This window comes from Streptomyces sp. NRRL WC-3626 (assembly GCF_000718785.1).
Classification (GTDB): domain Bacteria; phylum Actinomycetota; class Actinomycetes; order Streptomycetales; family Streptomycetaceae; genus Streptomyces; species Streptomyces edwardsiae.
Map to the genome: position 1 here is coordinate 344,407 of NZ_JOCA01000006.1, position 57,671 is coordinate 402,077.

At 72.1% G+C, this 57,671-nt stretch carries 51 protein-coding genes (2 of these 51 only partly in view); 37 read left to right on the forward strand and 14 right to left on the reverse strand.

Annotated features, from left to right (window positions below):
- On the forward strand, positions 1 to 985 hold the end of the coding sequence (locus IF28_RS0112145; RefSeq protein WP_158713674.1) for an ATP-binding protein. 3,287 nt of this gene lie to the left of the window's left edge; 985 of the gene's 4,272 nt are visible here — the last part of the coding sequence; its start codon lies beyond the left edge, outside the window; the stop codon is at positions 983 to 985.
- Positions 986 to 998: 13 nt separating this feature from the next.
- Here IF28_RS0112145 and IF28_RS0112150 read toward each other — a convergent pair whose 3' ends face one another.
- Genes IF28_RS0112150 through IF28_RS0112170 form a run of 5 tightly spaced genes read right to left on the reverse strand, consistent with a single transcriptional unit; the run spans position 999 to position 8,377 of the window.
- Positions 999 to 2,474: a hypothetical protein gene (locus IF28_RS0112150; protein ID WP_158713675.1), complete on the reverse strand. Its 1,476-nt coding sequence runs from the start codon at positions 2,472 to 2,474 to the stop codon at positions 999 to 1,001.
- Positions 2,468 to 3,256, reverse strand: a complete 789-nt coding sequence (locus IF28_RS39170; protein WP_030217852.1) for a hypothetical protein — start codon at positions 3,254 to 3,256, stop codon at positions 2,468 to 2,470. The genes IF28_RS0112150 and IF28_RS39170 overlap by 7 nt, the downstream gene beginning before the upstream one ends.
- Positions 3,253 to 4,071: a vWA domain-containing protein gene (locus IF28_RS0112160; RefSeq protein ID WP_030217855.1), complete on the reverse strand. Its 819-nt coding sequence runs from the start codon at positions 4,069 to 4,071 to the stop codon at positions 3,253 to 3,255. Before IF28_RS0112160 ends, IF28_RS39170 begins: the two co-directional genes overlap by 4 nt.
- Positions 4,072 to 4,119: 48 nt before the next feature.
- The gene (locus IF28_RS40175) at positions 4,120 to 6,369 is read right to left on the reverse strand and encodes a PQQ-binding-like beta-propeller repeat protein (protein WP_030217857.1); all 2,250 of its coding nucleotides are present in this window, start codon (positions 6,367 to 6,369) and stop codon (positions 4,120 to 4,122) included.
- 58 nt (positions 6,370 to 6,427) lie between these two features.
- On the reverse strand, positions 6,428 to 8,377 hold the full coding sequence (locus IF28_RS0112170) for a PQQ-binding-like beta-propeller repeat protein (RefSeq protein ID WP_158713676.1): 1,950 nt from the start codon (positions 8,375 to 8,377) through the stop codon (positions 6,428 to 6,430).
- A gap of 323 nt (positions 8,378 to 8,700) precedes the next feature.
- Here IF28_RS0112170 and IF28_RS0112175 point away from each other — a divergent pair, with 323 nt between their 5' ends.
- The 3 genes from IF28_RS0112175 to holA are packed head-to-tail and all read left to right on the forward strand — an operon-like array spanning position 8,701 to position 10,833.
- On the forward strand, positions 8,701 to 9,540 hold the full coding sequence (locus IF28_RS0112175) for an arylamine N-acetyltransferase family protein (RefSeq protein ID WP_030217860.1): 840 nt from the start codon (positions 8,701 to 8,703) through the stop codon (positions 9,538 to 9,540).
- Positions 9,541 to 9,563: 23 nt separating this feature from the next.
- Positions 9,564 to 9,809 (forward strand): hypothetical protein, encoded by a 246-nt coding sequence (locus IF28_RS0112180; RefSeq protein WP_078621112.1) that lies wholly within the window; start codon positions 9,564 to 9,566, stop codon positions 9,807 to 9,809.
- Between the two features lie 46 nt (positions 9,810 to 9,855).
- The gene (holA, locus tag IF28_RS0112185; protein WP_199808980.1) at positions 9,856 to 10,833 is read left to right on the forward strand and encodes a DNA polymerase III subunit delta; all 978 of its coding nucleotides are present in this window, start codon (positions 9,856 to 9,858) and stop codon (positions 10,831 to 10,833) included.
- A 274-nt stretch (positions 10,834 to 11,107) separates the two neighbouring features.
- On the opposite strand, the gene rpsT is transcribed toward holA, so the two are convergent.
- A complete protein-coding gene (rpsT, locus tag IF28_RS0112190; protein ID WP_030217867.1) occupies positions 11,108 to 11,374 on the reverse strand; it encodes a 30S ribosomal protein S20 in 267 nt (88 codons plus the stop codon).
- 242 nt (positions 11,375 to 11,616) lie between these two features.
- Here rpsT and lepA point away from each other — a divergent pair, with 242 nt between their 5' ends.
- The 5 genes from lepA (at position 11,617) to hemW (ending at position 19,815) form a co-directional block, all read left to right on the forward strand.
- Complete coding sequence (lepA, locus tag IF28_RS0112195) at positions 11,617 to 13,485, forward strand: translation elongation factor 4 (RefSeq protein ID WP_030217871.1); 1,869 nt, start codon at positions 11,617 to 11,619, stop codon at positions 13,483 to 13,485.
- Between the two features lie 247 nt (positions 13,486 to 13,732).
- Positions 13,733 to 15,607 (forward strand): AMP-dependent synthetase/ligase, encoded by a 1,875-nt coding sequence (locus IF28_RS0112200; protein WP_030217874.1) that lies wholly within the window; start codon positions 13,733 to 13,735, stop codon positions 15,605 to 15,607.
- Between the two features lie 271 nt (positions 15,608 to 15,878).
- Positions 15,879 to 16,274, forward strand: coding sequence for a peptidase inhibitor family I36 protein (locus IF28_RS0112205; protein WP_051713719.1), 396 nt, complete (start codon positions 15,879 to 15,881; stop codon positions 16,272 to 16,274).
- 244 nt (positions 16,275 to 16,518) lie between these two features.
- Positions 16,519 to 18,555 carry an ATP-binding SpoIIE family protein phosphatase gene (locus IF28_RS0112210; protein ID WP_030217880.1) on the forward strand — a complete coding sequence of 679 codons (2,037 nt, stop codon included), beginning with the start codon at positions 16,519 to 16,521 and terminating at the stop codon, positions 18,553 to 18,555.
- A 27-nt stretch (positions 18,556 to 18,582) separates the two neighbouring features.
- Positions 18,583 to 19,815: a radical SAM family heme chaperone HemW gene (hemW, locus tag IF28_RS0112215; RefSeq protein WP_030217883.1), complete on the forward strand. Its 1,233-nt coding sequence runs from the start codon at positions 18,583 to 18,585 to the stop codon at positions 19,813 to 19,815.
- Between the two features lie 174 nt (positions 19,816 to 19,989).
- Here the strand turns inward: hemW and IF28_RS0112220 are convergent, their stop codons facing one another.
- Positions 19,990 to 20,799, reverse strand: coding sequence for a DUF3097 domain-containing protein (locus IF28_RS0112220; RefSeq protein ID WP_030217886.1), 810 nt, complete (start codon positions 20,797 to 20,799; stop codon positions 19,990 to 19,992).
- A 34-nt stretch (positions 20,800 to 20,833) separates the two neighbouring features.
- Positions 20,834 to 21,568: an MBL fold metallo-hydrolase gene (locus IF28_RS0112225; protein ID WP_030217890.1), complete on the reverse strand. Its 735-nt coding sequence runs from the start codon at positions 21,566 to 21,568 to the stop codon at positions 20,834 to 20,836.
- Positions 21,569 to 21,739: 171 nt separating this feature from the next.
- Between IF28_RS0112225 and hrcA the strand changes: the two genes are divergently transcribed.
- The 9 genes from hrcA to IF28_RS0112270 all read left to right on the forward strand — a co-directional run bounded on the left by hrcA (position 21,740) and on the right by IF28_RS0112270 (position 32,112).
- Complete coding sequence (gene hrcA / locus IF28_RS0112230) at positions 21,740 to 22,756, forward strand: heat-inducible transcriptional repressor HrcA (RefSeq protein ID WP_030217892.1); 1,017 nt, start codon at positions 21,740 to 21,742, stop codon at positions 22,754 to 22,756.
- Positions 22,756 to 23,895: a molecular chaperone DnaJ gene (gene dnaJ / locus IF28_RS0112235; RefSeq protein ID WP_030217895.1), complete on the forward strand. Its 1,140-nt coding sequence runs from the start codon at positions 22,756 to 22,758 to the stop codon at positions 23,893 to 23,895. The genes hrcA and dnaJ overlap by 1 nt, the downstream gene beginning before the upstream one ends.
- An 89-nt stretch (positions 23,896 to 23,984) precedes the next feature.
- Positions 23,985 to 25,031, forward strand: coding sequence for a nitronate monooxygenase (locus IF28_RS0112240; RefSeq protein WP_030217898.1), 1,047 nt, complete (start codon positions 23,985 to 23,987; stop codon positions 25,029 to 25,031).
- On the forward strand, positions 25,028 to 25,768 hold the full coding sequence (locus tag IF28_RS0112245) for a 16S rRNA (uracil(1498)-N(3))-methyltransferase (protein ID WP_030217901.1): 741 nt from the start codon (positions 25,028 to 25,030) through the stop codon (positions 25,766 to 25,768). Before IF28_RS0112240 ends, IF28_RS0112245 begins: the two co-directional genes overlap by 4 nt.
- A gap of 169 nt (positions 25,769 to 25,937) precedes the next feature.
- Positions 25,938 to 26,450 (forward strand): hypothetical protein, encoded by a 513-nt coding sequence (locus IF28_RS0112250; RefSeq protein WP_030217904.1) that lies wholly within the window; start codon positions 25,938 to 25,940, stop codon positions 26,448 to 26,450.
- A 46-nt stretch (positions 26,451 to 26,496) separates the two neighbouring features.
- Positions 26,497 to 29,712, forward strand: a complete 3,216-nt coding sequence (locus IF28_RS0112255) for a S41 family peptidase (RefSeq protein ID WP_030217907.1) — start codon at positions 26,497 to 26,499, stop codon at positions 29,710 to 29,712.
- 121 nt (positions 29,713 to 29,833) lie between these two features.
- Complete coding sequence (locus IF28_RS0112260; RefSeq protein WP_030217910.1) at positions 29,834 to 30,187, forward strand: histidine triad nucleotide-binding protein; 354 nt, start codon at positions 29,834 to 29,836, stop codon at positions 30,185 to 30,187.
- A gap of 6 nt (positions 30,188 to 30,193) precedes the next feature.
- Positions 30,194 to 31,099, forward strand: a complete 906-nt coding sequence (locus IF28_RS0112265) for a ribonuclease Z (RefSeq protein ID WP_030217914.1) — start codon at positions 30,194 to 30,196, stop codon at positions 31,097 to 31,099.
- Positions 31,100 to 31,119: 20 nt separating this feature from the next.
- Positions 31,120 to 32,112, forward strand: a complete 993-nt coding sequence (locus IF28_RS0112270) for an adenosine deaminase (protein ID WP_030217918.1) — start codon at positions 31,120 to 31,122, stop codon at positions 32,110 to 32,112.
- A gap of 33 nt (positions 32,113 to 32,145) precedes the next feature.
- Here the strand turns inward: IF28_RS0112270 and IF28_RS0112275 are convergent, their stop codons facing one another.
- Both IF28_RS0112275 and IF28_RS0112280 read right to left on the reverse strand, forming a co-directional pair.
- Positions 32,146 to 33,474 carry an MFS transporter gene (locus tag IF28_RS0112275; RefSeq protein WP_030217921.1) on the reverse strand — a complete coding sequence of 443 codons (1,329 nt, stop codon included), beginning with the start codon at positions 33,472 to 33,474 and terminating at the stop codon, positions 32,146 to 32,148.
- Positions 33,475 to 33,660: 186 nt separating this feature from the next.
- A complete protein-coding gene (locus IF28_RS0112280) occupies positions 33,661 to 34,443 on the reverse strand; it encodes an IclR family transcriptional regulator (protein ID WP_030217925.1) in 783 nt (260 codons plus the stop codon).
- A 110-nt stretch (positions 34,444 to 34,553) separates the two neighbouring features.
- On the opposite strand from IF28_RS0112280, the gene IF28_RS0112285 reads away from it, so the two are divergent.
- The 10 genes from IF28_RS0112285 to IF28_RS0112330 all read left to right on the forward strand — a co-directional run bounded on the left by IF28_RS0112285 (position 34,554) and on the right by IF28_RS0112330 (position 43,974).
- On the forward strand, positions 34,554 to 35,516 hold the full coding sequence (locus IF28_RS0112285) for a 5-dehydro-4-deoxyglucarate dehydratase (protein WP_420713776.1): 963 nt from the start codon (positions 34,554 to 34,556) through the stop codon (positions 35,514 to 35,516).
- Entirely contained in the window at positions 35,513 to 36,820 is a 1,308-nt protein-coding gene (locus tag IF28_RS0112290) for a glucarate dehydratase family protein (protein WP_030217930.1), read from the forward strand. Before IF28_RS0112285 ends, IF28_RS0112290 begins: the two co-directional genes overlap by 4 nt.
- A gap of 95 nt (positions 36,821 to 36,915) precedes the next feature.
- Complete coding sequence (locus IF28_RS0112295; protein ID WP_030217933.1) at positions 36,916 to 38,091, forward strand: carbohydrate kinase family protein; 1,176 nt, start codon at positions 36,916 to 36,918, stop codon at positions 38,089 to 38,091.
- A gap of 191 nt (positions 38,092 to 38,282) precedes the next feature.
- Entirely contained in the window at positions 38,283 to 39,353 is a 1,071-nt protein-coding gene (locus IF28_RS0112300; RefSeq protein ID WP_030217936.1) for a PhoH family protein, read from the forward strand.
- A gap of 12 nt (positions 39,354 to 39,365) precedes the next feature.
- Positions 39,366 to 39,863 carry an rRNA maturation RNase YbeY gene (ybeY, locus tag IF28_RS0112305; RefSeq protein WP_030217940.1) on the forward strand — a complete coding sequence of 166 codons (498 nt, stop codon included), beginning with the start codon at positions 39,366 to 39,368 and terminating at the stop codon, positions 39,861 to 39,863.
- On the forward strand, positions 39,860 to 41,161 hold the full coding sequence (locus IF28_RS0112310; protein WP_030217942.1) for a hemolysin family protein: 1,302 nt from the start codon (positions 39,860 to 39,862) through the stop codon (positions 41,159 to 41,161). Before ybeY ends, IF28_RS0112310 begins: the two co-directional genes overlap by 4 nt.
- On the forward strand, positions 41,158 to 41,517 hold the full coding sequence (locus IF28_RS0112315) for an MmcQ/YjbR family DNA-binding protein (RefSeq protein ID WP_030217944.1): 360 nt from the start codon (positions 41,158 to 41,160) through the stop codon (positions 41,515 to 41,517). Before IF28_RS0112310 ends, IF28_RS0112315 begins: the two co-directional genes overlap by 4 nt.
- A 32-nt stretch (positions 41,518 to 41,549) precedes the next feature.
- Complete coding sequence (locus IF28_RS0112320) at positions 41,550 to 41,903, forward strand: cytidine deaminase (protein WP_030217946.1); 354 nt, start codon at positions 41,550 to 41,552, stop codon at positions 41,901 to 41,903.
- A gap of 149 nt (positions 41,904 to 42,052) precedes the next feature.
- On the forward strand, positions 42,053 to 42,532 hold the full coding sequence (locus tag IF28_RS0112325; RefSeq protein WP_030217949.1) for a hypothetical protein: 480 nt from the start codon (positions 42,053 to 42,055) through the stop codon (positions 42,530 to 42,532).
- Between the two features lie 128 nt (positions 42,533 to 42,660).
- Positions 42,661 to 43,974, forward strand: coding sequence for a GH1 family beta-glucosidase (locus IF28_RS0112330; RefSeq protein ID WP_199808981.1), 1,314 nt, complete (start codon positions 42,661 to 42,663; stop codon positions 43,972 to 43,974).
- A 38-nt stretch (positions 43,975 to 44,012) separates the two neighbouring features.
- On the opposite strand, the gene era is transcribed toward IF28_RS0112330, so the two are convergent.
- The 3 genes from era to IF28_RS0112345 all read right to left on the reverse strand — a co-directional run bounded on the left by era (position 44,013) and on the right by IF28_RS0112345 (position 46,546).
- Complete coding sequence (era, locus tag IF28_RS0112335) at positions 44,013 to 44,966, reverse strand: GTPase Era (protein ID WP_030217952.1); 954 nt, start codon at positions 44,964 to 44,966, stop codon at positions 44,013 to 44,015.
- A gap of 221 nt (positions 44,967 to 45,187) precedes the next feature.
- Positions 45,188 to 45,454 (reverse strand): protealysin inhibitor emfourin, encoded by a 267-nt coding sequence (locus tag IF28_RS0112340; RefSeq protein WP_030217954.1) that lies wholly within the window; start codon positions 45,452 to 45,454, stop codon positions 45,188 to 45,190.
- A 21-nt stretch (positions 45,455 to 45,475) separates the two neighbouring features.
- A complete protein-coding gene (locus IF28_RS0112345) occupies positions 45,476 to 46,546 on the reverse strand; it encodes a M4 family metallopeptidase (protein ID WP_030217956.1) in 1,071 nt (356 codons plus the stop codon).
- Positions 46,547 to 46,903: 357 nt separating this feature from the next.
- Between IF28_RS0112345 and leuA the strand changes: the two genes are divergently transcribed.
- Positions 46,904 to 48,625 carry a 2-isopropylmalate synthase gene (leuA, locus tag IF28_RS0112355; RefSeq protein ID WP_030217957.1) on the forward strand — a complete coding sequence of 574 codons (1,722 nt, stop codon included), beginning with the start codon at positions 46,904 to 46,906 and terminating at the stop codon, positions 48,623 to 48,625.
- Positions 48,626 to 48,810: 185 nt separating this feature from the next.
- Complete coding sequence (locus tag IF28_RS0112360; protein WP_030217958.1) at positions 48,811 to 49,512, forward strand: TerB family tellurite resistance protein; 702 nt, start codon at positions 48,811 to 48,813, stop codon at positions 49,510 to 49,512.
- Between the two features lie 58 nt (positions 49,513 to 49,570).
- Here IF28_RS0112360 and IF28_RS0112365 read toward each other — a convergent pair whose 3' ends face one another.
- Positions 49,571 to 50,116, reverse strand: a complete 546-nt coding sequence (locus tag IF28_RS0112365; protein ID WP_030217961.1) for a GNAT family N-acetyltransferase — start codon at positions 50,114 to 50,116, stop codon at positions 49,571 to 49,573.
- A gap of 334 nt (positions 50,117 to 50,450) precedes the next feature.
- On the opposite strand from IF28_RS0112365, the gene IF28_RS0112370 reads away from it, so the two are divergent.
- The 7 genes from IF28_RS0112370 to IF28_RS0112400 form a co-directional block, all read left to right on the forward strand.
- Entirely contained in the window at positions 50,451 to 51,203 is a 753-nt protein-coding gene (locus IF28_RS0112370; RefSeq protein WP_037893038.1) for an SCO2525 family SAM-dependent methyltransferase, read from the forward strand.
- A gap of 55 nt (positions 51,204 to 51,258) precedes the next feature.
- A complete protein-coding gene (locus tag IF28_RS0112375) occupies positions 51,259 to 53,100 on the forward strand; it encodes an SCO2524 family protein (RefSeq protein ID WP_030217965.1) in 1,842 nt (613 codons plus the stop codon).
- Between the two features lie 3 nt (positions 53,101 to 53,103).
- Positions 53,104 to 54,021: an SCO2523 family variant P-loop protein gene (locus tag IF28_RS0112380; protein ID WP_030217968.1), complete on the forward strand. Its 918-nt coding sequence runs from the start codon at positions 53,104 to 53,106 to the stop codon at positions 54,019 to 54,021.
- A complete protein-coding gene (locus IF28_RS0112385) occupies positions 54,018 to 54,977 on the forward strand; it encodes an SCO2522 family protein (RefSeq protein ID WP_030217972.1) in 960 nt (319 codons plus the stop codon). Before IF28_RS0112380 ends, IF28_RS0112385 begins: the two co-directional genes overlap by 4 nt.
- A 1-nt stretch (position 54,978) precedes the next feature.
- The gene (locus IF28_RS0112390; protein ID WP_030217974.1) at positions 54,979 to 55,989 is read left to right on the forward strand and encodes an SCO2521 family protein; all 1,011 of its coding nucleotides are present in this window, start codon (positions 54,979 to 54,981) and stop codon (positions 55,987 to 55,989) included.
- A gap of 81 nt (positions 55,990 to 56,070) precedes the next feature.
- On the forward strand, positions 56,071 to 57,186 hold the full coding sequence (locus tag IF28_RS0112395) for a hypothetical protein (RefSeq protein WP_030217976.1): 1,116 nt from the start codon (positions 56,071 to 56,073) through the stop codon (positions 57,184 to 57,186).
- Positions 57,187 to 57,333: 147 nt separating this feature from the next.
- On the forward strand, positions 57,334 to 57,671 hold the start of the coding sequence (locus IF28_RS0112400) for an MMPL family transporter (protein ID WP_030217977.1). 1,744 nt of this gene lie beyond the right edge of the window; 338 of the gene's 2,082 nt are visible here — the first part of the coding sequence; the start codon lies at positions 57,334 to 57,336; its stop codon lies beyond the right edge, outside the window.

Sequence of the window (57,671 nt, forward strand, 5' to 3'; positions counted from 1 at the left end):
GGTCGCCCAGGCCGCGCTGGCGGCGTCCCCGGAGCTTGCGGACGCGACCCGGGACCTCATCACGATCGGCACACCCTTCCACGGCATCCCGGGAGCCGCCGGATTCCTCGGTCCGGACAGCAGACTCCGGCGCGGTTCATGGCTGCGGCAGCTCGGCGACGCCGCCCGCACCATGCCGGGCTTCTACGACCTGCTGCCCGACACCCGCTGTGTCGTCACCCCCGGCGGAGACCTGCGCCGGCTCACGGCCGAGGACATCGGGGCGATCGGCGGGGACGAGTCGCTCGCTCTGGAAGCCGAGGAGGGGCGCCGCAGACGCGCGGCGGCCGCCTGGGGGCCGACGCAGCTGCACACCATCGCGGGCACGTCCCAGCCCACCCCGCGGATCATGACCATCCTCGACGGCGAGGTACGGCTCTCCCCGAACCTCCCCCGGCCGGACGAGTACGGAGACCCGGTCGACGGCCCGCAGGCGTGGACCGCGCCGGCGGACGAGGACGGGGACGGTCTGGTGCCGCTGGACAGCGCGTCGCCCGGCTGGGCCGTCACCCGGCTGCCCGTGGTGGGACAGCACAGTTCGCTCCCGGCCGGCGCGACCGTGATCAACCTGGTCCAGGAGGTGCTCACCCGCGGAGCCGGGCGCTCCGCAGCCCCGCGGTGGGGCCTCGGCACCACCGGGACCGCGGTGTCCGCACCGCCGTTCGGGATCAGCGCGCCGCCCGAGGTCGTCCCCGGGCAGAACTGGCGCCTGACGGTCACCGGAGCGCATGCCGGCGCCGTCGTGTGCCGGCTGCTGCACGCCGAGACGGACGAGGTCGTGGAGCGCCTGGAACTGACGCCGGTGGCGGGTGAACCCGGCACGACGTACGCACGGGTCGCGGTGAGGGCTCCCGGGTTCTACCGGATCGTCGCCCAGGCGGGCGGGCTGTCCGCGACGGCCCTGGTCGTGGCGGTCGCGGTCGACTGCGCGACCACGGAGGACTGAGCCGCCCGCGCGGTCATACGAGGAGGACGACCGCGATGATCAGAAGGGCCAGCAGGAGAACGCCCAACGCGCCCACGAGAACCAGCCCGGCCGTTCTCGAAGGCGCGGGGCGCACGGCCCCCCGCACGGGTGGCACGGGTCCCGGACGGGGCGGGGCGGGTACGAAGTCGGGGGCCGGTCGGCGTCCAGCGGCGGCCGGCTCACCGCGCCCCGCCGGCGGCCGTACGGCGGCCGGATCGCCCCGCCCCGCCGGCGGCCGCACACCGACCGGTTCATCGCGCCCCGCCGGCTCCCGTACGTCGGCCCGTTCCGTCGCCGTGGGGGGGAAGGGCACGGACCGGCCGCCCGGCACCTCGAACGCGTTCATGTCCAGGAAGGGCCGACGGCTGGGCGGTGCCGGCTCGCTCGGCAGGCGCCGCGCCATGCCCCCCAGGATGTCCGCGCCCGACCTCACCTCCGGACGGGGCTCGAGGTCGGGCTGGAGGTCGACGCGGCAGTCGAGCAGCCCCAGCAGTTCCGTGGCCGTCTCCCGGACCCCGGGAGCCGCGTGACGCAGCAGTTCGCGCCAGGCCCGTGACCGGACCGGGTCGCGGAAGTCCCTGCGGGACAGCAGCAGATGATCGGAGCCCGGCCGGTGCAGCTGTTCCCAGAGGGAGACGTCGTGACTGAGCATCACCAGCGAGGCGTGGATGACGTGCGACGGGAAGCGGTCCCGGTGCATCGCCGTGAGCGCGTCGGTCTCCTGGAGCGGGATCCCCGTCGAGGTACTGGCCGTGAACAGGGCGCCGGCGGTACCGACGGCGGCCGCCGTGTGGAGCAGCTCGGTCGCGCCGTCCGGTCCCCGTTCGCCTTCGCGGGGGAGCCGGAAGTCGGGATGTCCGTCCTCGCGCCGCGGCGGAGCGGGCCAGCCGGGCGCGGTCATGGCGTCGTAGTCGACGAAACGCACCTCCGTGCCGGCCGTCACCAGCACGTTGCCGCTCTGCAGATCCCCGTGGCTGATGACGGACCGGTGCATCTGGTAGACGGCACCGGCGAACCGGTGGGCCAGGCGCCGCAGTTCGGCGGGGGCCGTGTCCTTCCGCCGGGCGAGCAGCCGGTCGATCCAGTCGGTGAGGCGCAGACCGGGCACCCACTCCATGAGGACCACGGGCCACCACTGTCCCCGCACCCACAGCCCGCGCTCCAGATAGCGGACGTCGGCCGCCCAGCTTCCCTGGGCGCCCTCCAGGGACTTCGCGATCTCGCGGTACCGGCGCTCGCGATGGGGTTCGTCGCGCAGGAAGCACTTCAGCGCCCAACTGTCCCCGTCCCGCGGGTCGTCCAGGCGGTATACGGCTCCGAAGGTGCCGCCGTCCGCCCCCGGCTGGCCGTCCGCGCCCAGCCTCGGCCGGCACCGTTTCAGCAGCGGGTCCTCGCTGCACTGCTCCAGCCGGGAGACCGCGGCCTGGTAGTCGCCGAGGGCGGGCCGCTGGCCCGGTGACGTCAGCACGGTCCGCACCCCGCCCTGAGCAGTGTGATGTCGTCGTCCTCGAGCACCCCCCTGCTCCGCTGGTCGTGCACCCAGTCGGGGAATCCGCCCGGCGCGGCACACTGCGCGTCCAGTGCGGCCCAGGGCCGGCCCCCGTCGTCCGTGTGCCGGAAGCACCAGCGGGCCAGGGCGTCCGTCATCAGGTAGAACACATCGCCCGGATGCCAGTGACCCGTCCGGAGTTCCGGCCCCGGGTTCTCCTCGCCGCCGCCCGCCCGGACCACCCGGGGGACCCGTGTGCGCGCGGCGACCGACTCCACCACCCGACCGGCCCGCACCTGGAACATGCACGAGTCGCCGACCGACACCGCCTGCCACGTCCCTCCACCCGGAAGGTCCGGCCCGCCGTCGTGCGCCGGGTGGGGCAGCAGCCGTACGCCCAGCACCGTCGCGGAGGGCCCCTTCTCGATCCGGTCGTGCGCGACCCAGGCCGTCACGCTGGACTTGGGGACGCCCGCGAGGAGGGCCCGCTGCCGGCCGGGCCAGCGCAGCGCCGCGGCGGTGGCGACGTCGTCGAACGCCGGGGCGTCACGGAAGGCCCGGCCGGGCGCGGCGCACAGATCGCGCGCCAGCCGGTTCGCCCACCAGCCGCTGCCCGCCGAACCGCTGCTGCCGTCCGCCACGATCAGCCGGGCCTCCCCGCTGTGGCCCGCCGAGGGCAGGACCGTACGGGCGGCGTCCTCGGTCCTGGACGCGTCCATCCGCGACTTGGGCGCTTGCAGCAGGCACCGGTCGACACTCACGCCGGGGTGCCGACGTTCAGGAAGAGCATCACCGAGCGCATGCTGGCGTTGAAGACGAAGCCCCGCGCGCCCTGTTCCACCCGCATACCGAGGTCCATGGCGGTGTCGCGCATGTCCGGGGGCAGCACGTCCGACATGGAGAACAGCTTGGCGCCCATCGGCGGGAGCCCGGCGTCGGTGCTGGGGTAGTGCGTCGGCGTGGCGATGTCGGACGAGATGTGCAGGTTGAACAGGAGAGTGGGGCCGTCCTCGGTGCCGACGGACCGCAACTGCTGGGCGGGACCGGCCGGGTCGCCGTCCGTCGACTCGCCGTCCGTCAGATTGAGGACGATGGGCGGGAAGCTGCCGGGATGCTCGGTGACCCAGCGGTCCAGGACCTTGTGCGTGTACCGCAGCGCCTCGCACATCGGTGTTCCCCCGGAGCCGGCCGGCTCCAGCCACACCGGGAGCTCCACCACATGGGTGATGGGCGTGCCGTCCGGGAGGACGTCGCTCTGGGTGAGCCGTTCGGTGCGGATCCTGCCCTGGGCGAGGGCGCTCGTCGGCACGAGGTCGCGGCCGGCCAGGGGACCGCCGAGAACGGGGCCGACCGCGGCGCCGTAGCCGATGACCGAGACGTGGAAGAAGTCCCAGATCTCGTCGACGCCACGGCCGCAGCGGATGATCAGCTCGCGCAGCATGCTGTTGATCGCGTCGGCCACGGCCATCTGCTTGGACTGGGTCGTGCTGGGCATCGCCGCGCGCATGGAGCTGGACTGGTCGATCAGGAACACGATGCAGGCCGGGTTGGCCCTGCTGATTTCTGCGTCGTACACGGCGGTTGTGCCCTTCTGTGCGGGATGGCGGAGGTCGGGTCGAGGACGTCACTTCAGGGGGCACCAGGTGCTCAGACGCCCGTCGGCGAAGCTGACGTGAAGGAGGCCGGAGGCGGCGGTCACGTCCGTCGGCGCGGGTCCGTCCGGCGTCAGGGGCGTCAGCTCCCTGCCGGTGCGCACCTCCAGACGGCGGACGGTGCGGGCGCCGCGGACGTACACCACGTCGTCGGTCACGGTCGGGGCGCGGCGCCCGTCGCCGTCGGTGGACGCGCGCCACACCTCGTCGCCGTGGGTCAGCGACAGGGCGACGACGGTGCCTGCGTGGTCGGTGACCAGCAGGAGATCGCCGTGCACGGCCGGAGGGGCGGTGACCGGGAGCGCGGAGACCTGCCACCGGCGGCGCGAGGTCCCGTCGGCGGTCAGCTCGTGGACGGTGCCCCCCGCGTCCCCGATGTACGCGCCCTCCGTCGTGAGAGCCGGTGCGCAGCCGGCCGAGTCCCAGGCGGGGTGGGGGCCCTGGCTCTCCCGGCCGGCGAGCCGTACCGCGATCAGTCCCCTGGCCTCGGTGGGGACCCAGAGCCGGACCCCGTCGGTGGCGAGCGGGGAGACCACGGGTTCGTCCAGCCAGATCAGGCGCTGACCGGTGCTCGTGCCGTCCTGGCCGGGGGGCTCGTACGCGAACAGGCCGTGCGTGGTTCCGATCAGCAGCCGGTCGCCGGCGACCACCGGGGAGTGCCGGCCGGGATCGCCGTCCAGCGGCAGCCGGATCTCCCTGCCCCGGACGCCCAGTTCGTGTCCGCTGAGCTCGCCGTCCCGCAGCGCCCACCACAGCCGGCCGGCCCAGAAGACCGGCGTCGACTCGGCCGTACCGGGCAGGGGCAGCGTGAGGGCGAGGCTCCCGGTGGCCGCGTCGAGGATGTGCGCGGAGCCCTCACAGGTCACGACCAGCTGGGAGTCCATGACCAGCGGCGCGGACGAGAAGGGGCCGTCCGGTTCCCATGTCCACAACGGATCCGTCCGTACGGGGGACAGGACCCGGGTGCCGTGGTCGGCCGGGACGGGCGGCGGGGCCGGGACGGCGGAGGCGCGCGAGTGCTCCGGCCCGGACACGGCGACGGGCACCGGAGTGGGCGTGGGAGTGGGCGTGGGCGTGGGCGCGGGCGTCGGCGATCCCTGTACGGCCGCCGGCTGCCGCGTGCCCGGAACCGTGCTCCCGGCGGAGACCACGGGCGGCCGTGTGCGCACCGTGTGCGGGGCGGAGGCGGCGGGACGCTGCTCCTCCTGCTCGCGCTTCGCGCTCTGCGCCCCCGTGTCCGGCCCGGGAACCTCCTCGGCCAGCCGGCGCAGCAGCGCGCCGCGTACGTACTCGCTCCAGGCGTCGCGGTACACGGGGCGGCGGTGGGTGCCCCACAGCGGGGGCACGATGAACCGCCGCAGCCGCTTCGCTCCCGGCCGCCACCGGGGCCGCTGCCGCAGCGAGCGGGTCGCCGCGCGGCGCAGCCGGGTGCCCGCGCTGCCGTGGTAAGCCGCCCAGTTGGCGAGTGCGTCCTCGGCGGCCCTGCGGTTGTCCTTGCGATGCGTCAGGGCGTCGATGACGTCGATGGTGGGAAAGGGGGGTACGCCGGTGCAGGCGAAGGCGGTGACCGCGCCCAGCGCGTAGATGCTGCAGGCGAGCCGCGGGACGGCGTCCGCCCGGCGGAGTTCCGGCGCCAGCCATTCCACGTCGGCCCACACGAACGGCGGACGCGGGGTGCCGGGCCCCCGCAGCAGACTCCGCAGCCGCAGTGCCAGATGCAGGTCCACCACCACCACGCCCTCGGCGGTGAGGAACAGGTTGGACGGTTTGAGGCCGGACAGGGTGAGCCCGAGGGTGTCCAGCTGCTGTGCCAGGTTCGACAGCTGCCACATCAGATACAGGGCCGCTCCGGGCGGCAGCGACGGGCCGGACGCCAGGGCGTGGGCGAGGGAGACGGCGGGCGTCTGCTTGCCCTGCGCCACGGTGTCGGCGCCCAGCCACCGGGTGGCCACCCAGGCGCGGTCGGTGCCGTGGTCGTAGCCGCCGACGGTGTCCACCGTGTGCCGGTTGACGGTCCGGTTCGGTGCCTCGCGCAGCTGGCGGAAGCGCCAGAGGACCTCCTCCACCCGCTGCCAGGTCTCCCGGGGCGGCCCCCAGTCGGGGTGCAGTTCCTTGACGGCCCAGAACGAGCCGTCCGGCGCGACCCCCCGGTAGGTGTAGCCGAGTGTCCCCTCGCCCACGGGGCGCAGGCGGCTGAACTCGCCGATCGCCTTCTCCGTCATACGCGCCTTCCCGCCTGTATGGCCCGCGGTGTTCCGCCGCGGTCGTGTCGGGGCCCGGTCATGGCGCCGGTGGTGTGGGGAGGGCCCATGCCTGCACCGTGCGGTTCCAGGTGCCGATGTACGCGTGGCCGCGTGCGACGAGGGGCGGGGCGTGCATGGTCCCGTCGGTCCGGCGCGCCCAGCGCACCTCCCCGGTCAGGGCGTCGGCGGCGGTCAGCGTGGAGTCGCAGCCGATGTACAGGGTGCCGTCGTGGTGCACCGGCGGGCAGCGCAGGCGGCCCTGTGCGGCGAGGTGCCAGCGGGGTTCGCCGGACGCCATGTCGTGCGCCCACACGGTGCCGCCCACTGTCCCCACGTAGAGCAGCTCGCGGCCGGTGACGGGACCGGTGCAGGCGGCGGCCCGGCCGGACCTGCGCCACCGTTCGAGTCCGGTGCGGGTGTCGATCGCGTACAGGGTGCCGGTCCGGCTGGAGAGGAAGAGCGTGTCCCCGTGCCAGGCGGGGGCGCCCACGAGGTCCCGGGCCTGCGGCAGCCGTACGGCGGGCGAACCGTCGTGCACGTTCAGGGCCTGGAGCGTGCCCTGCCAGCCGGAGACGTACGCCCGGTCCCCGGCCACCGTGGGGCGGTCGAAGACCGGCCCCTTGCCGCGGGCGCTGATCCAGCGGCGGGTGCCGGTACGGGCGCGCAGACCGTGCACGGACCCGTCACGGGCGCCCACCAGCACGGTGTCGCCCGCGACGACCGGGGTGAAGACACAGCTGTCGCCGGCGGTGTAGGTCCACCGGAAGGACCCGTCGGCGGTGTCCAGGGCGAGCAGGGTGCGGTCCGAGCAGGGCACGTAGAGCATGCCGTGGCCGGTCGCGGGGGTGCGTTCGATACGGGCGCCGAGGTCGCGCTTCCACAGGATGTGCCCGTCGTCCGCGTCCAGCAGCCATACGGCGCCGTCCAGGGAGCAGACGGCGATGCCCTCGGAGACGTCGACCGGGGAGGTGAAGTAGGCGCGTCCGCCGAGCTGGTGGGTCCATACGGGTTCGGGTGTGCCCCTGACGGGGAGCAGCCGGGTGCGCGGCAGTCGCCCGTTCTGCCGCTCGAGCGCCAGGCGTTCGGTGTGTCTGACGTGCTCGAGCACACCGGTGCGGGCGTTGTCCGACAGCCAGGTCGCGCTGCGGCTCCCCCGGCGCGGCCGCACCCCCTGGGCCGCGAGCAGGGTGAGGAGGTCCTGCGCGGTGACACGGTCACCGGAGTCCTGCCGTGTGCACGCATGTACGAGCGCGGGCAGCGGGTCGGGCAGGTGGGCGAAGGATCCGGCGGGGAACCGCATGGGCCGCTTCGCCGCTGCCTCGTCCAGGTCGAGACGCCGCATCTCGGCGCCGGTGGCGGCGTACACGAGGGTCAGGCCGAGGGCGAAGATGTCGCTGGGATAGCCGGCGCGGCCGGATATCTGCTCGGGCGCCATGAACGCCTCCGTGCCGACTCGCATGGCCGGTTCGGTGAGGGTCCGGTCCAGCCTGCGGGAGACCCCGAAGTCGATGAGCCGCAGGGAGCCGTCGGCCGCGCTGAGGACGATGATGTTCGACGGCTTGAGATCGCGGTGCACGATCCTGTTCGACTGCAGGTCCACCAGGGTGAGGGCGATCTCGGCGGCCAGCCGCAGCACCGCCTCCGTGTCGAGCGGGCCGTGCAGGACGACCAGATTCCGCAGATCCATTCCGGGGATGTACTCGGTCGCGAACCAGGGCGGCTCACTGTCCGGATCGCATTTCAGGAGCCGGAACGTCCCCTTGGCGTCCATGCTGCCGATCGCTTCCATTTCCCGGACGAACAGATTCCGTACGTACGAGGACGGAGGCGGATCGGTCTGCAGCGCCTTCACGACGGCCAGCGTCGAATCGGTGTGCGATTGTTCTTCGGTTGCCAGGTACACGGTGGCCATTCCGCCGCATCCCAGCACCCCCAGCAGGGTGAACGGGCCCAGTCGCCTGGGGTCGCCCGAGCTCAGCTTTTTCAAGTCCCCTTCACTCCCCCTTGCTGAAAAGGACATGCCTTTCGACTTTCGCGGCGCCTCCCCGACAGAGGCGGTCGAGCATTCCCGAAGTGATCGGAGACGCTTCGAGTGAACTGAAGATACTTCACTACAGGCCTATTTGTGTATGGCGGTATGGGTGTGTCATTGAATATGGCGCGAGATGATTGATTTCTTTTCTGAATCGAATTTCTCTTTATGAAAATTGATCGCGAGATTGCCGCACTGTGATCGTTCGGGATCATGTCGTGACAGGTGTGGCCGACATGCGCCCCTCGCGGAACGCCGTCCCGCGCCAGACTGGAGGCATGGACGCAACGCGGATCGACGACTACCTGCGCCGCCTGGGCGCCGAGCAGCCCGCCTGGCCCACCGTGGACGCGCTGCGCGAACTGCATCTGCGGCATCTGGAGACCGTGCCGTTCGAGAACCTCTCCCTCCACCTCGGCGAGGAGATCGTGCTGGAGGAGAAGCGGCTGCTGGACAAGGTGGTCGGGGCCCGCCGCGGCGGCTTCTGCTACGAACTCAACGGCGCCTTCGGCGCGTTGCTCGCCGCCCTCGGCTACGACGTCCAGTTGCTCGCCGCCCGGGTGTACGGCGACGGGGGCCGGCCCGGCATCCCGTACGACCATCTCGCCCTGCGGGTACGGACGGTGGACGGCGGCGACCGGCTGGCCGACGTCGGCTTCGGCGCCCACTTCCACCTCCCCCTGGCCTTCGGGGAGCGGGGCGGGCAGGAGGATCCCGGCGGTGTGTTCCGGATCGCCGAGGCGGGCCCCGACGCGGCCGGGGTGCGCGGCGGGCACGACCGGGTGCGGGCGGCGGACCTGGACGTGAGCCGGAACGGGCGGCCGGTGTACCGGCTGGAGGTCCGGCCGAGGGCGCTCGCCGACTTCACGGCCGGCGCCTGGTGGCACAGCACCTCACCCGCCTCCCACTTCACCCGCTCCCTGGTGTGCTCACGGATCACCGACGACGGCGGCAGGATCACGCTCGCCGGCCGCCGCCTCACCGTCACCGCCCCGGACGGCACCCGGCGGGAACGCGAGGCGGGGACGGACGAGGAGGTGCTGGCGCTCTACCGGGAGCGGTTCGGCATCACGCTGGACGAGGTGCCGGCGGTGCGCGGCAGCGGGAGGAGCGGCTGACCCGGTACCGGACAATGGCCCGTGTGAGTGATGTGCGACATGTGCTGGTGCTGCCCGACCGTGACGCCGCCGAGGAGGCCGCCGAGGCCCTGGGGGAGCGGTTCGGCGTGCACGAGGAACCGCGGCTGGTGCGGGACGCCCTGGCGGGCGAGGACGACGCGGAGGACGCCCAGTGGCTCGTCCTCCTGCGCGACGAGGCGCGGCGGCTGGACCCGGGGGAGCTGAACGAGTTCGTGGCCGCGTGGGACGGCTGGCGCGAGGAACCGTAGGGCCTGTCCGGCGGCGTTGTCGGTGCCCCGTGCGATGCTTGTCGCGATGGCCAGGAAGACCGCATCCGACGACCTTCTCGCCCCGGTGACGCTCGCCGTGGGCCAGGAGGACCTGCTGCTCGACCGCGCCGTGCGGGAGGTGGTGGCCGCAGCCCGGGCCGCCGACGCCGACACGGACGTACGCGACCTGACACCGGACCAGCTCCAGCCCGGCACCCTCGCCGAGCTGACCAGCCCGTCGCTCTTCGCGGAGCGCAAGGTCGTCGTCGTACGCGATGCGCAGGACCTCTCGGCCGACACCGTCAAGGACGTGAAGGCGTACCTCGGCGCACCCGCCGAGGAGATCACGCTGGTGCTGCTGCACGCGGGCGGCGCCAAGGGCAAGGGGCTGCTGGACGCGGCGCGCAAGGCGGGGGCGCGGGAGGTGGCGTGCCCGAGGATGACCAAGCCGGCGGACCGGCTGGCGTTCGTCCGGGGCGAGTTCCGGACCGCGGGGCGGTCGGCCACCTCGGAGGCCTGCCAGGCGCTGGTCGACTCCATCGGGAGCGATCTGCGCGAGCTGGCCTCGGCGGTGTCCCAGCTGACCGCGGACATCGAGGGCACCATCGACGAGGCCGTCGTCGGCCGGTACTACACCGGGCGGGCGGAGGCGTCGAGCTTCGCGGTCGCCGACCGCGCGGTCGAGGGCCGCGCGGTCGAGGCCCTGGAGGCCCTGCGCTGGTCGCTGTCGACGGGCGTGGCGCCGGTGCTGATCACCAGCGCGCTGGCCCAGGGCGTCCGCGCGATCGGCAAGCTCCAGTCGTCCCCGAACGCGCGCCCCGCCGACCTCGGCATGCCGCCGTGGAAGATCAACCAGGTCCGCCAGCAGATGCGCGGCTGGACCCCGGACGGAGTGTCCGTCGCCCTGCGCGCGGTCGCCGCGGCGGACGCGGGCGTCAAGGGCGGCGGGGACGACCCGGAGTACGCCCTGGAGAAGGCGGTCGTCACGATCGCCCGCGCGGCCCGCTCACGGGGCAGGTCCTAGCCGCAGAGACCTCCCCCGGCATCCCTCCGCCACTGCGGGCAGTCGTGCCGGGGCCGAAAACCCTGCCCGTCAGCCGGCGCGGGCGCCGGCCCGGAAAAGGCCGAAGGCCCCGCCCGTCACCCGGGGAAGGGTGAGGGGTGAGGCCTTCGGATGAAGCGTGTGAGCCCGTACCCGCGTGGCGAACGCAGGCCGCGTACGAGCTCGGGATACCGGCCGGGGGCGGATGAGAGAGGGCCCGCCCGGGGTCCAGCCGGCGGTCAGATCAAAGGATGGTTCAGCCCTTGACGGCCGCGACCTTCGTAGCCAGCGCCGACTTCTTGTTGGCGGCCTGGTTCTTGTGGATGACGCCCTTGGAGACGGCCTTGTCGAGCTGACGCGCGGCGACGCGCTGGTACTCGGTGGCCTTCTCGACGTCACCCGCGGCGGCGGCCTCACGGGCCTTGCGGATCGCGGTCTTCAGAGAGGACTTGACGGCCTTGTTGCGCAGCCGCGCCTTCTCGTTGGTCTTGTTCCGCTTGATCTGGGACTTGATGTTCGCCACGAATGAGCCTCTACAGGTTCTGGCACGGCCCGCACGGGACACGCACCGGTGATTTTCCGAAGGTGTGCCTCGCGCTGAGAGGGCATGAGACACAGCCCCCCACACTACCAGCGGCCCATTCAGCGGCCCAAACCCGTCCCCGGTCGCCGCCCGTGGGACGATGGAAGCTACGTATCGATCCGACCCGAGACCGCAGACGCACAAGCACACGTATGCGGACGCCTCAAGAATCAGGACCCTGCGTGCCCGCGACCCCCAGCCATGTGCCCGAGCCGAGCCGTACCGACCCCGCGCTGATCCGCAATTTCTGCATCATCGCGCACATCGACCACGGCAAGTCCACGCTCGCCGACCGGATGCTCCAGCTGACCGGCGTGGTCGAGCAGCGGCAGATGCGCGCTCAGTACCTCGACCGCATGGACATCGAGCGCGAGCGAGGCATCACGATCAAGTCCCAGGCGGTGAGGCTGCCGTGGGCGCCCACCGGCGACAAGGGCAACCCGCACATCCTCAACATGATCGACACCCCCGGGCACGTCGACTTCACCTACGAGGTCTCCCGCTCCCTCGCCGCCTGCGAGGGCACGGTCCTCCTCGTCGACGCCGCCCAGGGCATCGAGGCCCAGACCCTCGCCAACCTCTACCTGGCGATGGAGAACGACCTCACGATCATCCCCGTACTCAACAAGATCGACCTGCCGGCCGCGCAGCCGGAGAAGTTCGCCGAGGAGCTGGCGAACCTGGTCGGCTGCGACCCCGACGACGTGCTCAAGGTCTCCGCGAAGACCGGTCTCGGCGTCGAGGCGCTGCTGGACCGCGTGGTCGCCGAGGTCCCGGCCCCGGTCGGCGTCAAGGACGCCCCCGCCCGCGCGATGATCTTCGACTCGGTCTACGACTCGTACCGCGGTGTCGTGACGTACGTCCGGGTCATCGACGGCCAGCTCAACAAGCGCGAGCGCATCCGCATGATGTCCACCGGCGCCACCCACGAGCTGCTGGAGATCGGCACCAACTCCCCGGAGATGCTGTCCGCCGACGGCCTCGGCGTCGGCGAGGTGGGCTACCTGATCACCGGCGTGAAGGACGTCCGCCAGTCCAAGGTCGGTGACACCGTCACCAGCATGCACAAGGGCGCCGAGGAGGCGCTCGGCGGTTACAAGGACCCCAGGCCCATGGTTTTCTCCGGTCTGTATCCGCTGGACGGCTCGGACTACCCCCTGCTGCGCGACGCGCTGGACAAGCTCCTGCTCAACGACGCCGCCCTGGTCTACGAGCCGGAGACCTCCGCGGCCCTCGGTTTCGGCTTCCGCGTCGGCTTCCTGGGCCTGCTGCACCTCGACGTGATCCGCGAGCGGCTGGAGCGCGAGTTCGGCCTCGACCTGATCGCCACCGCGCCCAACGTGGTCTACCGCGTGATCATGGAGGACGGCACCGAGCACGTCGTCACCAACCCAAGCGAGTTCCCCGAGGGCAAGATCGACGAGGTGTACGAGCCGGTCGTGCGCGCCACGATCCTCGCGCCGACCGAGTTCATCGGCGCGATCATGGAGCTGTGCCAGACCCGGCGCGGCACCCTGCTCGGCATGGACTACCTCTCCGAGGACCGCGTGGAGATCCGTTACACGCTCCCCCTCGCCGAGATCGTCTTCGACTTCTTCGACCAGCTGAAGTCCAAGACCCGCGGCTACGCCTCCCTCGACTACGAGCCCACCGGCGAGCAGACCTCCAGCCTGGTCAAGGTCGACATCCTGCTGCACGGCGACAAGGTGGACGCGTTCTCCGCGATCACCCACAAGGACGCGGCGTACGCGTACGGGGTGCGGCTCGTCGCCAAGCTGCGCGAGCTCATCCCGCGCCAGGCGTTCGAGGTGCCGATCCAGGCGGCCATCGGCTCCCGGGTCATCGCCCGCGAGACCATCCGCGCCATCCGCAAGGACGTCCTCGCCAAGTGCTACGGCGGTGACATCTCCCGAAAGCGGAAGCTGCTGGAGAAGCAGAAGGAGGGCAAGAAGCGGATGAAGATGGTGGGTTCCGTGGAGGTCCCGCAGGAGGCCTTCATCGCGGTGCTCTCCAGCGACGACGCCGCGGGATCGGGCAAGGGCAAGAAGTAGCCGGAGGTTACCGCGGGTCACCGCGCGCATCGGACGGAACGGGGGCCCGTCGCACGAAAGTGCGGCGGGCCCCCGCGCGTCCGCCAGGTGGCTCTCTGTACGAAGTAACAGGCCGCAGGCCCTTACGCCCGCGCCGGACGGCCTTTACTCTGATGCCTGCTCGATAGTTACTCGCCAGTTAAACAACGGCGCGAGGAAACCCAGCCGCACTGATCCAGCCGCACCGTCGCGGTCCCCGGAGGATGTCGTGAGCGACACACAGACACTGATCGAGAACCGTCCGCCGAGCGTGGCGACCCTCTTCCTGGAGCGCGTGGCGGCCACACCGGACGGAGAGGCCTACCGCTATCCCGTACCGGCCGCCTCCGGCGAGGGCCCCGACGACTGGAAGTCCCTCACCTGGGCGGGCGCCGCCGAACGGGTGCACGCCATCGCGGCCGGCCTGATCGAGCTGGGCGTGGAGGCCGAGCAGCGGGTCGCCCTCGCCTCCTCCACCCGGGTCGAGTGGATCCTCGCCGACCTCGGCATCCTCTGCGCCGGCGCCGCCACCACCACGGTCTACCCGCAGACCAACGCCGACGAGTCCGCCTACATCCTGTCCGACTCCCAGAGCCGGGTGCTCATCGCGGAGAACGCCGAACAGGTCGCCAAGGCCGTCGAGAAGCGCGCCGAGCTGCCCGAACTCACCCGTGTCGTGGCCGTCGACGTGGCCGGCGTCGAGACCGACGACTTCGTGATCACCCTCACCGACCTGGAGAAGCTCGGTGCCGCCCGGCTCCAGAAGGAACCGGAGCTGATCAAGGAGCGGGTCGCCGCGATCACCAAGGACCAGCTCGCCACCCTCATCTACACCTCCGGCACCACCGGCCGCCCCAAGGGCGTCCGCCTGCCGCACGACTGCTGGTCGTACATGGCGAAGGCGACCGTCGCGACCGGGCTGGTCAGCGGCGACGACGTGCAGTATCTGTGGCTGCCGCTCGCGCACGTCTTCGGCAAGGTGCTCACCTCCGGGCAGATCGAGGTCGGCCACGTCACCGCCGTCGACGGCCGCGTCGACAAGATCATCGAGAACCTTCCGGTGGTCCGGCCGACCTACATGGCGGGCGTGCCCCGCATCTTCGAGAAGGTCTACAACGGCGTCGCCGCCAAGGCGAAGGCCGGGGGCGGCGCCAAGTACAAGATCTTCCAGTGGGCCGCGGGCGTCGCCCGCGAGTACGCCAAGGTCGCCCAGGACAACTTCCGCCGCACCGGCACCGCGAGCGCGCCCTTCGCCCTCACGGCGAAGCACAACCTCGCCGACAAGCTCGTCTACGCCAAGATCCGCGAGGCGTTCGGCGGCAACCTCCGCGCCTGCGTCTCCGGCTCCGCCGCCCTCGCCCCCGAGATCGGCTACTTCTTCTCCGGCGCCGGCATCCACATCCTGGAGGGCTACGGCCTCACCGAGTCCTCCGCCGCCTCCTTCGTCAACCCCGGCGAGGCCTACCGCACCGGCACCGTCGGCAAGCCGCTGCCCGGCACCGAGGTCCGTATCGCCGCCGACGGCGAGATCCTGCTGCGCGGCCCCGGCATCATGCAGGGCTACCACCACCTGCCCGAGAAGACCGCCGAGGTCCTGGAGGAGGACGGCTGGCTGCACACCGGCGACATCGGCGAACTCTCCGCCGACGGCTACCTGCGCATCACCGACCGCAAGAAGGACCTCATCAAGACCTCCGGCGGCAAGTACATCGCCCCCGCCGAGGTCGAGGGCCAGTTCAAGGCCGTCTGCCCGTACGTCTCCAACATCCTCGTCCACGGCGCCGACCGGAACTACTGCACCGCCCTCATCGCCCTCGACGAGGCCGCCCTCGCGCCCTGGGCCGCCGAGAACGGCCTGGAGGGCAAGCCGTACGCGGAGATCGTCGCCGCGCCCGCCACGGTCGCGATGGTCGACGGCTACGTCCGGCAGCTCAACGAGGGCCTGCAGCGCTGGCAGACCATCAAGAAGTTCCGCCTCCTCCCGCGCGACCTCGACATCGAACACGGCGAGATCACCCCGAGCCTGAAGCTGAAGCGCCCGGTGGTGGAGCGGGAGTACAAGAACCTCATCGACGAGATGTACGAGGGCACACGCGAGGCGTAAGGGCCACTGCGTGACGGTGGGGCGGGGTTCCGGGCGCGGTACGGCCCGGGGCCCCGCCTCCCGCGTCCGCGGGGGCCGGGCCGCCGGGTCCGCCGGAACGGGGCGACGCGTCACCGCGGGCCGCCGTCCGCCGGTCACGGAGGGAGCGTGCTGCCAACCGGCGGCAGGATGTTGCCACTTGGAGGGACGTCGCGCCGTGATCGCCGTTGCTACGGTGCGACGACGTCCGCTTCCCGGACCGCCGGTCCGGCGCTTCCCCGAGAGGTAACAGATGGCATCCTTCAAGAAGGTCCGGTCCCGGTGGAGGACCCGCCTCGCCTCCGTCGCGGTGGCCGCGGCCGGCGTACTCGCCATGACCGGTGCTCCGCCCGCCGCCGCGGACGACCTGGGCAGTACCTGCCCCTATCCGCATGTGTGCTTCTACAACGCGCTGGACTACTACGGGAACTACTTCCAGAGGTACCAGGACGTCACGAGCACCTACCAGAGCGTCCCCGCCAGGAACGGCTTCCTGACGGTCGTCAACACCCGCAACGACGACGTCGCCTACGTCCGCTACGTCTTCAACGGCAAGACCCAGGTGCGCTGCATGCCTCCCAGCACCACGTTCACCGTCACCGACGGACGCGCCACCGGCATCAGGATCAGCACGTCCTCGACCTGCTGACATCTGCCGACAGGCCACGGCCGGGCCCCCCGCGATGTCCGCGGGGGGCCCGGCGTGCCGAGGGAGCCGACTTCGGTGTTGCCCGGATGCGATCGGTTTCCGGTCAAGCGTGTGTCTGATTCTTCAAGCTGTTTTCACTCTCAATGGTCAACTTCGGTAACCGAGTGCTTATGGGCGGGTCCTGTCTGTCACCCTGTCGGCAGCGATCGAGTTCTCTTCGTACGAACTGCCCGGGGAGCCGCCCATGCGGGCCATTCCGACCCAGCGGGAGACCGCCCCGTGCGCCCCCGACGCGCGCGGGTGCGCGCGGGTGGAGGCGACCCTGACCGGGAGTCCCCTCGCGCCCGGTTCCGCGCGGGCGCTGCTGCGCAAGGCGCTCACCGAGTGGGCGGAACTCGCGCTGCCCGGCGCCGCGCACCTCACCGGCCGGACCGGCGACGACGCCACGCTCATCGCCAGCGAACTGGTCACCAACGCCGTCGTGCACGCCGGCACCGAGGTGCGCCTGACCTGCCGGCTGGAGCAGGAGACCGGTGCCCTCGTCATCGAGGTCACCGACCGGCACCCCTCCCGCGCACCGCGCGGCGGCGAACCGGAGACGGCCTGCGCGCGGGACGCCGCCGAGTACGGCAGGGGCCTGCGCCTGGTCGCCGCGCTCTCCGACTCCTGGGGGATCACCTACCGGCCGGGCGCGAAGACCGTGTGGGCGCGGCTGCCCACGGGGGAGTACGCGGCCGGCGAGCGGACCGACCCGTACGGCGACGAGTACGCGCCGGCACCGGACCTCAGCGTCGCGGAGATCCTCGCGCCCGACCCCCTGGACCCGTCGGCCGACCGGAGCACGCAGGGGCACCGCGAGGCGGCCCCGGGCCGGGACACCTGGCTGGCCGGGTCGTACGGGGACGACTGGCTCGCCCGCCGCGACGGCCGCGACGGCACCTGGCTGGGACGCGGGGCCCTGTCCTTCCTCGCCGAGGCCTCCGACCTGCTCGCCGGGCAACTCGACGAGGACCTGGTCACCTCCCTCGCCGGGCAGCTGATCGTGCCGCGGCTGGCCGACTGGTGCGCGGTGTGGCTGGAGGACGAGACCACCGGCCGCGGCGGCTGGAGCGACGGCGGCCCACGGTCCGACGGTCCCCGCCTCGCCCGCGTCTGGCACGCCGGCGAAAGCTGCATCGAGGCCCTGAGCCGGGTGCTCCGGCACAACCCGCCCGCCCTCGGCGACCCGTTCCTCCCGGGACCCGCCGCCTATCCGTGGCCGGTCCCGGCAGCGGACACCCCGCAGGACGGCGCGGACGGTGTTCCCGCCGCTGAGGTGTCCGGCACCGCCCTCGCCTACCGCCTCGTCGCCGGCGGACGCCCGCTGGGCTCCCTCGTCATCGGCCGGGGCGGTGTCGACCGCTTCCCCGACGAGATCACCGGCCTGGCCGAGGACCTCGGCCGACGCGTCGCCCTCGCCATCGGGGCCGCGCGGCAGTACTCCCGGCAGGCCACCATCAGCGCCGTACTGCAACGCGGACTGCTGCCCGGTGCCGTCGCCGAGATCCCCGGCGTGCGCAGCGCCCTCGTCTACGAACCCTGCGACAAGGGCGGACCGAGCGGCGACTTCTACGACCTCTTCCACGCCGGACAGGGCCGCTGGTGCTTCGCCGTCGGCGACGTCCAGGGCAAGGGACCCGAGGCCGCCGTCGTCATCGGCCTCGTCCGCCCCTGGCTGCGGCTGCTCGCCCGCGAGGGCTACCGCGTCGCCGACGTCCTCGACCGCCTCAACCAGCTCCTCCTCGACGACGCCACCGAGGCCGCCGACGCCGCCGCCCGCGCACTGGTCGCCGCCGGAGCCCGCCCGACCGCCCCCGGCGACGGCCCCCAGACCCGCTTCCTCTCCCTCCTCTACGGGGAACTCGTCCCCTTCGCGGGCGGCGTCCGCTGCACCCTCGCCTCCGCCGGACACCCCCTCCCCCTGCTGCTCGCCCCCGACGGCTCGGTCGGTGCCGTGGCCCAGCCACAGACCCTGATCGGGGTCGTCGACGACGCCACCTACACCAGCGAGACCTTCGAGATGTACTCCGGCGACACCCTCCTGTGCGTCACCGACGGAGTCACCGAGCGGCGCTCCGGCTCCCGCCAGTTCGACGACGGCGACGGACTCGCCACCGCCCTGTCCGGCTGCGCGGGGATGCACGCGGAGCCGATAGCCGAACGCATCACCCAGCTCGTGCACGAGTTCGGGGCCCGCCCGCCCGCCGACGATCTTGCCCTCCTGGTGCTCCAGGCGGAGTGACACGGCGGGTGCGGGACAATGGAGCACATGCCTTCCGCACTCCCCGACGGCGAGCCCGTCCCCGCCGACGGCGCGCTGCCCGCCTCCGCGCTCGCCGGGGCCACGGGCCGCCCCCTCGGCTTCTACCTGCACGTCCCGTACTGCGCGACCCGCTGCGGCTACTGCGACTTCAACACGTACACCGCGACCGAGCTGCGCGGCAGCGGCGGCGTACTGGCCTCCCGCGACAACTACGCCGAGACCCTCGTCGACGAGATCCGCCTGGCCCGCAAGGTGCTGGGCGACGACCCGCGCGAGGTCCGCACGGTCTTCGTCGGAGGCGGTACGCCCACGCTGCTGGCCGCCGACGACCTCGTACGGATGCTGGCGGCGATCCGGGAGGAGTTCGGCCTCGCGCCGGACGCCGAGGTGACGACGGAGGCGAACCCGGAGTCGGTCGACCCGGCCTACCTCGCGACCCTGCGCGCGGGCGGCTTCAACCGGATCTCCTTCGGCATGCAGAGCGCCCGGCAGCACGTGCTGAAGGTACTGGACCGCACCCACACCCCCGGCCGCCCCGAGGCCTGCGTCGCCGAGGCCCGCGCGGCCGGCTTCGGCCACGTCAACCTCGATCTGATCTACGGCACCCCGGGGGAGTCCGACGACGACTGGCGGGCGTCCCTGGACGCGGCGATCGGCGCCGGTCCCGACCATGTGTCCGCGTACGCCCTGATCGTCGAGGAGGGCACTCAGCTCGCCCGGCGCATCCGCCGGGGTGAGGTGCCGATGACGGACGACGATGTCCACGCGGACCGGTATCTGATCGCCGAGGAGAGGCTGTCGGCGGCGGGGTTCGACTGGTACGAGGTGTCGAACTGGGCCACCTCCGAGGCCGGCCGCTGCCTGCACAACGAGCTGTACTGGCGGGGCGCGGACTGGTGGGGCGCGGGGCCGGGCGCCCACTCGCACGTGGGCGGGGTGCGGTGGTGGAACGTGAAGCATCCCGGCGCGTACGCGGCGGCGCTGGCTTCGGGGAAGTCCCCGGGCGCCGGCCGCGAGGTCCTCACGGACGAGGACCGGCGGGTCGAGCGGATCCTGCTGGAGCTGCGCCTGCGGGAGGGTGTCCCGCTGTCCCTGCTTCGGGAGGAGGGGCTGGCGGCGTCGCGGCGTGCGCTGGCGGACGGACTGCTGGAGCGGGGCCCGTACGAGGAGGGTCACGCGGCCCTCACCCTGCGCGGCCGGCTGCTGGCGGACGCGGTGGTGCGGGACCTGGTGGACTGATCGCCCCCGCCGCCCCTTCCCGTTCCCGTCCCCCGGGGGCGCTGCCCCCGGACCCCCGCTCCTCAAACGCCGGAGGGGCTAATTTCAGCCCCTCCGGCGTTTGAGGAGCGGGGTCTGGGGCGGAGCCCCAGGTTCGGGACGGGAAGGGGCGGCGGGGGCGAAAAAGCCTCGCCCTCAGGACGGCATCGTGACGAAGTCGATCAGTTCCTCCACGCGGCCCAGGAGCTGGGGCTCCAGGTCCTTGTAGGAGTGGACCGAGTCGAGGATCCGCCGCCACGCCTCCCCCGTGTTCGCCACCCGCCACCCCAGCGCCGAACACACCCCCGACTTCCAGTCCTGCCCCCGAGGCACCCGCGGCCACCCGGCGATCCCCACGGACGCCGGCTTCACCGCCTCCCAGACGTCGATGTACGGATGCCCCACCACCAGCGCGTGCTCGCTCGTGACCGCCTCCGCGATCCGCCACTCCTTCGAGCCCGGCACCAGATGGTCCACCAGGACGCCCAGCCGCGCGTCGGGGCCGGGGGCGAAGTCCTCGACGATCGAGGGCAGGTCGTCGACGCCCGACAGGTACTCGACCACCACGCCCTCGATGCGCAGATCGTCGCCCCACACCTTCTCGACCAGCTCCGCGTCGTGCCGCCCCTCGACATAGATGCGCCCCGCGCGGGCCACCCGCGCCCGCGCGCCGGGAACGGCGACGGACCCGGACGCCGTACGGGCGGGACGCACCGGACCGGCGGCGGACGGACGCACCAGCGTCACCACCCGCCCCTCCAGCAGGAAACCGCGCGGCTCCAGCGGGAACACCCGGTGCTTGCCGAAGCGGTCCTCCAGCGTCACCGTGCCCGCCTCGCAGCGGATCACCGCGCCGCAGAAGCCGGTACCGGGTTCCTCCACCACCAGGCCGGGCTCGGCCGCGACCTCGGGGACCGGCTGCGGCTTCTTCCACGGAGGGGTCAGATCGGCGGAGTACTGGCGCATTCTGACGACGATACGAGGAGTCCGCCCGCCGCGATCAGTCCGACACGCCGAAACGCGCCGCCAGCGCGTCCCGCTGGGCCCGTACGAACGCCGCGTCCACCACCGCGCCGTGCCCGGGCACGTACCGCGCGTCCTCACCGCCCAGCTCGAGCAGCCGGTCCAGCGCGGCCGGCCAGTGCGACGGTACGGCGTCGGGGCCGGCCTGAGGTTCGCCCGACTCCTCGACCAGGTCGCCGCAGAACACGACCTCCGGGGAACCGGGGACCAGAACCGCGAGGTCATGGGCGGTGTGCCCGGGGCCCACGTTCGCCAGCAGCACCTGCCGCCCGCCGGCCGGCCCGAGGTCGAGCGTCCACTCGCCGGACACCGGGTGCCGTGGCGGCACCAGCGCGTCCACGGCCTCCTGTGCCACCCCCGCGTCCAGCCCGTACCGCACCGCGTCCGCCCGCAGTTCCGCGCGCCCGCGAGCCGTCAGCACCGTCTCCATGCCCACCGCGCCGAACACCTCCGCGTCCGCGAAGGCCGACGAACCGAGGACATGATCGAAGTGCGGGTGGGTGAGCGCGAGATGTGTCACACGACGGCCGGTGAGCGCGAGCGCCTCGGCCCGCAACCGTGCGCCCTCGGCCGGCCCGGACCCCGCGTCCACGAGCAGCACCCCGTCCGCCCCCACGACGAGCCCCGCCGTGCAGTCCCACACCGGCAGCCGGCACCGCCCCACCCCGGGCGCCAGTTGCTCCCATCCCGACTCTTCCCAAGTCACGGTCATGACGGGACGCTATCGGGGACGACGGCGCCCGGCGCGGCGGCGCGGGGACCGGCCTTGCCCGGGGCGTACCCCCCGGCCGTACACTGGGCGGGGAAGTCTGGCACTCGCGTGCGAAGAGTGCCAGGCGGACAGGGAAGGTACCGCGCGGGAAGGCTTCTGGAGGTGTGCGCGATGCTCAGTGAACGCAGGCTCCAGGTGCTGCGCGCCATCGTCCAGGACTATGTGGGCACCGAGGAGCCCGTCGGCTCCAAGGCCCTCACCGAGCGGCACAACCTGGGCGTCTCCCCGGCCACCGTGCGCAATGACATGGCGGCCCTGGAGGACGAGGGGTTCATCGCCCAGCCGCACACCAGTGCCGGGCGCATCCCCACCGACAAGGGCTACCGGCTGTTCGTCGACCGGCTCGCCGGCGTGAAGCCGATGACCGCGCCCGAGCGCCGGGCCATCCAGAACTTCCTCGACGGCTCCGTCGATCTCGACGACGTGGTCGCCAGGACCGTACGGCTGCTCGCCCAGCTGACCCGGCAGGTCGCCGTCGTGCAGTACCCGTCGCTGACCCGCTCCACGGTGCGGCACGTGGAACTGCTGTCCCTGGCCCCCGCGCGGCTGATGCTGGTGCTGATCACGGACACCGGCCGGGTGGAGCAGCGCCTGGTCGACTGCCCGGCGCCGTTCGGCGAGCAGTCGCTCGCGGACCTGCGCGCGCGGCTCAACAGCCGGGTCGCGGGCCGCCGGTTCACCGATGTGCCGAGCCTGGTCGAGGACCTCCCCGAGGCATTCGAGGCGGACGACCGCGGTACGGTCTCGATGGTGCTCTCCACTCTGCTGGAGACGCTCGTCGAGGAGAACGAGGAGCGGCTGATGATCGGCGGTACCGCCAATCTCACCCGCTTCGGACATGACTTCCCCCTCACGATCCGGCCCGTCCTCGAGGCGCTGGAGGAGCAGGTCGTGCTTCTCAAGTTGCTTGGGGAGGCGGGGGATTCGGGCATGACCGTGCGCATCGGGCACGAGAACGCCTATGAGGGACTCAACTCCACGTCCGTCGTGTCGGTGGGCTACGGTTCGGGCGGCGAGGCTGTTGCCAAGCTCGGCGTGGTCGGACCGACCCGCATGGACTACCCGGGAACGATGGGAGCGGTACGCGCAGTGGCACGGTACGTCGGACAGATCCTGGCGGAGTCATAGTGGCCACGGACTACTACGCCGTACTCGGCGTACGCCGCGACGCGTCGCAGGAGGAGATCAAGAAGGCCTTCCGGCGGCTCGCCCGCGAGCTGCATCCGGACGTCAATCCTGATCCCAAGACGCAGGAGCGGTTCAAGGAGATCAACGCCGCCTACGAGGTGTTGTCGGACCCGCAGAAGAAACAGGTCTACGACCTGGGCGGCGACCCCCTCTCCCAGGCGGGTGGCGGCGGTGGCGCGGGCGGCTTCGGTGCGGGCGGCTTCGGCAACTTCTCCGACATCATGGACGCGTTCTTCGGTACGGCGTCGCAGCGCGGGCCGCGCTCGCGCACCCGCCGGGGCCAGGACGCCATGATCCGGATCGACGTCGAGCTCGACGAGGCGGCGTTCGGCACGACGAAGGACATCCAGGTCGACACGGCCGTCGTCTGCACCACGTGCAGCGGCGAGGGCGCCGCTCCGGGCACCACCGCGCAGACCTGTGACATGTGCCGTGGCCGGGGTGAGGTCTCGCAGGTCACGCGGTCCTTCCTGGGCCAGGTCATGACGTCCCGCCCCTGCCCGCAGTGCCAGGGCTTCGGCACCGTCGTCCCGACCCCGTGCCCCGAGTGCGCGGGCGACGGCCGCATCCGCTCCCGGCGCACCCTCACGGTCAAGATCCCGGCCGGTGTCGACAACGGCACCCGGATCCAGCTGGCCGGCGAGGGCGAGGTCGGGCCCGGCGGCGGTCCCGCCGGCGACCTGTACGTGGAGATCCACGAACTCCCGCACAGCACCTTCCAGAGGCGCGGCGACGACCTGCACTGCACGGTCACCATCCCGATGACGGCGGCGTCCCTCGGCACCAAGGTGCCGCTGGAGACGCTGGACGGCATGGAGGAGGTCGACATCCGGCCCGGCACCCAGTCCGGCCAGTCGATCCCGCTGCACGGCCGGGGCATCACCCACCTGCGCGGCGGCGGCCGGGGCGACCTCATCGTCCACGTGGAGGTCCAGACCCCGACGAAGCTCGACCCGGAACAGGAACGCCTGCTCCGCGAACTCTCCAAGCTGCGCGGGGAGGAACGGCCTACGGGACAGTTCCAGCCCGGCCAGCAGGGGTTGTTCTCCCGGCTGAAGGACGCCTTCAACGGCCGCTGACGCCGGCTTCGGTGTCCCGGCGAAAAGTGGCTTATGCCAAGGGGAAGGGCAGGTTCGGAGTTGAGCGGGGGACGTGACAACATGCGGTCATGTCCTCCGTACTGACCGAAATCTGCCCGCACCCCGTCGTGCAGGCGCCCATGGCGGGCGGTGTCGCCGTGCCGCAGCTCGCCGCCGCCGTGTCCGAGGCGGGCGGACTCGGTTTCCTGGCCGCCGGGTACAAGACGGCGGACGGGATGTACCAGGAGATCAAGCAGCTGCGGGGACTGACCTCCCGCCCCTTCGGCGTCAACCTCTTCCTGCCGCAGCCGGAGACACCCGACGCGGCCGCCGTCGGCGTCTACGCCCATCAGCTGGCCGGCGAGGCCTCCTGGTACGAGACCGAGCTCGGCGATGCCGACAGCGGCCGTGACGACGGCTACGACGCGAAACTCGCCGTACTGCTGGACAACCCCGTGCCGGTGGTGTCGTTCCATTTCGGCGTCCCGTCCCGCGAGGTACTGGACGCCCTGCGCCGCGCCGGCACGTTCACGCTGGTCACCGCCACCACCGCCGAGGAGGCCCGCGCCGTGGAACAAGCCGGCGCGGACGCGGTGATCGCGCAGGGCGTGGAGGCCGGCGGCCACCAGGGCACCCATCGGGACGTCCCGGACACGGACCGTTCCGGTGTCGGACTGCTCTCCCTCGTCGCCCAAGTCCGGGAGTCCGTCGGCATCCCGGTCGTCGCGGCCGGCGGCATCATGCGGGGCGGCCAGATCGCCGCCGTGCTCGCGGCCGGCGCCGACGCGGCCCAGCTCGGCACGGCCTTCCTCGCCGCCCACGAGTCCGGCGCGCACTCCCTGCACAAGCGCGCCCTGACCGACCCCCTGTACGCCCGCACCGAGCTGACCCGCGCCTTCTCGGGCCGGCCGGCCCGCGCCCTGGTCAACCGTTTCCTGCGCGAGCACGGCCCGTACGCGCCCGCCGCCTACCCCGACGTCCACCATCTGACCGCCCCCCTGCGCAAGGCCGCCGCCAGGGCCGGGGACGCGCAGGGGATGGCGCTGTGGGCGGGGCAGGGCCACCGCATGGCCCGCGAACTGCCCGCCGGACAGCTGGTGGAGCTGCTGGCCGCCGAACTGGAGGCCGCCCGATGACCGCGCCGGTGTTCGTCGTCGACGACTTCGCCACGGACGGCTCCGGCCGCTACGTACTCGACGGGCCCGAGGGACGGCACGCGGTCTCCGTGAAGCGGCTGCGGGCCGGCGAGGGCGTGATCCTCACGGACGGCGCCGGGCGCTGGGCCGAGGGCGAGGTGGACGCCGCCGAGGGCAAGGACCGGCTGGTCGTGCGGCTCGGCGAGGTCGTGGAGGAGCCGGCGGAGACGCCCCGGCTGACCGTCGTCCAGGCGCTGCCCAAGGGGGACCGGGGTGAGGTGGCGGTGGAGACGATGACCGAGGTCGGGGTCGACGTCATCGTGCCGTGGGCGGCGTCGCGGTGCATCACGCAGTGGAAGGGCGAGCGGGGGGCGAAGTCGCTCGGGAAGTGGCGGGCGACGGCCCGGGAGGCGGGGAAGCAGTCGCGGCGGGTGCGGTTTCCCCGGGTGGCGGACGCGGTGACGAGCCGGGGGGTTGCGTCGATTCTCGCCGAAGCGGAGTTCGCGGCCGTGCTGCACGAGAGCGGTACGGAGGCGTTGGCATCCGTGGCGCTTCCCGTGTCCGGGGACATCGTGTTGGTGGTCGGGCCCGAAGGGGGTGTCTCGCCGGAGGAGTTGGCGTTGTTCTCGGAGGCGGGGGCTCGGGCGTTCCGGCTGGGACGGAGTGTGCTGCGGACGTCTACGGCGGGGACGGCCGCGGCGGCACTGTTGCTCGGGCGTTCGGGGCGGTGGGCCTGAGCTCCTCAAACTCCCCCGGAGGGGCTGAAACTCAGCCCCTCCGGCGTTTGAGGAGCGGGGTCCGGGGCGGAGCCCCAGGGTCGGGACGGGAAGGGGCGGCGGGGGCGAACACATCATCTGGCCGTATGCGCCCTACCGCCCCGCCCCCCACAGTGGCACGCTGCCCTTCATGGGGGCGATGAAGAGGATCCGGCGGCACGCGCTCGCCATCGGCTTCGCCGTGGCCGCCGCGGCCGGCGTCACCGCGTGCGAGGACGGCGGCCTCAGCTCCGCCGCCGTCGCGTTCACCACCGACGAGACCGTGACCAAGGAACTCAACAAGCAGAAGACCGAGGTCCGCTGGCTCAGCTGCACCGGCGACTTCGGCGACAAGAACACCGCGAGCAAGAACGCCGTCGCCTCCGTCGACTGCCAGGGCGAGACCAAGGACGGCAAGGAGATCACCGTCACCGGAAGGATCACCCACGCCGTCAACGGCGCCTGCGTACGCGGAAATCTGACCGCGAAGGTCGGCGGCAAGCAGGTGTTCCGGGTCGACGGCCTGGGCGACTGCGACTCCAAGAGCCCGCCGCGCGTGGGCCAGCCGACGCAGCGCGGCCCGCAGCCCACCGTCACCGTGACCGTGACGACGACCGTGTGGTGCGAGCAGTACCCCTCGTGTCGCCCCGTCGAGGGCAAGTGATCGCAACCTCTGTCCAGGAACGCCCGCGCCTGCATAGGGTGATCGGGTGACACAGCCCGCATCGGTCGCATCCACCGCATCCACCGCTTATCTCCGATTCCCGCATCTGCACGGCGAGTTGGTCGCCTTCACCGCCGAGGACGACGTGTGGCTCGCCCCGCTCGACGGCGGCCGGGCCTGGCGGGTGAGCGCCGACAACGTGCCGGTGACCCGGCCCCGTATCTCCCCCGACGGCACCACCGTCGCCTGGACGTCGACCCGCGACGGCGCCCCCGAGGTGCACGTCGCGCCCGTCGAAGGCGGCCCCGCCCGGCGCCTGACCCACTGGGGCAGCGGCACGACCCGCACGCGCGGCTGGACGGCGGACGGACGGGTCCTGGTGACCACCTCCCACGGCCGGGCCAGCTTCCGCCGCACCTGGGCCCACGCCGTCCCCCTCGACGGCGGCCCCGCCACCACGCTGCCGTACGGGCCGGTCGGTGATGTCGCCCAGGGACCGCACACCGTGCTGCTGTCCGCGCCGATGAGCCGCGAGGCGGCCTGGTGGAAGCGCTACCGGGGCGGCACGGCGGGCAAGCTGTGGATCGACCGCGAGGGCGACGGCGAGTTCGTACGGCTGCACGAGGACCTCGACGGGAACATCGAGTGCCCGCTGTGGGTGGGGGAGCGGATCGCGTTCCTCTCCGACCACGAGGGCACCGGCGCCCTGTACTCCTCCCTCGGCGACGGCACGGACCTGCGCAGGCACACCCCGATCGACGGCTTCTACGCCCGGCACGCCGCCACGGACGGCACCCGTGTCGTGTACTGCAGCGCCGGTGAACTGTGGCTCCTCGACGGCCTCGACGGCGCCGAACCGCGCCGCCTCGACGTCCGGCTCGGCGGGCAGCGCGTCGACCTGCAGCCGTTCCCGGTGAACGCGGCCCGCTGGTTCGGCTCCGCCTCCCCCGACCACACCGCGCGCGGCAGTGCCGTCTGTGTGCGCGGCACCGTCCACTGGGTCACCCACCGTGCCGGTCCCGCCCGCGCGCTCGCCGCGACCCTGGGCGTACGCGCCCGGCGGCCCCGCGCCTTCCGCGCGGACGGCGAGGAATGGGTGGTGTGGGTGACGGACGCCGAGGGCGACGACGCCCTGGAGTTCGCCCCCGCCACCGGACTCGCCCCGGGCGCCACCCCGCGCAGGATCGCCGCCGGGCGGCTGGGCCGGGTCGTGGGGCTCGCCATGTCCCCCGACGGCAGCCGCGCCGCGGTCGCCTCGCACGACGGCCGGGTGCTGCTCGTCGAGCGCCAGACCGGCGAGGTCCGCGAGGTCGACCGCAGTGACGACGGAGACGTGTCCGGGCTGGTCTTCTCGCCCGACTCCGGCTGGCTCGCCTGGTCCCACCCCGGCCCGCGTCCGCTCAGCCAGCTCAAGCTCGCCAACACCACCGACCTGTCGGTCACCGAGGCGACCCCGCTGAGGTTCCGGGACTACGCGCCCGCCTTCACCCTCGACGGCAGGCATCTCGCGTTCCTGTCGACCCGCTCCTTCGACCCGGTCTACGACGCGCACGTCTTCGACCTGGCCTTCGTCGAGGGCGTACGGCCGTATCTGATCACCCTCGCGGCGACCACCCCGTCCCCGTTCGGCCCGCAGCGGCACGGCCGGCCCTTCGAGACCCCGGACCGGGACGAGACCCCCGACAGCGAGGGCACCCCCACCACCAGGATCGACCTCGACGGTCTCGCCGACCGCATCGTGCCCTTCCCGGTGGAGGCCGCCCGCTACACCAATCTGCGCGCCGCCAAGGACGGGGTGCTGTGGCTGCGGCACCCGGTGCGCGGTGTGCTCGGCGCCTCCCGCGCCACCCCCGACGACCCGGACCCCAAGACCGACCTGGAGCGCTACGACCTCGCCCAGCAGCGGATCGAGCATCTCGCCGTGGACGCCGACCACTTCGAGGTCAGCGGCGACGGCAAGCGGGTGCTGCTGTGGACCGACGGGCGGCTGAAGGTCGTACCCAGCGACCGGCGCGCCTCCGGCGACGACGACAGTGACACCAACATCACCGTCGACTTGGACCGGGTCCGTCAGTTCGTCGACCCGGCCGCCGAGTGGCGGCAGATGTTCGACGAGAACGGCCGCATCATGCGGGACAACTTCTGGCGTGCCGACATGAGCGGCGTCGACTGGGACGGGGTCCTCGACCGCTACCGGCCCGTGCTCGACCGGCTCGCCACCCACGACGACCTCGTCGACCTGCTGTGGGAGGTGCACGGCGAGCTCGGCACCTCGCACGCCTATGTCATCCCGCGCGGCGGCTACGGCGACGGGGCCCGCCAGGGACTCCTCGGCGCGGACATCTCCCGCCACGGGGACGGCAGTTGGCGGGTCGACCGGATCCTGCCCGCCGAGACGTCCGACCCGGACGCCCGCTCGCCGCTCGCCGCGCCCGGTGTCGCCGTACGGGTCGGGGACGCGATCGTCGCCGTCGCCGGAGCGCCGGTCGACCCGGTGACCGGGCCCGCGCCGCTGCTGGTGGGGACGGCGGGCAAGCCGGTGGAGCTGACCGTGTCGCCGTCGGGCGGCGGTGAGCCGCGGCACGCCGTGGTGGTGCCCGTCGCCGACGAGGAGCCGCTGCGGTACCACGCGTGGGTCGCCGACCGGCGGGCGTACGTGCTGGAGAGGTCCGGCGGGCGGCTGGGGTACATCCACGTTCCCGACATGCAGGCGCCCGGGTGGGCGCAGATCCACCGTGACCTGCGGGTGGAGGTGCTGCGGGAGGGGCTGGTCGTGGACGTGCGGGAGAACCGGGGCGGGCACACCTCGCAGCTCGTGGTGGAGAAGCTGGCCCGGCGGATCGTGGGGTGGGATCTGCCGCGCGGGATGCGGGCGGAGAGCTATCCGCGGGACGCGCCGCGGGGGCCGGTCGTGGCCGTCGCCAACGAGTTCTCCGGGTCCGACGGCGACATCGTGAACGCGGCGATCCGGGCGCTGGGGATCGGGCCGGTGGTCGGTACGCGGACGTGGGGCGGCGTGATCGGCATCGACAGCCGGTACCGGCTGGTGGACGGGACGCTGGTGACCCAGCCCAAGTACGCCTTCTGGCTGGAGGGGTACGGGTGGGGCGTGGAGAACCACGGGGTGGATCCGGACGTGGAGGTCGTGCAGCGGCCGCAGGACTACGCGGCGGGGCGGGACGTCCAGCTGGACGAGGCGGTGACGCTGGCGCTGTCGGCGCTGGAGTCTTCGCCCGCGAAGGTTCCTCCGGAGGTCGTGTGAGCCGGGGTGTCGCCCGGGGGCCGGCGTTGTCGTGAGCCGGGCTGCGCGACCAACCCCCGGTCGGCGGGAAGAGGCACGGGTACGATGCTTCGTACGTGATCAGGTGGCTCGAGGAGGGTTCATGGCTGGGGAGCCTCAGGACGACTGTCTGTTCTGCAAGATCGTGGGCGGGAGCATTCCCGCGACGATCGTGCGGGAGACCGAGACCACCGTCGCGTTCCGGGACATCAATCCGCAGGCGCCCACCCATGTGCTGGTGATTCCGAAGGCGCATTACAGGAACGCCGCCGCCCTCGCCGCCGAAGCCCCCGAGCTCGCCGCGGACGTGCTGCGCGAGACACGGGCCGTCGCCGACGACGAGCAGCTGGAGAGCTACCGCACCGTCTTCAACACCGGCGGCGGCGCCGGCCAGACCGTCTGGCACGCGCACGCCCATGTGCTGGGCGGCCGCGGTCTCGAATGGCCCCCCGGATAGCCCGCCTTGTCCGTACGAGAACTGGTGGTGCTCGGCACCGCCAGCCAGGTCCCCACCCGGCACCGCAACCACAACGGCTATCTGCTGCGCTGGGACGGCGAGGGCATCCTGTTCGACCCCGGGGAGGGCACCCAGCGGCAGATGCTGCGCGCCGGGGTCGCCGCCCATGACCTGAACCGGATCTGCGTCACCCACTTCCACGGCGACCACTCCCTCGGCCTCGCCGGGGTGATCCAGCGCGTCAACCTCGACAAGGTGCCGCACGAGATCACCGCCCACTACCCGCGCTCCGGCCAGCGCTTCTTCGACCGGCTGCGCTACGCCACCGCCTACCGCGAGACCGTCGCCCTCACCGAGGCCCCCGTCGACGCCGACGGCCCCCTGGACCGCACCCCCGGCTACACCCTGGAGGCGCGCAGGCTCTCCCATCCCGTCGAGGCGTACGGCTACCGGCTCGTCGAACCCGACGGCCGGCGCATGCTGCCCGAGCGGCTGGCCGCGCACGGCATCAAGGGCCCGGACGTCGGCCGTCTCCAGCGCGAGGGCGTCCTGGACGGGGTCACGCTGGAGGAGGTCAGCGAGACGCGGCGCGGGCAGCGGTTCGCGTTCGTCATGGACACCCGGCTGTGCGACGGGGTGTACGCGCTCGCCGAGGGCTGCGACATGCTGGTCATCGAGTCGACGTTCCTCGACGAGGACGAGCGACTCGCCGTCGACTTCGGTCATCTGACGGCCGGGCAGGCCGCCCGGGTGGCGCGCGACGGAGGCGTACGGCATCTCGTCCTCACCCACTTCAGCCAGCGCTACGACGACCCGGGGGAGTTCGAGCGGCAGGCGCGGGCGGCGGGGTACGAGGGCGAGCTGACCGTGGCCCGTGATCTGCAACGGGTGGGACTTCCGAAGCGTCGGTGAGACGGTCGTACGATGGTCTGATGCCCATACCGAAAGCCGAACTGCACCTTCATATCGAAGGCACCCTTGAGCCCGAGCTGGCCTTCGCCCTTGCCGCGCGCAACGGTGTCGAGCTGCCGTACGCGGACACCGGCGCGCTGCGTGAGGCGTACCGCTTCGAGGATCTGCAGTCCTTCCTGAACCTGTACTACGAGCTCATGGCCGTGCTGCGGACCGAGCGGGACTTCGAGGATCTCGCCGACGCCTACCTGGCCCGCGCCGCCGTACAGGGGGTGCGGCACGCGGAGATCTTCTTCGACCCGCAGGCGCACATGGCGCGCGGGGTCGGCATGGGCACGGTCGTCGAGGGACTGTGGCGGGCGCTCGGCCGCAGCGAGGAGACGCACGGTGTCTCCACCCGGCTGATCATGTGCTTCCTGCGGGACGAGTCCGCGGAGTCGGCGCTGGCGACGCTGGACGCGGCGAAGCCGTATCTGGACCGGATCACCGGGGTCGGGCTGGACTCGGCGGAGGTCGGGCATCCGCCGGTGAAGTTCCGGGAGGTGTACGAGGCCGCTGCCGCGCTGGGGCTGCGGCGGGTGGCGCACGCGGGGGAGGAGGGGCCGCCGGAGTACATCCGGGAGGCGCTGGACGTGCTCGGTGTCGAGCGGATCGACCACGGGCTGCGGTGCATGGAGGATCCGGGCCTGGTGGAACGGCTGGTGCGGGAGCGGGTGCCGCTGACGTTGTGCCCGTTGTCGAACGTGCGGCTGCGGACGGTGGACGTGCTGGCGGACCATCCGCTGCCGGCGATGCTGGACGCGGGGCTGATGTGCACGGTCAACTCCGACGACCCGGCGTACTTCGGGGGCTACGCGGGCGACAACTTCGACGCGGTACGCGAGTCCCTCGGCCTCACTCCGGCCCACCTGCGCACCCTGGCCCGCAACTCCTTCCTGGCCGCGTTCCTCTCCGACGACGAACCCCGCCGCGCGCGCTACCTGGCGGAGGTGGACGCCCACACCCCCGCCTGAACCCCCACCCCGCGGCCAGGCGGGCTGCGGGTGTCAGGGGGATCCCGGTGCTCGGGTTGCCGCTGCCGTGTCGTAGGCGCCCCGCGCAGCGGACGGCGTGCCGTCGAGGGGGATCTCGATCACCGGTTGTTCCGGCGCACCGACCTCGGGCACGAGCCCCGCAGGCGTCGCCGTCGCCGCCGCGACGACCGCCGCCGGGTGGCCACCACGACGCCGGACGGCCCCCGGCAGCAGCGGCCGCCCACCCGTGTGCAGCGCCACCGCCGTCATCGGCAGAGCGACCACCAGCAGCCCCGCCCCCAGCACCGCCCCCATCACCGGAAACCCCGCCTGCGCCGACAGCACACTCCCGGTCAGCGGCCCCGCCGCCGTCCCCAGCGACGACGCCGACCCCACCAGCACCGCCCACCGCCCGCGCGGATCCAGCGAGGCGGCCAGCCCGATCAGATACGACAGCACCACCGGATAGAAGGTGTTCCAGGCGATCTCACCGGCGGCGAAACTCCCGAGGCCGGTAGCGGACGCGCTCAGCGCGATACAGCCCGCGATGAGGACCGTACCGCCGCCGATCGGCAGCGCCCTCCCCATCCGCGCCCCCAGCGCCCCCGCGCCCAGGACACCCAGCAGCCCCGCCCCGAGCGCCACCGCGAAGACGACCCCCACGGTCGGCTCGGACAGGTTCGCCTGCCCGACCCCGATACGCCCGCTCACGCCCCACAGCGCGTTCTGCGCGAGCGACCACAGCAGCATCGCGCCGGCGAGCACCGCTCCCGAACGCCGGTGCGGCAGACGTGCGGTCGCCTCCGGCCCGGTGACGCGCGGACCGGCCGTACGGCCCGGCAGCCGGGACGTCAGCGGCCACACCGCCAGCGCGGTGAGGGCGATCGCGGCCAGGGTGAGCCCGTGGCCCGGCAGATGCGGCACCGTCAGATACACGACGCCCGCCAGCGCGGACACGCTGAGCAGCCCCAGCGTGGACGCCCGGTGCGGATCGCGTTCGGCGGCGATCCTGGTCGCCGCGACCGTCGTCGCCGTACCCGACCCGACGCCGCCGATCACCGCACCGGCGACGACGGCCGGTACGGCGGTGGTGAGGGCGGCCGCGCCGTAGCCGACGGCGGCCAGCAGCAGGCCGAGCCGGGCCAGGGTGCGGGCCCCGGTCCGTTCCACGCGCGAGGCCAGCAGGAATCCGGCGGCCGCGGAGCTCAGCAGCAGCGCGCTGCCGACGGCTCCCGCCTGGGTGGCGGAGAGGCCGAGCCCGCGTTCGAGGCGGCCGACGGTGGTCGGCAGCAGATACGGGGCGAGGTACCCGGCCGTGAAAAGGGCGACGAGAGGCCAGGGAGTGGTGCGAGGGGCGAACACGGGCGGTCCCAGGGCGTGCGGAAGGGACGGTGCGAAAGACCGTGGGAAAGGGGGAGCGGCGACCGTCGACCGACGGGGGCGCGCGGCCAATTTGTATCAAGCGCGGGCAGGGCAACGGGAGCGCGCAAGCTGTGATCTAAGTCACTCTTGCGTTTGGAGTCCCGGAAGACCGGGTAACAGCGTCCGCTAACGCCAGTGAACAGCCCCGCCACCTGCGGGAACCGTGGTCTCCAGCTTCGTCCGGATCTCCCGCATCACGGCGACGATCCGCTCCTCCCGCTCCGGCGTCAGCCGCGCCACCGGCACCGAGCAGCTGATGGCGTCCCGCGCCGGGGAGTCGTACCGCAGGGCGAACCCGAAACCGATGATCCCCGGTACCCCCTCCTCCCGGTCCACGGAGTAACCGCGCTCCCGCACCCCGGCCAGATCCGCGGCCAGCGACTCCCGCGAGGTGTGGGTGTTCGCCGTGGCCGCCTCGTACGGGCCCTCGGGCAGTTCCCCGTCCGGTCGCTCCGCCAGCAGCGCCTTGCCGAGCGCGCCCACGTGCGCCGGCAGCCGCCGCCCCACCCTGCTGATCGTCCGCAGATACTCGTGCGACTCGCGCGTCGCGAGATACGCGACGTCGTGGCCGTCCAGCCGCCCCATGTGGATCGTCTCGCCCAGCGCGTCGGACGCCTCGTCCAGATACGGGCGCACCGCCCGCACGCGCGGGTCCGAGTCGAGATAGCTGGTGCCGGTGAGCAGGGCGCGGATGCCGATGCCGTACAGCGAGCCGGTGACGTCGGTACGGACCCAGCCGCGGGCGATCAGGGTCTGCAGCAGCGCGTACATCGAGCTGCGCGGCACGCTCAGCTCGTCCGCCAGCTCCTGGAGGCGCGCCGGACGGTCACCGCGCGCGGCGAGCAGTTCCAGTACCTCCATCGTGCGCGCGGCGGACTTGACCTCGCGCACGCCCCCTGTCTCCGACATGCGCCGATCGTAAACCGGGCCGATGAGATCCAGGGCGGGCCATTGACGGTTCTCGTTCGCCTACTTAACCTTCATTTTCATACATGGATGACGTCTACATAGGGAGATGAGTGAGGGTGAGTCCCGATACGGACCCCAGCGGTATCGCCTCCGTGGCGCGACGTCTCAGGGAAGGGATGGCGAACGGGGTGCTGTCCTTCCCGCTCACCGCCTTCCGCGAGGACGGCTCCCTCGACCCGGACGGCTACCGCGCCTACGTCGCCGAACGCCTCGCCACCGGCCCCGGCGCGGTCTTCCCCGCCTGCGGCACCGGCGAGTTCTTCTCGCTGGACGAGGACGAGTACCGGCAGGTCGTCACCATCACCGTCGAGGAGAGCGCCGGACGGACCCCCGTCGTCGCCGGTATCGGCTACGGCTGGGCCCAGGCCACCCGCTTCGCCCGCATCGCCGAGCAGGCCGGCGCCGACGCCCTCCTCGTCCTGCCGCACTACCTCGTCGCCGCCCCGCAGGACGGCCTCGTCGCCCAGCTCGAAGCCGTCGCCGCCCGCACCCCGCTGCCCCTCATCACCTACCAGCGCGGCCAGGTCGCCTACACCGCGGGATCGCTGAGGCGGATCGCCGCCCTGCCCAACGTCATCGGCCTCAAGGACGGCCACAGCGACCTCGACCGGCTGCAGCGCCTCACCTTCGCCGCCCCCGAGGACTTCCTCTTCTTCAACGGCGCCGCCACCGCCGAGATCCAGGCCCGCGCCTACGCCACCGTCGGCGTCCCCGCCTACTCCTCCGCCGTCCACGCCTTCGCCCCCGAGATCGCCGGGGCCTGCTTCACCGCCCTGCGCGACGGCGACCACGCCACCGTCGACACACTCCTGCGCGACTTCTACGTGCCGTTCGTCGAACTGCGCGACCGCGTCCCCGGCTACGGGGTCTCGCTGGTCAAGGCGGCGGCCCGGCTGCGCGGCCGCCCCGTCGGCCCCGTACGCGCCCCCCTCACCGACCCCACCCCCGCCGACCTCACCGACCTGCGCACCCTGCTCACCGCCGGACTCGACCTCGTAGGAGCCGCCCTGTGACCACGCCGCCGTCCCGCGACCTGACCGTCACCGAGGTCCGGCTCACGCCGATCCTCGTCGCCGACCCGCCCCTGCTCAACACGCAGGGCGTCCACCAGCCGTACACCCCCCGGCTGATCGTCGAGGTGGTCACCGCCGACGGCACCACCGGCCTCGGCGAGACCTACGGCGACACCAAGTACCTGGACCTGGCACGCCCCCTCGCGGACCGGCTCGTCGGCCGCCGGGCCGGTGACCTGAACCGGCTGTTCACCGAGGCCGACGCGGTCGCCGTCGACGCGGACCAGGTCTCCGGCAAGGTCGACGTCGGCGGACTGCGCGGCGTCCAGACCGCCGACAAGCTGCGCCTGTCCGTGCTCTCCGCCCTCGAGGTCGCCTGCCTCGACGCCCTCGGCAAGAGCCTCGGCCTGCCCGTGCACGCCCTCCTCGGCGGCAAGGTCCGCGACACCGTCGACTACAGCGCCTACCTCTTCTACAAATGGGCCGGCCACCCCGAGGGCGTGCGGGCCGAGAAGGACGACTGGGGCGCCGCCCTCGACCCGGCCGGCGTCGTCGCGCAGGCCCGGACCTTCACCGAGCGGTACGGCTTCACCTCCTTCAAGCTCAAGGGCGGTGTCTTCCCGCCCGACGAGGAGATCGCCGCCGTACGCGCCCTCGCCGCCGCGTTCCCCGGACACCCCCTGCGACTGGACCCCAACGGCGCCTGGTCCGTGGAGACCTCGCTGAAGGTGGCCGGGGAACTCGGCGACGTCCTCGAATACCTCGAGGACCCGGCCCTCGGCACCCCCGCCATGGCCGAGGTCGCCGCCCGCACCGGAGTACCGCTCGCCACCAACATGTGCGTGACGACGTTCGCCGAGATCAAGGAGGCCTTCACCCGGGACGCCGTCCAGGTCGTCCTCTCCGACCACCACTACTGGGGCGGACTGCGCAACACCCAGCAGCTCGCGGCCGTCTGCCGCACCTTCGGCGTGGGCGTCTCCATGCACTCCAACACCCACCTCGGCATCAGCCTCGCCGCGATGACCCACGTGGCGGCGACCGTCCCCAACCTCCACCACGCCTGCGACTCCCACTACCCCTGGCAGTCGGAGGACGTCCTCACCGAGCGCCTCACCTTCGAGAACGGCGCCGTACGGGTCTCGGACGCGCCCGGACTCGGCGTGGAACTCGACCGCGACCGGCTGGCGGCCCTGCACCGCCGCTGGCTCGACGACGACGGCACGCTGCGCGACCGCGACGACGCGGCGGCCATGCGCGTCGCCCACCCCGAGTGGGAGACACCGGCGGTACCGCGCTGGTGACCCTCCCGGGGAGGGACGGTGGGGAGTGACGGCCGTCACGTTGTCGGTCCCGTGGTGCACACTGGCTGAAACCGCACCACGTCAGGGAGCGCACCGTGAAGGCGTCCACCGGGAAGGCCCGCGTCGAGGGACCGCACTGCCCGCCCCTCACCGATCCCCTCGCCGCCCTGCGCACCCCGGACGACCCGCCCTGGGACGTCTACCTCACCGGCACCGTCTTCCTCGACATCGTCTTCACCGGGCTCGACTCCGCCCCGGTGCGCGGGACCGAGTCCTGGGCACGCGGGATGGGGTCGAGCCCCGGCGGCGTCGCCAACATGGCCACCGCGCTCGCCCGCCTCGGCCTGCGCACCTCCCTCGCGGCGGCGTTCGGCGACGACCACTACGGCGAGTACTGCTGGGACACGCTCCAGCAGGGCGAGGGCATCGACCTCTCGCCCTCGCGCACCGTCCCCGGCTGGCACTCACCGGTCACCGTCTCCATGGCGTACGACGGCGAGCGCACGATGGTCTCCCACGGCCACGAACCCCCGCCCGAGGAACTCTCCCACCCGTCGCCCACCACCACCCTCGAACGACGCCCTCCGGGCGCGGACCTGCCTCCGTGCCCGCCCCGCGCCCGCGCCGCCGTCGCCTCCCTCACCCCCGGCCGCAGCGCCCCGTGGATCGCGCGGGCCGCGCGCGACGGCGCCCGCATCTTCGGCGACGTCGGCTGGGACGACACCGGGGCGTGGGACCTGGCCGCACTGTCCGACCTGCGGCACTGCGAGGCGTTCCTGCCGAACGCGGAGGAGGCCATGCGCTACACCGGCACGGACTGCCCCCGCGCGGCCGCGCACGCCCTGACCGACCATGTGCCGGTCGCCGTGGTCACCCTCGGCGCGGAGGGCGCGTACGCGGTCGACCGGCGCACGGGGGAGACGGCTTCGGTACCGGCGATCGAGGTCGAGGCGCTGGACCCGACCGGCGCGGGCGACGTGTTCGTCGCCGGCTTCGTCACCGGGACACTGGCGGGCTGGCCCCTGGCCGACCGCCTCGCCTTCGCCGGACTCACGGCGGCCCTGTCCGTCCAGGAGTTCGGCGGCTCGCTGTCGGCACCGGGATGGGCGGAGATCGGGGCGTGGCGGCGGAGCGTGGGCTGCGCGGAGGGCCAGGACCCGGAGGCCCTGCGCCGCTACGACTTCCTGACAGCCCTGACCCCGGCCGACCCGGTACGGCCCTGGCCGCTGAGGCGAGCGGTCCCGACGATCGGCTTCCGCAGATCGGCCTGAACGGACGGGGCCCGGTTCGGCCGGCGCTCCAGCCCACCGGGTCGGGTGGTGGGGTGTGGACGGACCCCCGCCCCGGTTCACCTAAAAGCCCTACGGACTTGTCACCCCCGCGTCGTACCCTGGAACCCGTGAGGCCGTTCTCAGCCAGACGGCCGTGACCAGGAGGATCCGCAGGCCTTCAGAGCCGGCCCATGACTCAGACACCCACAGCTCACACCCCCGCGCAGGAGCAGGCGCGAGTGCAGCTCACCGTCCCCGCCCAGCACCCCATGGTGACCGTGCTGGGGTCCGGGGACTCCCTCCTGCGCGTGATAGAGAAGGCCTTCCCGGGGGCCGACATCCACGTCCGGGGCAATGAGATCAGCGCGACCGGCGACAAGGCGGAGGTCGCCCTCATTTCGCGCGTGTTCGACGAGATGATGCTGGTGCTCCGCACCGGGCAGCCGATGACGGAGGACGCAGTGGAACGCTCGATCGCCATGCTCAAGGCGAGCGAGAACGGGGAGAGCGACGGCCAGGAGACCCCGGCCGAGGTGCTCACGCAGAACATCCTGTCCTCGCGCGGCCGTACGATCCGCCCCAAGACGCTCAACCAGAAGCGCTATGTGGACGCGATCGACAAGCACACCATCGTCTTCGGCATCGGCCCGGCCGGTACGGGCAAGACGTACCTCGCCATGGCCAAGGCGGTGCAGGCCCTGCAGTCCAAGCAGGTCAACCGCATCATCCTGACCCGCCCCGCGGTCGAGGCCGGTGAGCGGCTCGGCTTCCTCCCGGGCACGCTGTACGAGAAGATCGACCCGTATCTGCGCCCGCTCTACGACGCCCTGCACGACATGCTCGACCCGGACTCGATCCCCCGCCTGATGGCGGCCGGCACGATCGAGGTCGCCCCGCTGGCGTACATGCGTGGCCGTACGCTCAACGACGCCTTCATCATTCTCGACGAGGCCCAGAACACCAGCCCCGAACAGATGAAGATGTTCCTGACCCGCCTCGGCTTCGAATCGAAGATCGTGATCACGGGTGACGTCACGCAGGTCGACCTGCCCGACGGCACCAAGTCCGGTCTGCGGCAGGTGCAGGACATCCTGGAGGGCCTGGACGACGTCCACTTCTCCCGGCTGTCGTCCCACGATGTCGTCCGGCACAAGCTGGTGGGCCGTATCGTCGACGCGTACGAGCAGTACGACAGCCGGCACGGCACCCAGAACGGCACCCACAAGGGCGGCCGCGGCAAGTCCGGCCCCAAGGGGAAGTAGACCGAGCACCACATGTCGATCGACGTCAACAACGAGTCCGGAACCGAGGTCGACGAGCAGGCGATCCTCGACATCGCCCGCTACGCGCTCGCGCGGATGCGTATCCACCCGCTCTCCGAGCTCTCGGTGATCGTCGTGGACGCCGACGCCATGGAGCAGCTGCACATCCAGTGGATGGACCTGCCCGGGCCGACGGACGTCATGTCGTTCCCGATGGACGAGCTGCGGCCGCCGTCGAAGGACGCCGAGGAGCCCCCGCAGGGACTCCTCGGCGACATCGTGCTCTGCCCCGAGGTCGCCACCCGGCAGGGCCAGGAGGCGGAGACGCGGCACACCATGGACGAGGAGCTCCAGCTGCTCACCGTCCACGGTGTGCTGCACCTGCTGGGCTACGACCACGAGGAGCCGGACGAGAAGGCCGAGATGTTCGGCCTGCAGGCCGCCATCGTGGACGGCTGGCGCGCGGAGAAGGGCCTCACCGGCCCGTCGCCGGCGCCGACCGTGTCATGAGTCCGACACTCGTCCTCGGCGCGATCGCGCTGGTCGTCGTCGCCTGGCTGGCCGCCTGCGCCGAGGCCGGCATCGCGCGCGTCTCCAGCTTCCGCGCCGAGGAGGCCGTACGCTCCGGCCGCCGGGGCAGCGACCGGCTGGCGCAGATCGCCGGCGACCCCACCCGTTTCCTCAACGTGGCGCTGCTGGTCCGCGTCACCTGCGAGATGGCCGCCGCCGCGCTGATCACCTACGGCTGTCTGCGCGAGTTCGACGGCACCACCGAGGCCCTGCTGATCGCCATCGCGATCATGGTCCTGGTGTCGTACGTCGCCGTCGGGGTCTCCCCGCGCACCATCGGCCGCCAGCACCCGCTGAACACGGCCACGGCCGCCGCGTACGTCCTGGTCCCGCTCGCGAGGGTGATGGGCCCGATCCCCTCGCTCCTCATCCTCATCGGCAACGCGCTCACCCCCGGCAAGGGCTTCCGGCGCGGCCCCTTCGCCTCCGAGGCGGAGCTGCGCGCGATGGTCGACCTCGCGGAGAAGGAGTCGCTGATCGAGGACGAGGAGCGCCGCATGGTGCACTCCGTCTTCGAACTGGGTGACACGCTGGTGCGCGAGGTGATGGTGCCGCGCACCGACCTGGTGGTGATCGAGCGGTACAAGACGATCCGCCAGGCCCTCACGCTCGCCCTGCGCTCCGGTTTCTCCCGTATCCCGGTGACCGGCGAGAGCGAGGACGACATCGTCGGGATCGTCTACCTCAAGGATCTGGTCCGCAAGACGCACATCAGCCGCGACGCCGAGAGCGAGCTGGTGTCGACGGCGATGCGCCCCGCGTTCTTCGTGCCCGACACCAAGAACGCCGGCGATCTGCTGCGCGAGATGCAGAAGGAACGCAACCACGTCGCCGTCGCCGTCGACGAGTACGGCGGCACCGCGGGCATCGTCACCATCGAGGACATCCTCGAGGAGATCGTCGGCGAGATCACCGACGAGTACGACCGTGAACTCCCGCCCGTGGCGGAGCTCGGCGAGGACCGCTACCGGGTCACCGCCCGTCTCGACATCACCGACCTGGGCGAGCTGTACGGCCTGGAGGAGTACGACGACGAGGACGTGGAGACCGTGGGCGGACTGCTCGCCAAGCACCTGGGCCGGGTGCCGATCGCGGGCGCCTCGTCGGTGGTCGAGCTCCCCGACGACCGCAGACTGCGCCTCACGGCGGAGGGTGCGGCGGGCCGCCGGAACAAGGTCGTGACGGTCTTGGTGGAGCCGGTGGGTTCTCTCGCCGAGGACCCGGAGGCACCGGAGTGACCCCGGGGCAACTGCGCGCCCTCTGCCTCTCCTTCAACGCGGCGGTGGAGGAGTTCCCCTTCAACCCGGAGACCTCCGTCTTCAAGGTCCTGGGCAAGCTCTTCGCCCTGACGAACCTCGACGCCACCCCCCTCACGGTCAACCTCAAGTGCGCCCCCGAGGACGCGATCCGCCTCCGCGCCGAACACCCGGATTCGATCACCCCGGGCTACCACATGAACAAACGCCACTGGAACACGGTGACGGCCGACGGCCCCCTCCCCGACCATCTGATCCGGGAACTGGTCGAGGACTCGTACGACCTGGTCGTGGCCGGTCTCCCGAGAGCCGACCGTCTCCGCCTCGACCGCCCCTGAGCCCGGTGGCACGGCCCCCTTATGCTCGGATCATGACCGACACCACCGCCCTCGACCCCGAGGACCGCAAGATCGTCACCCTGGCCCGTTCCGCCCGCGCGCGCAACGGCGTGCCCGAGGGCGCGGCCGTACGCGACGAGACGGGCCGTACGTACGTCGCCGGGACGGTCGCCCTGGACTCCCTGAAGCTGAGCGCGCTGCGGACGGCGGTGGCGATGGCGGTGGCGTCCGGCGCGACGTCGCTGGAGGCGGCGGCCGTGGTGACCGAGGCTCAGTCCGCGTCCCCCGAGGACCGCGCGGCCGTACGGGACCTCGGCGGCCCCGCGACCCCGGTCCTGGTGGCCGGCCCGGATGGCACGGTCCGCGAGACGCTCACGGCGGGCTGACCCACCTCTGTTACCGGCGGTAAGTAGGCCGGATTTCCCCCTTGCCGCGCGCTGCCTCTCGCGCATCAATGGAACCGCCGGTGCGATCGCGGCGGGTCCGGACCCACGCTGCCGAGCAGTTCCCCCCACACGGAAAGGGACCGGAATCCATGAGAGGCAAACGATTCGGAACAGGTGTGTCCTTGGCGGCCGGCGTGCTCGCCGTCTGCGGCCTGGCCTTCGCCCCCACGGCCGCCGCCGTCGCCCCCGGAACGGCGACCGTCAACGCCGACTGCGGAAGCTGGGGCGGCGGCGACGCCACCCTCACGGCCACCCAGAACGGCACGTCCGCCACCGTCACCCTCACCACCTCCTCGGTCACCGCACCCCTGTCGATCAGCAAGGACTCCCTGGTCTCGAACCTGACCCTGGTCAAGGCGAGCGGCGGCACCACGGTCTTCAAGGGCACCAAGAACCCGGCCATGTCCAGCGGTGACGACCTCCAGGTCGGCCCCCTCACCGGCACGGTCGCCTCCGGCGACAGCCTGGAGGCCTTCGGCGGCACCCTGAAGGTCACGGCCTTCGGCTTCATCACCATCACCTGCACGGCAACGGCCCCCCAGGCCCCGGGCCCGTTCGTTTTCGACTGACCCACGGAGGGACAGCCGACCGGGCCGGGCACCCCCACGGGCGCCCGGTCCGCTGCCCTTTTGGCCCGGATGCCCTTTCGGCGCAGGGGCGTTGACGTGAGGGACCGGAGGTGCGGATGATCCGGGCCATGGTGACGACGAACCCGATACCCCGTTTCCCGGCCGGTTTCCTGTGGGGCGTGTCGACCTCCGCGCATCAGATCGAGGGGGCGGTGGAGGCGCGTGAGCCCTCCGTGTGGGACGTGTTCACGGACGGGCCGGGGCGGGTGCGGGACGGGTCGACGGCGGCGGTGGCCTGCGACCATGTGCACCGCTACCGCGAGGACGTCGCGCTGCTCGCCGACCTGGGCGTGGACGCGTACCGCTTCTCCGTCTCCTGGCCGCGGGTACGGGCGAAGGGCGGTCTGGACTTCTACGACCGGCTGGTCGACGAGCTGTGCGCGGCGGGCGTACGGCCGGTGCCGACGCTGTTCCACTGGGATCTGCCGGCCGGCCTGGACTGGCTGGAGCGGGACACGGCACAGCGGTTCGCGGAGTACGTCACGGAGGTGGCCGGGCGGCTGGGCGACCGGGTGACGAAGTGGATCACCCTCAACGAGCCCGCCGAACACACCCTGCTGGGGCATGCCCTGGGCGTGCACGCGCCCGGCCGGAACCTGCTCTTCGACGCGCTCCCGGTGGCCCACCACCAACTCCTCGCCCACGGCCTCGCCGTACGGGCGCTCCGGGCGGCCGGGGCCGACGACATCGGCATCGCGAACTCCCACGGCCCGGCCTGGCCCGCCTCCGACGACGAGGCGGACAGGGCGGCGGCCGACTTCTACGACCTCCTCCTCAACCGCCTCTTCGCCGACCCGCTGCTCCTCGGCCGCTACCCGGACGGCATCGCCGAACTGATGCCCGGCGACGTCGAACAGGACCTGAAGGTCATCGCCGAGCCGCTGGACTGGTACGGCGTCAACTACTACGCGCCGACACGCGTGGGCGCGCCGCAGGGCACGGAGATCGACTTCGGCGGTGTCCGGATGCCGGCCGAACTCCCCTTCTCCGTACGGGAGATCGAGGGATATCCGGTGACGGACTTCGGCTGGCCGGTGGTCCCGGAGGCCCTGACGGAGCTCCTCACCGCCTTCCGCGCCCGCTACGGCGACCGCCTCCCGCCGGTGGTCATCACCGAGAACGGCTGCGCGTACGACGGCCTGGACGACCGCGACCGCGTCACCTACCTCGACGGCCACCTCCGCGCGCTGCACCGGGCGGTGCGGGCGGGCGTGGACGTACGCGGCTACTTCGTGTGGTCCCTGATGGACAACTTCGAGTGGGCGGAGGGCTATGCCCGCCGCTTCGGCCTCGTCCACGTCGACTTCGCCACGCAGGAACGGACCCCGAAGACGTCGTACGCCTGGTACAGGAAGCTACTGCGCGAGCAGCACGACCGCTGACCAGAAGCCGAGGCGGCGCAGTTGTTTCGAGTTGTCCGTCAGAAGCCGAGGCGGCGCAGTTGTTTCGGGTCGCGTTGCCAGTCCTTGGCGACCTTCACATGGAGGTCCAGGAAGACGGGTGTTCCGAGGAGTGCCTCGATCTGCTTGCGGGACTTGATGCCGACGTCCTTCAGGCGCTTGCCCTTGGGGCCGATGACGATGCCCTTCTGGCTGGGGCGCTCGATGAAGAGGTTGGCGTGGATGTCGAGGAGGGGCTTGTCGGCGGGGCGGTCCTCGCGGGGGAGCATCTCCTCGACGACCACGGCGATGGAGTGCGGCAGCTCGTCGCGGACACCCTCCAGGGCCGCCTCGCGGATCAGCTCCGCGACCATGACCTGCTCGGGCTCGTCGGTGAGATCGCCCTCGGGGTAGAGGGCGGGGCCCTCCGGCATCAGCGGGATGAGGAGGTCGGCCAGCAGACCGACCTGCTGGTTCGCGGTCGCGGAGACCGGGATGATCTCCGCCCAGGTGATGCCCAGCTCCCGGCCCAGCTGGTCCACGGCGATCAGCTGCTCGGCCAGTGCCTTGCCGTCCACCAGGTCGGTCTTGGTGACGATCGCGATCTTCGGGGTCCTCTTGATCCCGGCGAGTTCCTTGGCGATGAACCGGTCACCGGGGCCGATCTTCTGGTCGGCGGGAATGCAGAAGCCGATCGCGTCGACCTCGGCCCAGGTGGCGCGGACCACGTCGTTCAGCCGCTCGCCGAGCAGGGTGCGCGGCTTGTGCAGTCCGGGGGTGTCCACGAGGATCAGCTGCGCGTCCTCACGGTGCACGATCCCGCGCACGGTGTGCCGGGTGGTCTGCGGCCGGTTCGAGGTGATCGCCACCTTCTGCCCGACCAGAGCGTTCGTGAGGGTGGACTTGCCCGCGTTGGGGCGGCCCACGAAGCAGGCGAAACCGGCCCTGTGGACGGCCTCGGCCGGCTGCTCGGATGACTGGGTACGAACGCTCATGCCGCCCATTCTCCCTGATCCACGAAGCCCACCGCACCAGCGGCCGCGCCACCGGGCCCGGAACACGCGGCCGGGCCCCGGCCGCCCCGCGCGGGGGTGACCGGGGCCCGGTGGAAACCCGGAAGGCCCGGACGGTCCGGGCCGGGATTCCGGACCCCGCTTCAGCCCGGGGGGGCACGTCGGGCCCCCTCCGTCCGGCCCCGTCCGCCAGTCCTCCTCCGTCAGGCCCCCTCCTTCAGGACTCTCCTGATCAGCGTGCGCTGGTCGTCCGTCAGGTGGGGGTCCGCGCAGTGCACCGATCTGCCGTCCACCGTGATCCGGTAGGCGAAGCCGTCCGGTACTCCCGGCGGCGGGGTGCCCCGGCCGGCGGCCAGGGACCGCTCGGCCAGGGTGTGCCATTCCGCCGCGTCGGGGCGGCCCGTGGTGTCCACCTCCGCCCGCCGCTCGATGCCCGCGAAACCGCCCGTGCGACTCACCTCGATACGCATGGGTCCGTGTCTAGTACGGAACTACAGCGTCCGCACCCCCACCCGCTCCCATGCCTTCGACACCGCCTGCAGTTCCTCGCCCTCCCCGAACCGGGCGCGCGCCGCCTTCACCGTGAGCGTCGCGAAGTCCGTGAACTGCGCGTCCTGATCGAGATCGCCGCCCGTCAGCACGTCGTACCAGACCTGCCCCGCCCGCTCCCAGGCGTGCCCGCCGAGGGTCGTGGCGGCGAGGTAGAAGGCGTGGTTCGGGATGCCCGAGTTGATGTGCACGCCGCCGTTGTCGCGGCCGGTGCGGACATAGTCGTCCATCGTCGCCGGCTGCGGGTCCTTGCCGAGCACGTCGTCGTCGTACGCCGTGCCCGGCTCCTTCATGGAGCGCAGCGCCGTGCCCGTGACGCGCGGGGCGAGCAGTCCTGCCCCGATCAGCCAGTCGGCCTCCTCGGCGCTCTGCCCGAGCGTGTACTGCTTGATGAGCGTGCCGAAGACGTCCGACACCGACTCGTTGAGCGCGCCGGACTGGCCGAAGTAGTCCAGGTTCGCGGTGTACTGCGTGACGCCGTGGGCGAGTTCGTGGCCGATGACGTCGATGGGGATGGTGAAGTCGAGGAAGATCTCGCCGTCCCCGTCGCCGAACACCATCTGCTCGCCGTTCCAGAAGGCGTTGTTGTAGTCCTCGTCGTAGTGCACGGTCGCGTCCATCGGCAGTCCGCTGCCGTCGATGGAGTCGCGGCCGTACGCCTTCAGGAACAGCTCGAACGTGGCGCCGAGCCCGGCGTAGGCGCGGTTGACGGTGGCGTCCTGGCCGGGCGCGTCGCCCTCGCCGCGCACCTTCGTGCCCGGCAGGGCGGTGCCGTGCCGGGCGTCGTGGACGGTGCGGCGCGGCTTGCCCGCCTCGGCGTCGGTGAGCGTGGCGACGGCCGGGGCGCCGACGACCGTGGTCAGCCGGCGCTGGGTGCGCTCGTAGGCGTCGCGCCTGAGGGTGCGGCGCGCGGGACCGTGCAGCACGGGGTCGTCGGCCTGCGCGAGCCGGTCGAGGACGTGCGGCGGGATGATCGTGCAGAAGACGGGCTCGAAGCCCCCGTTTGTGGTCATGTCCGGCACGATGACACCGTGTCGGCCGACTGTCACTAGCTGCAACATTGATTGGGTGAAATGTCGGGACTTGGCCGCCGTGGGGGTGGCCGTGTGTTATCCGTGCGGGTGGTTTGTGGCTGATCGCGCAGTTCCCGGCGCCCCTTTCGGGTGTGGCGGTCCCGCATACTGATACACGCGGCCCGCGTCAGGGAAAGCTCGGCTAGCATGCTGCGCATCATGCGTTTCGGGCTGCTCCTCCTTAGCTGCCGCGGCGAGGGCCTGTACTAGGCCGACCCCCTCCCCGCGGAGTTTGGCGTTGCGCCGTCGGCCGTCCCGTCGAGGACACACCGCGGACCACCGAGGAGCCCACGCATCATGGCCAACCGCCAGCAGCCCAGCCCCATGCCGATCCACAAGTACGGCCGCTACGAGCAGGTCGACATCACCGACCGCGCCTGGCCGCAGCAGCGGATCACCACCGCCCCCCGCTGGCTCTCCACCGACCTGCGCGACGGCAACCAGGCCCTGATCGACCCCATGTCGCCCGTCCGTAAGCGGGCGATGTTCGACCTGCTGGTCACGATGGGCTACAAGGAGATCGAGGTCGGCTTCCCCGCCTCCGGCCAGACCGACTTCGACTTCGTACGGTCGATCATCGAGGACCCGGACGCCATCCCGGACGACGTCACCATCTCCGTACTGACCCAGGCCCGCGAGGACCTGATCGAGCGCACGGTGGAGTCCCTGAAGGGCGCCAGGCGGGCCACCGTCCACCTGTACAACGCCACCGCCCCCGTCTTCCGCAGGGTCGTCTTCCGCGGCTCCCGGGAGGACATCAAGCAGATCGCCGTCGACGGCACCCGCCTGGTCATGGAGTACGTCGAGAAGCTGCTGGGCCCCGAGACGGTGTTCGGCTACCAGTACTCGCCGGAGATCTTCACCGACACCGAGCTGGACTTCGCCCTGGAGGTCTGCGAGGCGGTGATGGACACCTACCAGCCCGGTCCGGGCCGCGAGATCATCCTCAACCTGCCGGCCACCGTCGAGCGCTCCACCCCGTCCACGCACGCCGACCGCTTCGAGTGGATGGGCCGCCACCTGTCCCGCCGTGAGTACGTCTGCCTGTCCGTCCACCCGCACAACGACCGCGGTACGGCGGTGGCGGCGGCCGAGCTGGCACTGATGGCCGGCGCCGACCGTGTCGAGGGCTGCCTGTTCGGGCAGGGCGAGCGCACCGGCAACGTCGACCTGGTCACCCTGGGCATGAACCTGTTCTCCCAGGGCGTCGACCCGCAGATCGACTTCTCCGACATCGACGAGATCCGCCGTACGTGGGAGTACTGCAACCAGATGGAGGTCCACCCGCGCCACCCGTACGTGGGCGACCTGGTCTACACGTCCTTCTCCGGCTCCCACCAGGACGCCATCAAGAAGGGCTTCGACGCCATGGAGGCCGACGCGGCCGCCCGCGGTGTGACGGTGGACGACATCGAGTGGGCCGTCCCGTACCTGCCCATCGACCCCAAGGACGTCGGCCGTTCCTACGAGGCCGTCATCCGCGTCAACTCGCAGTCCGGCAAGGGCGGTATCGCGTACGTCCTGAAGAACGACCACAAGCTGGACCTGCCGCGCCGGATGCAGATCGAGTTCTCCAAGCTGATCCAGGCCAAGACGGACGCCGAGGGCGGCGAGATCACCCCGGCCGACATCTGGGCGGTCTTCCAGGACGAGTACCTGCCCAACCCGGGCAACCCCTGGGGCCGTATCCAGGTCGCCAACGGGCAGTCCACCACCGACCGCGACGGCGTGGACACCCTCACCGTCGACGCCACGGTCGACGGTGCGGAGACCACCCTGGTCGGCAGCGGCAACGGCCCGATCTCCGCGTTCTTCCACGCGCTGCAGGGCATCGGCATCGACGTACGGCTGCTGGACTACCAGGAGCACACGATGAGCGAGGGCGCCTCCGCGCAGGCCGCCTCCTACATCGAGTGCGCGATCGGCGACAAGGTGCTGTGGGGCATCGGAATCGACGCGAACACCACACGCGCCTCGCTGAAGGCGGTCGTCTCCGCCGTCAACCGCGCATCGCGCTGACCAGCCGAATCGGCGGCCGAAGGCCCCGCTCGCCGGAAATCGGCGGGCGGGGCCCCGTCGTATACCGGCCATCTCCATGTGCGGGTCACGGAAAGGTCTCGTCCGGGGTACTGACTCCGGGTCCCTGATGTGGCTAACATCACGCAAGCGCGGCGATGATGCTGTGGCGGTTATGGAGGTGCGACGTGCTGCCAGGACGGGGACCCAACGGCCGTGCCGCTGCCGTCAGACTCTCGCGCCTGCTGGGCACCCGCACCGCGTGGACGGCCGTCGGCGACGGCGAGTTCTTCTGCCCCGGCTGCGGCGGCGACCGCAACTACCAGCGGCTGACCGGACGGCGCCGCTTCACCCTGCTCGGCGTGCCCGTGCTGCCGCGCGGCGAGTCCGCGCCGACCGTCGAATGCGCCTCCTGCCGCCGCCACTTCGGCACCGACGTCCTGGACCACCCCACCACCACCCGCTTCTCCGCGATGCTGCGCGACGCCGTGCACACCGTCGCCCTCGCGGTGCTGGCCGCGGGCGGCATCTGCTCGCGCGCCTCCCTGGAGACGGCGGCGGCCGGGGTGCGCGCCGCCGGCTTCGACGACTGCACGGAGGAGCAGCTGGCCGCGCTCGTCGAGGCGCTGGAGGCGGACACCGGCCGCTTCACCGGCGAACCCTGCACGGCGGGCCTCGCCATCGAGCTCCACGAGGCCCTGGACCCGCTCGCCCCCCACCTCGCCGGCCCCGGCCGTGAGTCGATCCTTCTCCAGGGCGCCCGAATCGCCCTCGCCGATGGCCCCTACACCCCCGCCGAACGCGACGCCCTCGCCACGGTCGGCGCGGCCCTCACCATCTGCTCGAACGACGTCACCCGCCTGCTGGCGGCGGCCCGGACACCGTCCTGACCGCAGGGGCGCCCCACAGGGCGGGGCGTGCGGACACCGTCCCGACCGTGCGGGAGTCTCACAGCACGAGGCACATCACCCGGCGGTCCTCACCCGGGCCGAAGTAGTCCCGGCGCAGTCCTCCGTCGGGCGGCTCCGGCCGGAAACCCAGGGAGCGGTAGAGCAGGATCGCGGCGTCGTTGCCGGGCTCCACGGTCAGCCGGACCCGTTCGGTCCCGCAGCGGCGCAGCCGCGCCAGCACCTCCACCATCAGCTCCCGGCCCAGCCCGTGCCGGCGCCGGTCCTCGGCCACGCACAGACCGAGGATCCAGCTGTCCGAGTGGAACGCGGTGGTGGCCGCCAGCACATAGCCGCGCAGCCGCCCGTCACCGTCGTCGAGGACGAGGAGGTGACCGCCCCGGCCGCCGTACAGGTCGTGGAGCTGCCGCAGCAGGAACGCCGGATAGGCGACCTCCTGGAAGACCTCGCCGTCGAGCCGCCGCAGCTCGGGCAGGTCCGACTCCCGTGCCGTCCGCGGCAGCGGGAGCGGTGGTTCCGGTGGTGGTGTCGGCCGGGTGAGGCGCTCGTCGTGGTCCAGGGCGCGCTCAAGCGGTTCGGCGGTCATGCCACCCCCAGTCGGGACGTGAGACGTCAATGCGGCGCCAGCGACCGCCGTTCACACGAAGGAGGTAATGGAGACCCCGGTGGCGGCCGGTGGCTGCTTCTGGCTAGAGTGAGCGTCCAACTCGTCGTGTGCAAGGGCGAGTTCATGTGTGACAGGACTGTGCTGACGTGCGCCTGACGTGCGCCCGGTCGCGGAGGTCTGGCGCGTTCCCGGCTGTCTCCGCCCGTCCACCGGGTTTACCTTGCGAGCACCGGAGTCGCTTCTCCGTCCGTCGACGTCCACGCCGGACTCGTGCACACGTCTTGTCCGACACTGAATGGAACTTGGCAGGGTGATGATGGATCGCAACGCCGACGCGCCTTGGTCGCAGTTCGATCCGGAGGTGTACGTCGACCTCAATTACCGCACCCCGCTCGAGGTCGATCTGCTGATCGTGCGGCTCATGCGCGACTATTTCAGCCGCTGCTACGCACAGGGCGTCCCGGCGTCGGTCCGCGGTGTCGACGTGGGCGCGGGCGCGAACCTCTACCCGGCCCTTTCCATGCTCCCCTGGTGCGAGAAGATCCTCCTCCTCGAATACGCCACCCCGAACGTCGAGTACCTGGAGAGCCAGGCGTCCGGCGGAGGCTACGACACGGCGTGGGACGCGTTCTGGAACGAACTGCGCGAGGCCCCCGCCTACCGGGACGTCGAACCCAGGAGCCGGTTCGGCGAGATCGTCCGGGTGGAGCGCGCCAACCTGCTGGACCTCGACGGACAGCGGCGCTGGGACATCGGCACGATGTTCTTCGTCGCCGACTCGATGTCCGAGTGCGCCGACGAGTTCCAGCGCGGCGTCGAGTGCTTCATGGACGCGCTCAACGGGGGAGCGCCCTTCGCCGCGGCCTTCATGAAGGAGTCCCTCGGATACCAGGTCGGCGCACACAGGTACCCGGCCTACCGGGTCAACGCGGACCGGGTCCGGGAGAGTCTTCGGCCGTTCACCGACGAGCTGGAAATCCACGACATGGACCACATGGTGCGGCCGGGACACGAGGGGATGATTCTCGCCCTGGGGCGGCGGAATCAGGCGATTGCCACCCCGTAGGAACGGGGACCATGTCTGAACACAGGGCAACGAGATCTGTACGAGGGGTGCGGGGATGCAGATCAAGCCACGGCAGCACATGCTGGACATCTGGCGGGCGATGGCCCGCCATTCGTTCGACGACGGAAAGCTCGTCTGGGAGGACACCGACGGGCTGAGCAGCGTCGCCGACGCCGAACGGCTGCTGTGCCTGCTCTATCCCGCCACCGAGGTCCCCGCCTTCCGCCTCGACCAGCCCGACACCACCGAACGGGACGTGCTGCGCGCCCTGGAGGGCGTCGGCAGCCGGCTGGAGATCCCGCCCAACCTGATCACCGCGCTCTCCCAGTTCATGCGCAGCCACACCGGCCCCGACGACAGCCCCACCTTCGCCGGCGGACACTACTTCAGGCCGGGCGACGCCCAGCAGAAGCTCACCCACGAGCAGTACCAGCTGGGCGTGGTCGACTCCTACTCCATGTCCGTCACGCTCTGCCTCGCCACGCTCGGCTTCCTCAAGGTCTACGAACCCAGCACCACCCGCCCCGACGTGCGCAAGGCCCTCAGCGAACTGCGGACGGCCACGAACACCCGGCTGACCGCCGCCATGATCAGCCTGCTGCGCTCCTTCACCGTCAACGTCTTCGACGCCGAGTCCGAACAGGGACAGCGCCTCATCCAGGTCATCGGCCAGGACAGACAGTCCGACCGGGCCGCCCTGCAGCAGTTCTCCCGCCGCTTCCGCCCGCTGCGCGCCACCATCATCGAAAGCCTCAGCCGCGGCATCCAGGTCGACGAGAGCATCCGCGACGAGAGCCAGCTCTTCGAGTGCGGCTGGGCCTGGGGCGTCGTCAAGGACGCCCCGACCATCACCGACCTGGACGTCCAGGTCCCCGGCCAGCCCGACGGCATCGCCGACCGGCTGCCGTACGTGTACTTCACCGTCATCGCCCTCGACGGCATCCAGGACCTGTTCTCCGACCGCACCCTCACCCTCGGACTGCTCGACGCCGACCAGCAGAAACTCGCCGAGGCGTTACGTCTGCGCTGGGAGCTGAGCCAGCAGTACTGGTCGGCCATCGCCCGCTTCGGCACCGAACGCTGGCCCCTGGAGGACCTGCCCTGGCAGACCACCGGACTGCGCCTGGAGTCCGAGTACTTCTCCCTGACCGTCGCGGCCATCCTCGTCCACGACCTGGTCCGGCGGAAGGCCACCGACGACGACCTCACCCGCACGGTCGCCATCATGGAGCGCCTCGCCGACCGCGGCCGCGTCACCAGCCGTATGACCAGGAGGGATCCCGCGATCGAGCTGCACAACCCGGGTGTCACCATGCCGCTCGCCGGGTCCGAGCGGTCCGGCGCCCGGCTGATGTGGCGGATGACCGACTTCTCCGCCCAGCTGCTCAAGCGGATCATCCAGCTCGCCGAACTCTCCCGGAACATCGACGCGCAGGACCGGCTGCTCCGCCTCGGCGAGCAGGCCTTCGAGCATCTGTGGAACCGGAGGATCGAGGACGGCGACGGAGCCGGCCTCTGGGACCACGCACGGGCCGTCTACCCGGACTCCCGCGTCAGCAAGCGGCTCTCCTGGAGCATCACCGAACGTGTCACCGAGTGCCTGGTCGCCGCCCGCAACCTCTACGAACAACAGCCCATCCGCAGCCCCGAACTCGCCGAACTGGCCCGGGACCTGCTCAGTGAGGCCACCCATCTGTTCGGCAAGGAACAGCTGGAGGCCTCCGCCAGTGCGGACGGCAGCCGGGGCCGGGCCATGCGGAGCATAGAAAGCCGCCTGGACCACGCCCGCAGCCTGGTCGACGACCGGCCCGCCACGGCGTTCGCACTGGCCCTGCCCGTGCTCCAGGAACTCGACACCCTGGCGCAGGCGCGGGGCGCCGCCGCCCAGGAGGTGTGAGCGGTGCTCGTCTTCGCCGCCTCCGACAAAGGAGGCACCGGCCGCTCGGTGACCAGCGCCAACCTGGCCTACCAGCGCGCCCTCGCCGGCGACCATGTGGCCTACGTCGACTTCGACTTCGGCTCGCCCACCGCCGCCGCCGTCTTCGACGTGCCCGGCGCGATGCGCGGCACCGAGGAACGCGGACTGCACTCCTATCTGGAGGGCGGGGTCCCCGAACCGGCCAGGATCGACATCTGGCGGCAGACCGAGCACCCCCAGCTGCGCGCCCGCCCCAACCAGGCCGGCCGGCTGGTGCTGCTCCCCGGCGACGCGGGCGGCGGCGAGTTCGCCGTCGGAGAGGACGCGCTCGAGCGCTGCGTCGACCTTCTGCTGCGGCTGCACGGCGAGTTCGACCTGATCGTCGTCGACCTCAGCGCCGGCCGCAGCTACGCCGTCGACATGGCCCTCGCCGCCACCGCCCACCCCCGGATGCGCTATGTCCCGTTCCGCTGGCTGGTGTTCCACCGCTGGACCCGGCAGCACGTGATCGCCGCCGCCGGACTCGTCCACAAGGACCACGGCATCATCCGGGGCGGTGTCGAACGCGGGCACGACGAGGAGGCGCTCCAGGGCGCCGTCCGCTTCGTCCGCGCCGCCGTGCCCGATCCGGACTCGCCGCTGTGGGCGCAGGGCACACCCGCCCAGGCCGCCTGGATGCAGTCCTGCGACGAGGCGCTGCGCCGGCTCGCCGCGGAACACCGCATCGGCGACAGCGTGGTGCTCGGCGTCGTACCCCTCGAACCCATCCTGCAGTGGCGCGAACAGCTCATCACCGAAGAGGACGTCCTCTCCACACAGATCGCCAACAAGGAGACACTGGAGGCACTGGAGGAGATCGCGCGACGTCTCACCGACGACGACTGCTGGGGGCGGCCATGACGGAAGCGGTGTTCCGCGAGACGGCGGCCGAACCACGCACCCAGGCCGTCCCCCTGTCCCACCTCTCCCTGGAGCTCGGCCACCTCTACATGGAGGACTTCGAGGCCGGCCCGGAGCATCTGCGGCGGCACTTCGAACGGGTGCGGCCCTGGGCCGAGGCGGCGCGTGCCGGAGCCGGCGGCGCCGGCAGGCGGGCGCGGATCAGTACCTGCTTCCTCATCGACGACTACTTCACCCGGTTCGCCTCTCCGGCCGAGGTCGTCCCCATGCTGCTCGAGGAGGCCGCGCGGGCCGGGCTCGCCGTCGACTACCTGGCCCGCGAGTCCGGGTGCGCCGTCGCCGGGAAGACGCCCGTCGCCGAGGCCGTGGCCGGACGGATCGTGGAGGAACCACCGCCCGGCAGCTACGGCCTGCGCCCGCCCGTCACACAGACCGGCTGGCTGGCCAACGGGGAGCGCAGCCCCGTCGCACGCGCCCCGCAGGCCATGAAGAAGGCCACCGCCTGGCAGCCGCCGAAGGAGACCGCCGCCCGCCGCCACTCCGTCTTCCTCGATGTCGAACTCTGGGACGACGGCCCCGACGGACACCGCACCTGGTCCTGCCCCTTCCTCGCCGCCGTCTGGCAGCTCGCCCGCCTCGGACTGCTGCGCGACGACGGCGAGGCCGTCCTCGTCCCCCAGCCGCACACCGGCGACTCCTTCCCCGACGACTGGGACGAACTGCCGCCGCTGCTCCGCCTCAACCCCCGCGCGGACCCGTTCGCCGCCTACCGCACCTGCTCGGTGATCCCCAGCCGGTTCTTACCCGTCGAGCACGCCGTCCGGGTGATCCTCGACCAGATCGAGGTCGACCCCGGAGCCCTGGCCCAGACCGCCGAGCGCTCCGCCCGCGAGGACACGGCCGTCCCTGACTCGGTGGCCGACCGCGTCTCCTACGTCTTCTACGCGGGGCAGTGAGATGACGCCGGGGCAGGAGTCGGGGTCGGGGGAGACGCGGCCGCCCGTCGTGCTCGCCTGCGGAGAGGTCCGCACCTGTCTGCTGCCCGCCCTCCAGGCCCTCGACAGCCGCGCCGCCGCCCAGCTCCTCGGACTGCGCGCCGACGAACGCGTCCTGCTCTCCGAGCGCCCCAACCTCTACGGCCGCTCCCCGGACACCCTCACCGGCGTCGACTGCCCCCTGCCCAGCGCCAACGGGGCCCGGATCCGTGCCGTCGGCACCGTCGCCGCCCGCGCCGCCCTCACCGAGGGGCGCGTCCTGCAGAGCTCCGCCTACTTCCGGGTCCCCGCCGCGGGGCCCGACCACCGGCGCCCCTGGGGCCACTACCTCGTGCGGCCAGGCACCGTCGAACCGTTCGGGAAACTGCCGTACGAGGCCGTCGCCCAGGGCCTGCTGAACGGCGGGCGGCACGGCGAACTCGACGTCGGCCTGATCGCCGACGGACTCCTCACCCGTCTGCTGCGCCACCCCCTGCTCGACCAGCGCCCGCCCCTGAAGTCCCGCCCCACCCGGCTGCGCTGGGTCGCCCTGCCCGCCGAGCACGGCGAGGGCCCGTCGATCGAGCGGTTCACCCTCGCCGAGGACGAGCTGCGCACCGTACGGCTCCGCGTACCCGCCGGCACACCCGCCGGCGACATCGCCGGGCTCTGCGACGACCTCGCCCTGCACGACTGGCTGCTCACCACCGTCGTCCGCATCCTGGACGGCATCCGGCTGGGCGCCGCCGAACCGCCCGCCCGGACCCGCCCCCGGGCCGGCGAGGACCGCCCCGCCGTCGTCGCCGCGCTGCGGCCCGCCGTCGACCACCTGCTGCACCTGTGGATGCCGCGCGCCCGCGTCGCCCACGGACTCGCCCCCCTCTGGGAGGCCCTGGAGGACCGCCCCGGCTTCACCCGCCAGTGGCGCACCCTGGTGCAGCGCATCCGGGACCAGCTCGCCCTGCACGCGATCCCCCACCGGGAGGCGAGTTGAGCCCCTGAGCGCGCCGCCACGGCCCCGACGCACATCCCCGCACCCCGATCCGACGCGTATCCCAACGGGGGGAGAAGCGAGATGAGCACGGCACAGTCACCCCAGCCCGAGGAGACGGCACCCCCGCCCGGCGCGGGCGCCGCCCCCGGCACACCCCGGTCGCCCGACCGGGCCGAGTGGACGCGCAGACTCCTGACCGGCCTCACCGTCGGCCTCGTCGTCTGGGGCGTCGCCGCACTGCTGAACCCGGACGGCGCGGCGCTGCGGCAACTCGCCGCCGCGCTGCTCTGCGCCGCCGCCACGGTGGCCCTCACGCACCTCCTCGCCCCGGACCGTGAACCCGACGAGGACGCCCTGCGCACGCGGAGCGTCCTCACCGAGACCGCCACGGCCGTACGGGACGGGCTGGAGCGGCACGACGACGATCTGCGCACCGGTCTGGCCCGGCACACCGAGGACATGCGGCAGCTCGTCGAGACCCGCCTCGCCCGCCAGGACCCGCCTCCCGGGTCCTACCCGCCGCTCGACCGCGTCCGCACCGACGGCGTACCGGAACTCGCCAAGCGCTTCGCCGAGGCCCTCTCGCCGGGACCGTCGATCCTCTACACGTTCGTCCGCCTGGAGATGCAGCGCGTGGTCGGGCACATGGCGGCGCTGAACAGCATGACCGTGGAGTGCCACGGCGAGAACCACGACTGGATGCTCAGCCTCACCCACGCCGCCGAACTCTCCGTCGACGCCATCAGCACCTCCGTCGACCGCGAGTTCTGGAACAGCGAACCCGCCAGCCGCTACCTCGCCGCCCAGCGGGAGGCGATCGAGGAACACGGCGTGCCGGTACGGCGGCTGTTCCTGCTGGAGAGCGCCGGCGACCTCGACGACCGGCTGCTGCGGCTGTGCGACGAGCAGAAGGCGCTGCACATCGAGGTCCGGGTGGCGGTGCTGCCCGAACTGCCGCCGCACCTCCAGCGCGGCACCACCGACGACTTCATCGTCTACGACGAGGTGGTCTCCTTCGAGATCGAGCAGGACCTGCGCGACGTCAACGTCAGGACCCGGCTCATCGCCCGCCGCGACCACGTCCAGGACCGGATGAAACGCTTCCGGGAACTGTGGGAGGCCGGCATGAACATCCGCGAACTGGAGGTACGGATCGACGACGAGGAGGACGGCACCTGGATGGTCGACCGGGCGTAGCCCCGGTTACTCCCCGGGGAGTAACGCCGCCCCCGGGCCACCCCGCGCGGTACCCCTCGACTCGGCCCCACGTCCGACGACCCGCGCCCCTTGTGCCGGGAGTCTGGGAAGCGACCCAGACACCCGACCGGAGGGGAGCCCCGACTCATGGGGGACGCGAGGACACAGGTACGACGGCGGAGTCTCGTGCCGTGGGCGGTGGTCGGGCTGTGGCTGGCCGCGCTCGTGCTCGTCGGGCCGCTGGCCGGCAAGTTCGGCGGGGTCCAGCAGAACCGGGCCGTCGACTATCTGCCCGACGGCGCCGACTCGACCCAGGTGGCCCGTATCCAGGACGAGTTGCCCGGCGGCGAGGCCACCGACCTGGTGCTGGTCTACCACCGCGACGGCGGGCTGACCGCCGCCGACCGGCAGGCCGCCGCCGCACAGGTCGCCGAGGTCCGGGGCGCGTACGACCTCACCGGCACCCCGCGCGGCATCCCGTCCGA

What these genes read in the sequence shown, in the direction of transcription:
- IF28_RS0112175 (WP_030217860.1), top strand. Translation starts at nt 8,701, where the DNA reads ATGGACGCAACGCGGATCGACGACTACCTGCGCCGCCTGGGCGCCGAG.
- IF28_RS0112385 (WP_030217972.1), top strand. Translation starts at nt 54,018, where the DNA reads ATGACGGAAGCGGTGTTCCGCGAGACGGCGGCCGAACCACGCACCCAG.
- IF28_RS0112370 (WP_037893038.1), top strand. Translation starts at nt 50,451, where the DNA reads ATGATGGATCGCAACGCCGACGCGCCTTGGTCGCAGTTCGATCCGGAG.
- IF28_RS0112375 (WP_030217965.1), top strand. Translation starts at nt 51,259, where the DNA reads ATGCAGATCAAGCCACGGCAGCACATGCTGGACATCTGGCGGGCGATG.
- IF28_RS0112340 (WP_030217954.1), bottom strand. Translation starts at nt 45,454, where the DNA reads ATGCGTATCGAGGTGAGTCGCACGGGCGGTTTCGCGGGCATCGAGCGG.
- era (WP_030217952.1), bottom strand. Translation starts at nt 44,966, where the DNA reads ATGAGCGTTCGTACCCAGTCATCCGAGCAGCCGGCCGAGGCCGTCCAC.
- IF28_RS0112310 (WP_030217942.1), top strand. Translation starts at nt 39,860, where the DNA reads ATGAGTCCGACACTCGTCCTCGGCGCGATCGCGCTGGTCGTCGTCGCC.
- IF28_RS0112210 (WP_030217880.1), top strand. Translation starts at nt 16,519, where the DNA reads ATGCGGGCCATTCCGACCCAGCGGGAGACCGCCCCGTGCGCCCCCGAC.
- IF28_RS0112345 (WP_030217956.1), bottom strand. Translation starts at nt 46,546, where the DNA reads ATGACCACAAACGGGGGCTTCGAGCCCGTCTTCTGCACGATCATCCCG.
- IF28_RS0112220 (WP_030217886.1), bottom strand. Translation starts at nt 20,799, where the DNA reads ATGCGCCAGTACTCCGCCGATCTGACCCCTCCGTGGAAGAAGCCGCAG.
- IF28_RS0112280 (WP_030217925.1), bottom strand. Translation starts at nt 34,443, where the DNA reads ATGTCGGAGACAGGGGGCGTGCGCGAGGTCAAGTCCGCCGCGCGCACG.
- IF28_RS0112390 (WP_030217974.1), top strand. Translation starts at nt 54,979, where the DNA reads ATGACGCCGGGGCAGGAGTCGGGGTCGGGGGAGACGCGGCCGCCCGTC.
- IF28_RS0112325 (WP_030217949.1), top strand. Translation starts at nt 42,053, where the DNA reads ATGAGAGGCAAACGATTCGGAACAGGTGTGTCCTTGGCGGCCGGCGTG.
- ybeY (WP_030217940.1), top strand. Translation starts at nt 39,366, where the DNA reads ATGTCGATCGACGTCAACAACGAGTCCGGAACCGAGGTCGACGAGCAG.
- IF28_RS0112270 (WP_030217918.1), top strand. Translation starts at nt 31,120, where the DNA reads ATGCCCATACCGAAAGCCGAACTGCACCTTCATATCGAAGGCACCCTT.
- holA (WP_199808980.1), top strand. Translation starts at nt 9,856, where the DNA reads ATGGCCAGGAAGACCGCATCCGACGACCTTCTCGCCCCGGTGACGCTC.
- IF28_RS0112225 (WP_030217890.1), bottom strand. Translation starts at nt 21,568, where the DNA reads ATGACCGTGACTTGGGAAGAGTCGGGATGGGAGCAACTGGCGCCCGGG.
- IF28_RS0112245 (WP_030217901.1), top strand. Translation starts at nt 25,028, where the DNA reads ATGACCGCGCCGGTGTTCGTCGTCGACGACTTCGCCACGGACGGCTCC.
- IF28_RS0112205 (WP_051713719.1), top strand. Translation starts at nt 15,879, where the DNA reads ATGGCATCCTTCAAGAAGGTCCGGTCCCGGTGGAGGACCCGCCTCGCC.
- IF28_RS0112240 (WP_030217898.1), top strand. Translation starts at nt 23,985, where the DNA reads ATGTCCTCCGTACTGACCGAAATCTGCCCGCACCCCGTCGTGCAGGCG.
- leuA (WP_030217957.1), top strand. Translation starts at nt 46,904, where the DNA reads ATGGCCAACCGCCAGCAGCCCAGCCCCATGCCGATCCACAAGTACGGC.
- IF28_RS0112395 (WP_030217976.1), top strand. Translation starts at nt 56,071, where the DNA reads ATGAGCACGGCACAGTCACCCCAGCCCGAGGAGACGGCACCCCCGCCC.
- IF28_RS0112320 (WP_030217946.1), top strand. Translation starts at nt 41,550, where the DNA reads ATGACCGACACCACCGCCCTCGACCCCGAGGACCGCAAGATCGTCACC.
- IF28_RS0112330 (WP_199808981.1), top strand. Translation starts at nt 42,661, where the DNA reads ATGGTGACGACGAACCCGATACCCCGTTTCCCGGCCGGTTTCCTGTGG.
- IF28_RS0112250 (WP_030217904.1), top strand. Translation starts at nt 25,938, where the DNA reads ATGGGGGCGATGAAGAGGATCCGGCGGCACGCGCTCGCCATCGGCTTC.
- hemW (WP_030217883.1), top strand. Translation starts at nt 18,583, where the DNA reads ATGCCTTCCGCACTCCCCGACGGCGAGCCCGTCCCCGCCGACGGCGCG.
- IF28_RS0112365 (WP_030217961.1), bottom strand. Translation starts at nt 50,116, where the DNA reads ATGACCGCCGAACCGCTTGAGCGCGCCCTGGACCACGACGAGCGCCTC.
- IF28_RS0112300 (WP_030217936.1), top strand. Translation starts at nt 38,283, where the DNA reads ATGACTCAGACACCCACAGCTCACACCCCCGCGCAGGAGCAGGCGCGA.
- hrcA (WP_030217892.1), top strand. Translation starts at nt 21,740, where the DNA reads ATGCTCAGTGAACGCAGGCTCCAGGTGCTGCGCGCCATCGTCCAGGAC.
- IF28_RS40175 (WP_030217857.1), bottom strand. Translation starts at nt 6,369, where the DNA reads ATGACGGAGAAGGCGATCGGCGAGTTCAGCCGCCTGCGCCCCGTGGGC.
- IF28_RS0112260 (WP_030217910.1), top strand. Translation starts at nt 29,834, where the DNA reads ATGGCTGGGGAGCCTCAGGACGACTGTCTGTTCTGCAAGATCGTGGGC.